The organism is Ferdinandcohnia salidurans, from assembly GCF_042680725.1.
Taxonomy (GTDB): Bacteria; Bacillota; Bacilli; order Bacillales; family Bacillaceae_L; genus Ferdinandcohnia; species Ferdinandcohnia salidurans.
On sequence record NZ_JBHUEK010000001.1, the window covers coordinates 1 to 57,671 of the forward strand.

Annotated in this window: 55 protein-coding genes, 1 rRNA gene and 2 riboswitches (1 of these 58 running past the window's edge); of the genes, 45 read left to right on the top strand and 11 right to left on the bottom strand. The window is 39.0% G+C overall.

Annotation, left to right across the window (positions count from 1 at the left end; genetic code table 11):
• The first annotated feature begins 74 nt into the window (after window positions 1-74).
• Both rrf and ACFSFW_RS00010 read left to right on the top strand, forming a co-directional pair.
• A 5S ribosomal RNA gene (gene rrf / locus ACFSFW_RS00005) occupies window positions 75-190 on the top strand.
• Between the two features lie 739 nt (window positions 191-929).
• Complete coding sequence (locus tag ACFSFW_RS00010; protein ID WP_388034301.1) at window positions 930-1,235, top strand: DUF3784 domain-containing protein; 306 nt, start codon at window positions 930-932, stop codon at window positions 1,233-1,235.
• A gap of 37 nt (window positions 1,236-1,272) precedes the next feature.
• Here ACFSFW_RS00010 and ACFSFW_RS00015 read toward each other — a convergent pair whose 3' ends face one another.
• Window positions 1,273-1,707: an Hsp20/alpha crystallin family protein gene (locus ACFSFW_RS00015; protein WP_388034303.1), complete on the bottom strand. Its 435-nt coding sequence runs from the start codon at window positions 1,705-1,707 to the stop codon at window positions 1,273-1,275.
• A gap of 186 nt (window positions 1,708-1,893) precedes the next feature.
• On the opposite strand from ACFSFW_RS00015, the gene ACFSFW_RS00020 reads away from it, so the two are divergent.
• The 14 genes from ACFSFW_RS00020 (at window position 1,894) to purD (ending at window position 15,832) form a co-directional block, all read left to right on the top strand.
• A complete protein-coding gene (locus tag ACFSFW_RS00020) occupies window positions 1,894-2,436 on the top strand; it encodes a DUF2179 domain-containing protein (protein WP_099362650.1) in 543 nt (180 codons plus the stop codon).
• The gene (locus ACFSFW_RS00025) at window positions 2,433-2,630 is read left to right on the top strand and encodes an NETI motif-containing protein (RefSeq protein WP_304220294.1); all 198 of its coding nucleotides are present in this window, start codon (window positions 2,433-2,435) and stop codon (window positions 2,628-2,630) included. Before ACFSFW_RS00020 ends, ACFSFW_RS00025 begins: the two co-directional genes overlap by 4 nt.
• A gap of 74 nt (window positions 2,631-2,704) precedes the next feature.
• A riboswitch (purine riboswitch) is annotated at window positions 2,705-2,806 on the top strand.
• Between the two features lie 227 nt (window positions 2,807-3,033).
• Window positions 3,034-3,522: a 5-(carboxyamino)imidazole ribonucleotide mutase gene (gene purE, locus ACFSFW_RS00030; protein ID WP_099362648.1), complete on the top strand. Its 489-nt coding sequence runs from the start codon at window positions 3,034-3,036 to the stop codon at window positions 3,520-3,522.
• Entirely contained in the window at window positions 3,509-4,654 is a 1,146-nt protein-coding gene (gene purK / locus ACFSFW_RS00035; protein WP_388034306.1) for a 5-(carboxyamino)imidazole ribonucleotide synthase, read from the top strand. The genes purE and purK overlap by 14 nt, the downstream gene beginning before the upstream one ends.
• A 12-nt stretch (window positions 4,655-4,666) precedes the next feature.
• Window positions 4,667-5,959, top strand: a complete 1,293-nt coding sequence (gene purB, locus ACFSFW_RS00040) for an adenylosuccinate lyase (RefSeq protein WP_388034308.1) — start codon at window positions 4,667-4,669, stop codon at window positions 5,957-5,959.
• Window positions 5,960-6,010: 51 nt separating this feature from the next.
• Entirely contained in the window at window positions 6,011-6,736 is a 726-nt protein-coding gene (gene purC, locus ACFSFW_RS00045) for a phosphoribosylaminoimidazolesuccinocarboxamide synthase (RefSeq protein ID WP_388034378.1), read from the top strand.
• Window positions 6,724-6,978 carry a phosphoribosylformylglycinamidine synthase subunit PurS gene (purS, locus tag ACFSFW_RS00050; RefSeq protein ID WP_388034310.1) on the top strand — a complete coding sequence of 85 codons (255 nt, stop codon included), beginning with the start codon at window positions 6,724-6,726 and terminating at the stop codon, window positions 6,976-6,978. Before purC ends, purS begins: the two co-directional genes overlap by 13 nt.
• Complete coding sequence (gene purQ / locus ACFSFW_RS00055; RefSeq protein ID WP_388034312.1) at window positions 6,975-7,664, top strand: phosphoribosylformylglycinamidine synthase subunit PurQ; 690 nt, start codon at window positions 6,975-6,977, stop codon at window positions 7,662-7,664. The genes purS and purQ overlap by 4 nt, the downstream gene beginning before the upstream one ends.
• Complete coding sequence (gene purL / locus ACFSFW_RS00060) at window positions 7,648-9,876, top strand: phosphoribosylformylglycinamidine synthase subunit PurL (RefSeq protein ID WP_388034314.1); 2,229 nt, start codon at window positions 7,648-7,650, stop codon at window positions 9,874-9,876. The genes purQ and purL overlap by 17 nt, the downstream gene beginning before the upstream one ends.
• A complete protein-coding gene (purF, locus tag ACFSFW_RS00065) occupies window positions 9,852-11,270 on the top strand; it encodes an amidophosphoribosyltransferase (protein WP_099362642.1) in 1,419 nt (472 codons plus the stop codon). Before purL ends, purF begins: the two co-directional genes overlap by 25 nt.
• Window positions 11,271-11,293: 23 nt before the next feature.
• The gene (purM, locus tag ACFSFW_RS00070) at window positions 11,294-12,334 is read left to right on the top strand and encodes a phosphoribosylformylglycinamidine cyclo-ligase (protein WP_388034316.1); all 1,041 of its coding nucleotides are present in this window, start codon (window positions 11,294-11,296) and stop codon (window positions 12,332-12,334) included.
• Entirely contained in the window at window positions 12,331-12,927 is a 597-nt protein-coding gene (gene purN, locus ACFSFW_RS00075; RefSeq protein WP_388034318.1) for a phosphoribosylglycinamide formyltransferase, read from the top strand. The genes purM and purN overlap by 4 nt, the downstream gene beginning before the upstream one ends.
• A complete protein-coding gene (purH, locus tag ACFSFW_RS00080; protein ID WP_388034320.1) occupies window positions 12,924-14,462 on the top strand; it encodes a bifunctional phosphoribosylaminoimidazolecarboxamide formyltransferase/IMP cyclohydrolase in 1,539 nt (512 codons plus the stop codon). Before purN ends, purH begins: the two co-directional genes overlap by 4 nt.
• Before the next feature lie 77 nt (window positions 14,463-14,539).
• Entirely contained in the window at window positions 14,540-15,832 is a 1,293-nt protein-coding gene (gene purD, locus ACFSFW_RS00085; protein WP_388034322.1) for a phosphoribosylamine--glycine ligase, read from the top strand.
• Between the two features lie 95 nt (window positions 15,833-15,927).
• On the opposite strand, the gene ACFSFW_RS00090 is transcribed toward purD, so the two are convergent.
• Window positions 15,928-16,185, bottom strand: a complete 258-nt coding sequence (locus tag ACFSFW_RS00090) for a YgaP family membrane protein (protein ID WP_099354960.1) — start codon at window positions 16,183-16,185, stop codon at window positions 15,928-15,930.
• 155 nt (window positions 16,186-16,340) lie between these two features.
• On the opposite strand from ACFSFW_RS00090, the gene ACFSFW_RS00095 reads away from it, so the two are divergent.
• The 8 genes from ACFSFW_RS00095 (at window position 16,341) to pruA (ending at window position 27,680) form a co-directional block, all read left to right on the top strand.
• Window positions 16,341-18,083, top strand: a complete 1,743-nt coding sequence (locus ACFSFW_RS00095) for an adenine deaminase C-terminal domain-containing protein (protein ID WP_388034324.1) — start codon at window positions 16,341-16,343, stop codon at window positions 18,081-18,083.
• A 54-nt stretch (window positions 18,084-18,137) separates the two neighbouring features.
• Window positions 18,138-19,187, top strand: a complete 1,050-nt coding sequence (locus ACFSFW_RS00100; protein WP_304220308.1) for a DUF3048 domain-containing protein — start codon at window positions 18,138-18,140, stop codon at window positions 19,185-19,187.
• A gap of 28 nt (window positions 19,188-19,215) precedes the next feature.
• Complete coding sequence (locus ACFSFW_RS00105; protein WP_099354963.1) at window positions 19,216-19,518, top strand: YerC/YecD family TrpR-related protein; 303 nt, start codon at window positions 19,216-19,218, stop codon at window positions 19,516-19,518.
• Between the two features lie 184 nt (window positions 19,519-19,702).
• Complete coding sequence (gene pcrB / locus ACFSFW_RS00110; RefSeq protein ID WP_304220309.1) at window positions 19,703-20,389, top strand: heptaprenylglyceryl phosphate synthase; 687 nt, start codon at window positions 19,703-19,705, stop codon at window positions 20,387-20,389.
• Between the two features lie 71 nt (window positions 20,390-20,460).
• Entirely contained in the window at window positions 20,461-22,695 is a 2,235-nt protein-coding gene (gene pcrA, locus ACFSFW_RS00115) for a DNA helicase PcrA (protein WP_388034327.1), read from the top strand.
• An 18-nt stretch (window positions 22,696-22,713) separates the two neighbouring features.
• Window positions 22,714-24,720, top strand: a complete 2,007-nt coding sequence (gene ligA / locus ACFSFW_RS00120; protein WP_388034329.1) for an NAD-dependent DNA ligase LigA — start codon at window positions 22,714-22,716, stop codon at window positions 24,718-24,720.
• Window positions 24,721-24,733: 13 nt separating this feature from the next.
• Complete coding sequence (locus ACFSFW_RS00125) at window positions 24,734-25,939, top strand: CamS family sex pheromone protein (RefSeq protein WP_304220315.1); 1,206 nt, start codon at window positions 24,734-24,736, stop codon at window positions 25,937-25,939.
• 193 nt (window positions 25,940-26,132) lie between these two features.
• Window positions 26,133-27,680, top strand: a complete 1,548-nt coding sequence (pruA, locus tag ACFSFW_RS00130; protein WP_388034331.1) for an L-glutamate gamma-semialdehyde dehydrogenase — start codon at window positions 26,133-26,135, stop codon at window positions 27,678-27,680.
• Window positions 27,681-27,728: 48 nt separating this feature from the next.
• Here pruA and ACFSFW_RS00135 read toward each other — a convergent pair whose 3' ends face one another.
• Together ACFSFW_RS00135 and ACFSFW_RS00140 are read right to left on the bottom strand one after the other, a co-directional pair.
• Window positions 27,729-27,872, bottom strand: a complete 144-nt coding sequence (locus ACFSFW_RS00135) for a hypothetical protein (protein ID WP_388034333.1) — start codon at window positions 27,870-27,872, stop codon at window positions 27,729-27,731.
• A 192-nt stretch (window positions 27,873-28,064) separates the two neighbouring features.
• Entirely contained in the window at window positions 28,065-28,367 is a 303-nt protein-coding gene (locus tag ACFSFW_RS00140) for a heme biosynthesis protein HemY (protein ID WP_099354969.1), read from the bottom strand.
• 464 nt (window positions 28,368-28,831) lie between these two features.
• On the opposite strand from ACFSFW_RS00140, the gene putP reads away from it, so the two are divergent.
• Window positions 28,832-30,346, top strand: coding sequence for a sodium/proline symporter PutP (gene putP, locus ACFSFW_RS00145; protein WP_388034336.1), 1,515 nt, complete (start codon window positions 28,832-28,834; stop codon window positions 30,344-30,346).
• A gap of 143 nt (window positions 30,347-30,489) precedes the next feature.
• Here the strand turns inward: putP and ACFSFW_RS00150 are convergent, their stop codons facing one another.
• On the bottom strand, window positions 30,490-30,807 hold the full coding sequence (locus tag ACFSFW_RS00150; RefSeq protein WP_099354972.1) for a thioredoxin family protein: 318 nt from the start codon (window positions 30,805-30,807) through the stop codon (window positions 30,490-30,492).
• A gap of 205 nt (window positions 30,808-31,012) precedes the next feature.
• Between ACFSFW_RS00150 and gatC the strand changes: the two genes are divergently transcribed.
• From gatC to ACFSFW_RS00215, 13 genes are all read left to right on the top strand, one after another.
• Window positions 31,013-31,303: an Asp-tRNA(Asn)/Glu-tRNA(Gln) amidotransferase subunit GatC gene (gene gatC, locus ACFSFW_RS00155; protein WP_121449523.1), complete on the top strand. Its 291-nt coding sequence runs from the start codon at window positions 31,013-31,015 to the stop codon at window positions 31,301-31,303.
• Between the two features lie 14 nt (window positions 31,304-31,317).
• Window positions 31,318-32,775 carry an Asp-tRNA(Asn)/Glu-tRNA(Gln) amidotransferase subunit GatA gene (gene gatA, locus ACFSFW_RS00160; RefSeq protein WP_388034339.1) on the top strand — a complete coding sequence of 486 codons (1,458 nt, stop codon included), beginning with the start codon at window positions 31,318-31,320 and terminating at the stop codon, window positions 32,773-32,775.
• Window positions 32,776-32,790: 15 nt separating this feature from the next.
• Window positions 32,791-34,221 carry an Asp-tRNA(Asn)/Glu-tRNA(Gln) amidotransferase subunit GatB gene (gatB, locus tag ACFSFW_RS00165; protein ID WP_388034341.1) on the top strand — a complete coding sequence of 477 codons (1,431 nt, stop codon included), beginning with the start codon at window positions 32,791-32,793 and terminating at the stop codon, window positions 34,219-34,221.
• Between the two features lie 396 nt (window positions 34,222-34,617).
• Entirely contained in the window at window positions 34,618-34,869 is a 252-nt protein-coding gene (locus ACFSFW_RS00170; protein ID WP_304220331.1) for a DUF3949 domain-containing protein, read from the top strand.
• A gap of 201 nt (window positions 34,870-35,070) precedes the next feature.
• On the top strand, window positions 35,071-35,553 hold the full coding sequence (locus ACFSFW_RS00175) for a sigma-70 family RNA polymerase sigma factor (protein WP_388034380.1): 483 nt from the start codon (window positions 35,071-35,073) through the stop codon (window positions 35,551-35,553).
• Complete coding sequence (locus tag ACFSFW_RS00180) at window positions 35,550-35,993, top strand: anti-sigma factor family protein (RefSeq protein WP_388034343.1); 444 nt, start codon at window positions 35,550-35,552, stop codon at window positions 35,991-35,993. The genes ACFSFW_RS00175 and ACFSFW_RS00180 overlap by 4 nt, the downstream gene beginning before the upstream one ends.
• A complete protein-coding gene (locus ACFSFW_RS00185) occupies window positions 35,990-37,084 on the top strand; it encodes a hypothetical protein (RefSeq protein WP_304219931.1) in 1,095 nt (364 codons plus the stop codon). Before ACFSFW_RS00180 ends, ACFSFW_RS00185 begins: the two co-directional genes overlap by 4 nt.
• The gene (locus ACFSFW_RS00190; protein ID WP_388034346.1) at window positions 37,084-38,037 is read left to right on the top strand and encodes a hypothetical protein; all 954 of its coding nucleotides are present in this window, start codon (window positions 37,084-37,086) and stop codon (window positions 38,035-38,037) included. The genes ACFSFW_RS00185 and ACFSFW_RS00190 overlap by 1 nt, the downstream gene beginning before the upstream one ends.
• Before the next feature lie 218 nt (window positions 38,038-38,255).
• Window positions 38,256-39,161, top strand: coding sequence for a diacylglycerol kinase (locus ACFSFW_RS00195; RefSeq protein WP_099360943.1), 906 nt, complete (start codon window positions 38,256-38,258; stop codon window positions 39,159-39,161).
• Between the two features lie 115 nt (window positions 39,162-39,276).
• Entirely contained in the window at window positions 39,277-40,650 is a 1,374-nt protein-coding gene (gene rlmD / locus ACFSFW_RS00200) for a 23S rRNA (uracil(1939)-C(5))-methyltransferase RlmD (RefSeq protein WP_388034348.1), read from the top strand.
• A 40-nt stretch (window positions 40,651-40,690) separates the two neighbouring features.
• Entirely contained in the window at window positions 40,691-40,927 is a 237-nt protein-coding gene (locus tag ACFSFW_RS00205; RefSeq protein WP_099354983.1) for a hypothetical protein, read from the top strand.
• Window positions 40,928-41,272: 345 nt separating this feature from the next.
• Window positions 41,273-42,712, top strand: coding sequence for an MFS transporter (locus ACFSFW_RS00210; RefSeq protein ID WP_388034350.1), 1,440 nt, complete (start codon window positions 41,273-41,275; stop codon window positions 42,710-42,712).
• 20 nt (window positions 42,713-42,732) lie between these two features.
• Complete coding sequence (locus tag ACFSFW_RS00215; protein ID WP_388034352.1) at window positions 42,733-43,920, top strand: amidohydrolase; 1,188 nt, start codon at window positions 42,733-42,735, stop codon at window positions 43,918-43,920.
• Window positions 43,921-43,980: 60 nt separating this feature from the next.
• Here the strand turns inward: ACFSFW_RS00215 and ACFSFW_RS00220 are convergent, their stop codons facing one another.
• Window positions 43,981-44,952 (bottom strand): DMT family transporter, encoded by a 972-nt coding sequence (locus ACFSFW_RS00220; RefSeq protein ID WP_388034354.1) that lies wholly within the window; start codon window positions 44,950-44,952, stop codon window positions 43,981-43,983.
• Between the two features lie 145 nt (window positions 44,953-45,097).
• Between ACFSFW_RS00220 and ACFSFW_RS00225 the strand changes: the two genes are divergently transcribed.
• Entirely contained in the window at window positions 45,098-45,961 is an 864-nt protein-coding gene (locus tag ACFSFW_RS00225) for a LysR family transcriptional regulator (RefSeq protein WP_388034356.1), read from the top strand.
• Between the two features lie 67 nt (window positions 45,962-46,028).
• On the opposite strand, the gene ACFSFW_RS00230 is transcribed toward ACFSFW_RS00225, so the two are convergent.
• The gene (locus tag ACFSFW_RS00230; protein ID WP_304219923.1) at window positions 46,029-46,343 is read right to left on the bottom strand and encodes a winged helix-turn-helix transcriptional regulator; all 315 of its coding nucleotides are present in this window, start codon (window positions 46,341-46,343) and stop codon (window positions 46,029-46,031) included.
• Window positions 46,344-46,535: 192 nt separating this feature from the next.
• On the opposite strand from ACFSFW_RS00230, the gene ACFSFW_RS00235 reads away from it, so the two are divergent.
• The 4 genes from ACFSFW_RS00235 (at window position 46,536) to ACFSFW_RS00250 (ending at window position 51,512) form a co-directional block, all read left to right on the top strand.
• Window positions 46,536-47,387: a VOC family protein gene (locus tag ACFSFW_RS00235; RefSeq protein ID WP_388034358.1), complete on the top strand. Its 852-nt coding sequence runs from the start codon at window positions 46,536-46,538 to the stop codon at window positions 47,385-47,387.
• 18 nt (window positions 47,388-47,405) lie between these two features.
• A complete protein-coding gene (locus tag ACFSFW_RS00240; protein ID WP_388034360.1) occupies window positions 47,406-48,467 on the top strand; it encodes an LLM class flavin-dependent oxidoreductase in 1,062 nt (353 codons plus the stop codon).
• A gap of 256 nt (window positions 48,468-48,723) precedes the next feature.
• Complete coding sequence (locus ACFSFW_RS00245) at window positions 48,724-49,299, top strand: TetR/AcrR family transcriptional regulator (protein WP_388034362.1); 576 nt, start codon at window positions 48,724-48,726, stop codon at window positions 49,297-49,299.
• Between the two features lie 104 nt (window positions 49,300-49,403).
• Entirely contained in the window at window positions 49,404-51,512 is a 2,109-nt protein-coding gene (locus tag ACFSFW_RS00250; RefSeq protein WP_388034364.1) for an MMPL family transporter, read from the top strand.
• Window positions 51,513-51,879: 367 nt separating this feature from the next.
• On the opposite strand, the gene ACFSFW_RS00255 is transcribed toward ACFSFW_RS00250, so the two are convergent.
• From ACFSFW_RS00255 to ACFSFW_RS00270, 4 genes are read right to left on the bottom strand one after another with little or no spacing between them, the layout of a single operon-like run.
• Window positions 51,880-52,953 carry an ABC transporter substrate-binding protein gene (locus ACFSFW_RS00255; protein WP_388034366.1) on the bottom strand — a complete coding sequence of 358 codons (1,074 nt, stop codon included), beginning with the start codon at window positions 52,951-52,953 and terminating at the stop codon, window positions 51,880-51,882.
• Window positions 52,950-53,753 carry an ABC transporter permease gene (locus ACFSFW_RS00260; protein ID WP_388034368.1) on the bottom strand — a complete coding sequence of 268 codons (804 nt, stop codon included), beginning with the start codon at window positions 53,751-53,753 and terminating at the stop codon, window positions 52,950-52,952. Before ACFSFW_RS00260 ends, ACFSFW_RS00255 begins: the two co-directional genes overlap by 4 nt.
• Window positions 53,743-54,561, bottom strand: a complete 819-nt coding sequence (locus ACFSFW_RS00265) for an ABC transporter permease (RefSeq protein WP_388034370.1) — start codon at window positions 54,559-54,561, stop codon at window positions 53,743-53,745. The genes ACFSFW_RS00260 and ACFSFW_RS00265 overlap by 11 nt, the downstream gene beginning before the upstream one ends.
• Window positions 54,551-55,660: an ABC transporter ATP-binding protein gene (locus tag ACFSFW_RS00270; protein ID WP_388034372.1), complete on the bottom strand. Its 1,110-nt coding sequence runs from the start codon at window positions 55,658-55,660 to the stop codon at window positions 54,551-54,553. The genes ACFSFW_RS00265 and ACFSFW_RS00270 overlap by 11 nt, the downstream gene beginning before the upstream one ends.
• 270 nt (window positions 55,661-55,930) lie before the next feature.
• Window positions 55,931-56,016, top strand: a riboswitch (cyclic di-GMP riboswitch).
• 159 nt (window positions 56,017-56,175) lie between these two features.
• Between ACFSFW_RS00270 and ACFSFW_RS00275 the strand changes: the two genes are divergently transcribed.
• Both ACFSFW_RS00275 and ACFSFW_RS00280 read left to right on the top strand, forming a co-directional pair.
• Window positions 56,176-57,366: a sensor domain-containing diguanylate cyclase gene (locus ACFSFW_RS00275; protein WP_388034374.1), complete on the top strand. Its 1,191-nt coding sequence runs from the start codon at window positions 56,176-56,178 to the stop codon at window positions 57,364-57,366.
• A gap of 117 nt (window positions 57,367-57,483) precedes the next feature.
• Window positions 57,484-57,671 carry part of the coding region annotated (locus ACFSFW_RS00280; protein WP_388034376.1) for a transposase on the top strand (this coding region is incomplete at its 3' end). Its footprint extends 202 nt past the window's final position, so 188 of the 390 annotated nt are shown.

The following is a 57,671-nucleotide window of genomic DNA, read 5'->3' on the forward strand; positions in this document are numbered from 1 at the left end:
GACTTAACCAAAATACTTCGAAGATGAATGTAAATGCGTTATCTAGTTTTGAAGGAATGAATCCTTTAACATAGTCTAGTGGCGATAGCGAAGAGGTCACACCCGTTCCCATACCGAACACGGAAGTTAAGCTCTTCAGCGCCGATGGTAGTTGGGACTTTGTCCCTGTGAGAGTAGGACGTCGCTAGGCAAACGAAAGATCAGCCGTTATGGTTGGTCTTTTTTTGTGCTTGGAAAGAGTAATTTGAAATTGTGGTGGGTTTTCTTCGATAAAGGAATGTAATTGTGAGTATTGTGATCGCTTTGTGATGAAATTAGAAAAAATCGAAAAACAATAATCGTCTAATCGGTATATCCCCATATCGAAAAACGATAAGTGCTATACCGCAAACAGCTTAATCGGTATATCCCCATATTGAGAAACAATAAATGCTATTCCGCAAACAGCTTAATCGGTATATCGTCACATCGAAAAACGATAAATGTTATACCGCAAACAGCTTAATCGGTATATGGTCACATCGAGAAACGATAAATGTTATACCGCAAACAGCTTAATCGGTATATCCCCACATCGAAAAACGATAAATGCTATACCGCAAATGGCTTAATCGGTATATCGCTATATCGAGAAACGATAAATGCTATACTGCAAACAGCTTAATCGGTATATCCCCATATCGAAAAACGATAAGTGCTATACCGCATACAGCTTATACGGTATATCGCTATAATGAGAAACAATAAATGCTGTACCGCACCCCCCGCAAACACCACAAATAGCGTATACCCCTACTAAAAAAGTAAACTGAAAACATACGCCAAACACCCGAACCATATATTAACCTAAAGCTACCATTCCTGAAACCTCCCGCCCCATAAATCCGTATATACCGTTATACATTATAAATTACAGAGGAGGGCCTCCGATGCTTGCTGGATTCATCACCTGTTTTATTGTCGGGCTTTTATGTGTTTTTATGGGTTTTTTGGTTTGGAAAAAGAAGATGCTTTCTTTAATTGCCGGATATAATGAAGAAACGTTTAAAGGAGATAAGGAGAAGTTAGCAAAAGCAGTAGGTGTGTTTACGATTATGATCGGTGTTCTTACCATTTTGCTTCCGTTTGGGTTAGAATTTATAAGCGAATGGATTGGGCTACTTTATGGGGCCGTTACTGTTGTTGGATCCATTTCCCTACTTATATATGTAAATAAACTAAATCAGCCTAAGTAAAAGAATCCCCCACCCAAATCGTGAGGGATTTTCTCATTTATTTGTCGCGATCTACTACCTCGACTTTTTTACGGGAGTCATCAGGAATTTGTTTGTGAAGGTGGATGAGTAGGAGTCCTCTTTTATAGCTTGCTTTAATCCGATCCTCTTTTACTGTGTAGGGGAGTTGTATTTCTCGTTGAAAGCTACCTTGGAAAATACCTTCTTGAATGATATCAAAGCCTTTAAAGTTCAGATTGATTTTTCCTTGTACTTCGAGTGTTTGATGGTTTACATAAATATCGACATCCTCAACTTTTGTTAATCCTGGTAGGCTTAGGACGACGAGCAGCTCATTTTCACCTTGGTAAAGATTTAGTTGAGAATGGGCGTTATCTAAAAATGGGGTAAATTCATTCCAAAAATCATCACCAAAAAAATGGTCCCATTGTTTTCGCCAATTATTCATATTTTTAAATTGGTCCATTTTCATGGGCTGTTGTTCCCTCCTCAAAATTGCATAATTCAACTAAAGTAGTATATGAGAGATCAAATAGGTATGTGCCTAGGGAGATATTTGAAAAAATATGTTTCGGGTAGTATTCTTTAGGGAAGATGTTTAGTAAAATGAATACTTTGGTAAGCTAAGAGAAGGAAAGGTTCCTAAGGGGGAGTAAATTTGTTATCGAATGCGTATGTAATGGTTCTCATTATTTTAGTGATTAATATTGTGTATGTGTCCTTTTTTACGATTCGGATGATCTTGACGTTGAAGGGCCAGCGGTATTTAGCGGCGTTAATTAGTACGGTTGAGGTTGTTATTTATGTCGTAGGACTTGGTTTGGTACTAGATAATTTAAATCAAATTCAAAATTTAGTGGCATATGCGGTTGGTTACGGAATCGGTGTCATTGTAGGGATGAAAATTGAAGAAAAGCTTGCTCTCGGGTATATTACGGTAAATGTAATCACAAAGGAATATGAGATGGATTTGCCGAAAAAATTGCGCGATGAGGGATACGGTGTTACGACATGGCAAACCCAAGGTAGAGAGGGAGATCGATTGTCGATGACAATTTTAACTCCACGCAAATATGAAATGAAATTATATAAAACCATTACTGATATGGATCCGAAAGCGTTTGTGATTACCTATGAACCAAAGTCCATTCACGGCGGATTCTGGGTGAAGGCTGTTAAGAGAGGAAAACTTGAAACATGAGTAAACCAAAAAAGCAAAAATTTGAAGTCAAAGATAATGAAACAATTGATCAATGCCTCGACCGAATGAAGGCAGAAGGGTATTTTCCTGTTAGAAGAATGGAGGAACCTGTATTTCAGGAGGTAACGCGTAATGGAGAGATTAGCGTCGAACCTTGTGGGAGAAAGATTGTTTTTGAAGGAAAGTTACAGTAAAACACGAACATTAAAAATGAAATTTTTGTAAAACGTTCGATATTAATTGACAATTGAATCACAATGTTGATAAGATTAGGTTAGAAAAAATACCTCATATAATCTTGGGAATATGGCCCATAAGTTTCTACCCGATAACCGTAAATTATTGGACTATGAGGGAAAAGTATAATTTTACCTATTCTTGATATAGAATGCCCAGGTAGGATTGCTTTCCCTTTTTTGGAAATCAGTCTTTTTCCTGGGCATTTTTACTTTATTTAGCAGAAGATAGCTAAATAAAGTAAAAGCCTCCGGCGGATGCCTCAGATTTTTAAAGGAAATTATTCGAGCGAGCTCGAATAAAAATCTGGGCGCAAATACGCCAAGGCGTATTTGATTTATGACAATTTAGGAGGATCTTATGAATCCAGTAGTTGGTGTAATTATGGGAAGTACTTCTGATTGGGAAACGATGAAAGAAGCGTGCAATGTTTTAGAGGATATTGGAATTCCTTATGAAAAAAAGGTAGTTTCTGCTCACCGTACTCCAGACCTTATGTTTGAATATGCGCAAAACGCAAAGGGTCGAGGCATTAAGGTTATTATTGCCGGAGCTGGTGGTGCTGCGCATTTACCGGGTATGGTTGCAGCAAAAACAACCCTACCTGTGATCGGGGTTCCGGTTCAATCGCGTGCATTAAATGGACTCGATTCACTATTATCAATCGTTCAAATGCCTGGTGGAGTACCAGTTGCAACGGTAGCGATTGGTAAAGCAGGTGCTACAAATGCAGGATTATTAGCAGCTTCGATTCTTGGGACATCTAATCCGGAGTGGGATCAGAAACTTGTTGATATAAGAGAAAATAAAAAAATTCAAGTACTAGAAAGTAGTGATGAACTTGAATAAGCGAATTTTGCCGGGCCAAACGATTGGTATTATTGGTGGTGGTCAGCTTGGGCGAATGATGGCCATTTCGGCTAAGGAAATGGGATTTTTTGTGGCCGTTCTGGACCCAACGCCAAATTCTCCGTGTGGGCAGGTAGCTGATATTGAAATTACGGCTAATTATGATGACCTAGAGGCTATCAAGGAATTGGCTGGCGTTAGTGATGTAATTACGTATGAATTTGAAAATATAGATTATGAGGCTCTTACGTGGCTTGAAGAAAATGCAAACCTACCACAAGGGAGCCACCTATTAAAAATTACACAAGATCGTGGTACTGAAAAGAGTGCAATTCAGGAGATTGGCTTGCAAGTTGCCCCGTTTCAACTTGTGGAAAATGAAGAGCAATTAGCTGAGGCAGTTGAGCTAATTGGATTTCCTTCCGTGTTAAAAACTTGCCGTGGAGGCTATGACGGAAAAGGTCAATTTGTTTTAAAACATAAGGAAGATATAGCATTAGCAGGAAAACTTCTGGCTTCTGGGCGATGCATCTTGGAGGCATGGGTTCCATTTCAGAAAGAAGTGTCTGTCATTGTTACACGAAATATAGCAGGTGAGGTAAAAGCTTTTCCAGTAGCGGAAAACATTCATGTTGAGAATATCCTACACCAATCAATTGTTCCGGCTAGAATTTCTGAAATAAGAGAAACTAAGGCAAAAGAAATGGCAATGAAGCTTGCTTCTGAATTTCAATTAGTAGGAACATTAGCGGTTGAAATGTTTGTGACTGAGGATGGTGAAATCTATATTAATGAACTGGCACCACGTCCACATAACTCTGGTCACTATTCAATCGATGCATGTGAAACTTCACAATTCGAGCAGCATGTTCGCTCAGTCTGTAATTGGCCGCTTGGAGAAACAACTCTATTACGTCCTGTTGTGATGACAAACATTCTTGGAGAGCATGTAGAGCCATTACTTGAGAAAGTGTCCGAATTATCAGGTGTGAAGGTTCATTTATATGGAAAAGCAGAAGCAAAAGTGAAGAGAAAGATGGGGCATGTTACCGTCTTAGGAAAAACAGTGGAAGAGGCTTTAAAAAAGTCAGATTCCTTGCAAATTTGGAATGATTCACATATTCGCATTTAAGGAGGATTTTACATGATTGAACGTTATACTCGTGAGGAAATGGGGTCTATTTGGACGGAGGAGAATCGCTTCCGTGCTTGGCTCGAAGTGGAAATTTTAGCTTGTGAGGCTTGGGCAGAGCTGGGTGATATTCCAAAAGAAGATGTTGCTCTTATCCGTAAAAATGCATCCTTTGATGTGAATAGAATTAAAGAAATCGAAGAGGAAACAAGACATGACGTTGTGGCGTTTACACGTGCCGTATCAGAAACATTAGGTGAAGAAAGAAAATGGGTTCATTATGGATTAACGTCTACCGATGTTGTGGATACAGCCCTATCGTATGTGTTAAAACAAGCCAATGACATTTTACAAAAAGACATAGAACGCTTTATCAATATTTTAGCGGAAAAAGCGAAGGAACATAAACACACCGTAATGATGGGGCGTACGCATGGCGTTCATGCCGAACCAACAACATTTGGTTTAAAGCTTGCCTTATGGCATGAAGAAATGAAACGTAATCTTGAACGCTTCAAGAATGCTGCGGAAGGTGTTCAGTTTGGGAAGATTTCAGGAGCGGTTGGAACTTATGCCAATATCGATCCGTTTGTTGAGCAGTATGTGTGTGAAAAGCTTGGCATTACAGCTGCACCGATTTCGACTCAGACATTACAGCGTGACCGTCATGCGGCATATATGTCCGCATTAGCACTTATCGCAACTTCAATAGAAAAATTTGCGGTAGAAGTTCGTGGTTTACAAAAGAGTGAAACAAGAGAAGTAGAAGAATTTTTTGCGAAAGGTCAAAAAGGTTCTTCTGCAATGCCACATAAACGAAACCCAATTGGGTCTGAGAATATGACAGGATTGGCTCGTGTGATTCGAGGATATATGATGACAGCCTATGAAAATGTGCCACTTTGGCATGAACGTGATATTTCACATTCATCTGCAGAGCGCATCATTTTACCGGACGCTACGATCGCGTTGAATTATATGCTTAATCGCTTTGGAAATATTGTAAAGAACCTAACTGTGTTCCCAGAGAACATGAAACGCAATATGGATCGTACACTTGGATTGATTTACTCGCAACGTGTGCTATTAGCGTTAATTGATTCAGGTTTAACAAGAGAAGAGGCTTACGATACGGTACAGCCTAAGGCAATGGAAGCTTGGGAAAAACAAGTTCCGTTCCGTGGGTTAATTGAAGCCGAAGAAAAAATCACGAGTCGTTTATCTCCAGCGCAAATTGAGGATTGCTTTGATTATAACTACCACCTTAAGCATGTAGACATGATTTTTGAACGCTTAGGTTTATAAGAATATATAGAGTCGCTTAATCTGAATCTTTTAGGGGGAGTCAAGATGGACGTGAAAAAGCTTCGTTTACTGTATGAGGGAAAGGCTAAGAAACTCTATCAAACAGCTGAAGATTCCATCGTCTTAGTGGAGTACAAGGATGATGCCACAGCGTTTAATGGGGAAAAGAAGGCACAAATCGTTGGCAAGGGTCGATTGAATAACGAGATTACAAGCCTTATTTTTTCTAAGCTTCATACTGCAGGAATCAAAACACATTTTATCGGCAAACTTTCAGAAAATGAACAACTCGTCAAGCATGTATCGATCATACCACTGGAGGTTGTTGTTCGAAATGTGGTTGCTGGCGGTTTTTCAAAGCGAGTTGGAATTGAAGAAGGAACGGATTTAGTAAAACCGATTGTTGAATTTTACTATAAAAATGATGACTTAGGTGATCCACTTGTGAACGAGGACCACATTGAAGTGCTAAGTCTTGCAACGAAAAATCAAGTGCTAGAACTAAAAGAACAGGCACTAAAAATCAATGAGGTATTACGCACTTTCTTTTTAGACCTTCAAATCAGATTAATAGATTTTAAACTTGAATTTGGTGTAACGAAAGACGGTGAGGTTTTATTAGCTGATGAGATTTCACCTGATACATGCCGCTTCTGGGATATTGAAACAAATGAAAAATTGGATAAGGATGTATTCCGTAGAGACCTCGGAAATGTAACAGACGCTTATACGGAAATTTTAAATCGACTAGGGGGAAAAATTGCATGTACAAGGTAAAGGTTTATGTAACATTAAAAGAAAGTGTTTTAGATCCACAAGGAAGTGCTGTGAAAGGATCTTTGCACCAATTAAATTATAAAGAAGTAAATGATGTTCGAATCGGAAAATATATGGAGTTAATGATCGATGAATCAGTAGCTGATCTTGATAAAACGGTTAAGGAAATTTGTGAAAAGCTTTTAGCAAATACGGTAATTGAGGATTATCGTTATGAGGTTGAGGAGGTTGTCACACAGTGAAATTTGCCGTAATCGTGTTTCCAGGTTCTAACTGCGATGTTGATATGTATCATGCTGTAAAAGATGCCCTTGGTGAAGAAGTCGAGTATGTATCGCATACTGCAACAAATCTTGAAGAGTTCGATGGTATTTTACTTCCTGGAGGATTCTCTTATGGAGATTACCTACGTACAGGTGCACTTGCTCGTTTTTCAAATGTCATGGACGAGGTTGTAAAAGCAGCTGAGGCTGGTAAACCAATCCTTGGTGTATGCAATGGCTTCCAAATCCTGTTAGAAGCAGGGCTTTTGCCAGGTGCGATGCGCCGTAATGAGAAACTAAAGTTCATGTGTCGTCCGGTTGAGATAAGAGTTGAAAACAATACAACAATGTTTACATCTGAATATAAAGCTGGTGAAGTCATCACAGTTCCGATTGCCCACGGTGAAGGAAACTATTATTGTGATGAGCAAACACTAGCTAGATTACAAGAAAATAATCAGATCACATTCACATATAACGGAACAAATCCAAATGGTAGTGTTGCAGATATCGCAGGTATTACAAATGATCGTGGAAATGTTCTAGGAATGATGCCTCATCCGGAAAGAGCGGTTGAGGAGTTATTAGGTAGTGCAGATGGAATCAAATTATTTCAATCAATTGTGAAAAATTGGAGGTTGGCAGCACATGTCGTTACTTCTTGAACCAAGTCCGAACGAAATTAAAGAACAAAAAATATATAGTGAAATGGGTTTAAGTGATTCTGAGTTTGAATTAATCGAAAAGATTATTGGTAGACTTCCAAATTATACAGAGACAGGTTTATTCTCAGTTATGTGGTCTGAGCACTGTAGCTATAAAAACTCAAAGCCGGTGTTACGCAAGTTTCCGACAACTGGTGAGCGCGTTCTTCAAGGACCAGGTGAAGGTGCTGGAATCGTTGATATCGGTGATAACCAAGCGGTTGTTTTTAAAATTGAAAGTCATAACCATCCTTCTGCAATTGAGCCATATCAAGGGGCAGCAACGGGTGTTGGTGGAATAATTCGTGACGTTTTTTCAATGGGAGCAAGACCTATCGCTCTATTAAACTCACTTCGTTTTGGAGAGCTAACTTCTCCAAGAGTGAAATACTTGTTTGAAGAAGTAGTCGCAGGAATCGCTGGCTACGGAAATTGTATTGGAATTCCTACGGTTGGTGGAGAGATTCAATTTGATTCGTCATATGAAGGGAATCCCCTTGTTAACGCTATGTGTGTTGGGCTAATTAATCACGAAGATATTCAAAAGGGTCAGGCAAAAGGTATCGGCAACACAGTGATGTATATTGGTGCGAAAACTGGCCGTGACGGTATCCACGGTGCAACCTTTTCATCTGAGGAACTCTCTGAGGAATCTGATGAAAAACGATCAGCTGTACAAGTTGGAGATCCTTTTATGGAAAAGCTATTGCTTGAAGCATGCCTAGAACTTGTAAAATGTGATGCATTAGTCGGAATTCAAGATATGGGTGCAGCTGGATTAACAAGCTCTTCCGCGGAAATGGCAAGTAAAGCAGGCTCAGGAATTGAAATGAACCTTGATCTTGTTCCACAACGTGAAACAGGGATGACAGGGTATGAAATGATGCTCTCTGAATCACAAGAACGTATGTTAATCGTTGTTGAAAAAGGAAGAGAGCAAGAAATCCAAGATATCGTGAATAAGTATGACCTTGAAGCTGTTGCAATCGGAAAGGTAACGGATGACAAGCAACTTCGCCTAGTTCATAAGGGTGAAGTAATCGCGGATGTTCCGGTTGATGCACTAGCAGAAGAGGCACCTATCTATCATAAGCCTTCAAGTGAGCCAGCTATGTATCGTGAATTTAAGGAAATGAAGGTTGAAGCTCCTAAGCTTGAAGATGTAGGGCAAACTCTACTGGAATTACTTGCACAACCAACAATCGCAAGTAAAGAATGGGTTTATGATCAATATGATTACATGGTCCGTACAAATACGGTTGTGGCTCCGGGGTCAGATTCAGCGGTTGTAAGAATCCGTGATACTCAGAAAGCACTTGCGATGACAACAGACTGTAATTCTAGGTACCTTTATCTAGACCCTGAGGTTGGTGGGCAAATTGCTGTTAGTGAAGCAGCAAGAAATATTGTTTGCTCTGGTGGCGCACCGCTTGCGATTACTGATAACTTGAACTTTGGGAATCCAGAGAATCCAGAAATCTTTTGGCAAATTGAAAAAGCTGCAGATGGAATTAGTGAGGCATGCCGTGTGTTAAACACTCCAGTTATTGGAGGAAACGTGTCTCTTAACAATGAAACGAACGGTAAAGCTATTTATCCAACACCAGTTATCGGAATGGTTGGATTGATTGACGATGTCGCTCATATTACGACTCAGGAGTTTAAAGAAGCGGGCGACCTCGTGTATGTAGTAGGAGAAGCGAAAGAAGAATTCGCAGGCAGCGAGTTACAAAAATTAATTCATGGCGAGATTTTTGGTCCCGTTCCTGAACTAGATTTAGAGATTGAAAAAAGAAGACAAAAACAAGTTTTAACTGCCATTCGTGCAGGTGTTATCGCTTCTGCACATGATGTGGCAGAGGGTGGCTTTGCAGTTGCATTAGCAGAAAAGGCATTCGGAGCAAAGGGCTTAGGTGTAAAGGTGCAAATTCAAGGGGATGTAGTAACTGAGTTATTCAGTGAAACACAATCTCGTTTTATTGTATCTGTGAAGAAAGAAAACAAAGAAAAGTTTGAACAGCTTGTAAGAGCAAATCTGGTCGGAGAAGTAACAGGTGATGGATCATTTATCGTTAAGGGTCAAACTGGAAAGGAAGTTATTAATCTTCCAGTCGATGATCTAAGACGCACATGGAAAGGAGCTATCCCATGCTTGCTGAACTCAAAGGCTTAAATGAGGAATGTGGTGTATTCGGTATCTGGGGACATCCAGATGCAGCCAAACTAACTTATTATGGATTACACAGTTTACAGCATCGTGGTCAAGAGGGTGCCGGCATTGTTGTCAGTAATGGCGAAAAGCTTCGAATTGTAAAAGGAGAAGGCCTTGTAAATGAAGTATTTGGCAATGGCCAACTTGAACAACTAGAAGGAAATGCAGCGATTGGGCATGTCCGTTATGCAACAGCTGGTGGCGGGGGCATCCAAAATGTTCAGCCCCTCCTGTTTCATTCTCAAGTAGGTGGGCTAGCGATTGCTCATAACGGAAACCTTGTCAATGCCAATGATTTAAAGCATCAGTTGGAAAACCAAGGAAGTATTTTTCAAACTTCCTCAGATACAGAGGTTCTCGCACACTTAACTAGAAAAAGCGGCTATACGAAAATAAAAGACCGAGTTAAAAATGCCTTAACGATGCTAAAAGGGGCTTATGCATTCTTAATCATGACTGAAAAGAAAATGATTGTTGCCCTTGATCCAAATGGTCTTCGTCCGTTATCACTTGGTAAACTGGGAGACGCTTGGGTAGTAGCTTCTGAGACTTGTGCGTTTGATATTATTGGCGCTAAATTCGAAAGAGATGTTGAGCCAGGCGAATTAATTGTGATTAATGATGAAGGCATTCAATCAGAACGTTTTTCATTAATGGCAAATCGTGCAATGTGCAGCATGGAATATATTTATTTTTCACGTCCGGATAGTAATATTAACGGTGTGAATGTTCATACAGCAAGAAAAAAATTAGGTAAACAGCTTGCGCTTGAAGCACCAATTGATGCCGATATTGTAACAGGTGTACCGGATTCTAGTATTTCAGCAGCGATTGGTTACGCAGAAGAATCAGGAATTCCTTATGAGTTAGGTCTCATTAAGAATCGGTATGTTGGTAGAACCTTTATTCAGCCATCCCAATCATTACGTGAACAAGGAGTGAAAATGAAGCTCTCACCAGTTCGTGGTGTTGTGGAAGGCAAGCGTGTTGTCATGGTGGATGATTCGATCGTCCGTGGAACAACAAGCCGACGAATAGTAAAAATGCTTCGTGATGCAGGTGCGTTAGAAGTGCATGTATGCATCAGTTCACCGCCAATTAAGAATCCATGCTTCTACGGAATTGATACCTCAACACATGAGGAATTGATAGCTTCTTCGCATTCGGTTGAAGAAATGCGTCAAATCATTGGGGCGGATACATTAACATTTTTAAGTCCTGAGGGGCTTGTAAAAGCAATTGGAAGACCGTTTGAAGGAGAAAATCGCGGACAATGTATGGCTTGTTTTACAGGGAAATATCCAACGGAGATCTTCCCAGATACGGTATTGCCGCATGAAAAAGTATTCAGCTAAAAAAAGTAGAGGTGTTCATAACGATGGCAAATGCTTATAAGCAAGCTGGAGTAGACATTGAAGCAGGCTATGAGGCTGTTTCCAGAATGAAAAAGCATGTTGCAAAAACAGTTCGCCCAGAAGTGATGGGTGGACTTGGCAGTTTTGGTGGAATGTTTGACCTATCAAAGGTAAACGTAAAAGAGCCTGTTTTAGTTTCAGGTACAGACGGTGTTGGCACAAAGCTGATGTTGGCTTTTATGATGGATAAGCATGACACCATTGGGATCGACGCGGTTGCAATGTGTGTGAATGATATTGTGGTTCAGGGAGCTGAGCCTTTATACTTTTTAGATTATATTGCATGCGGGAAAGCACAACCTGAAAAAATCGAGCAAATTGTAAAAGGAATTGCTGATGGTTGTGAACAAGCCGGTTGTGCGTTAATTGGCGGTGAAACTGCTGAAATGCCAGGAATGTATAGTGAGGATGAATATGACCTTGCTGGTTTTTCAGTAGGTGTTGCAGAGAAGTCTAAGCTTGTAACCGGTGCTTCAATCAAGCCTGGTGATGTTCTAATCGGTCTTTCTTCAAGCGGAATACACAGTAATGGCTATTCACTCGTACGGAAGGTTCTCCTAGAGGATGGTGGATTAGACCTTCACAAAACTTATGGAAAAATCGAACGTACATTAGGTGAAGAACTTCTTCAACCGACTAAAATTTATGTGAAGTCTTTATTAAAAGCAATGGAGAAGTTTGAAGTAAAGGGAATGTCCCATATTACAGGTGGGGGCTTTATTGAAAATATTCCCCGTATGCTTCCAGAAGGTGTAGGGGCGGAAATTGATTACGGTTCATGGCCAATTCCACCAATCTTTGATTTGCTTCAAGAGACCGGAAACCTTAATCGTGAAGAAATGTTTAATATATTTAATATGGGAATCGGAATGGTGCTAGCCATTAATGAGGCTGACCTTCACGAACTTCTTCAATTACTTGAAGCGCAAGGGGAAAAAGCATATATCATCGGTCGTATTAAAGAAGGTAATGGTGTAACCTTTGGTGGGGGAGCACTTGTATGAAGAAAATAGCTGTCTTTGCATCAGGGAGTGGCACAAACTTTCAAGCCATTGCAGATTCGATAAAAGAAGGAAGACTTGCAGCGGAAATTGAAATACTCGTTTGTGATAAGCCAGGTGCAAAAGTAATTGAGCGTGCTTCAAAGGAATGGGTGGACACTTTTGTTTTTTCACCAAAAGACTATCCAGAAAAATCATTATTCGAAGCCGAAATTGTGGAAGTTTTACGTGAGAAAAATGTAGAATTAATTGTATTAGCTGGATACATGAGATTAATTGGCGATACGCTTTTAAAGGCGTATCGCAATAAAATTATCAATATCCATCCTTCTCTTTTACCTGCATTTCCAGGTAAGGATGCAATTGGTCAGGCATTTCAAGCGGGTGTGAAGACGACTGGTGTTACGATTCATTATGTCGATGAAGGAATGGATACAGGCCCAATCATTGCACAAAGGGAACTATCTATTGAACCAGGAGATACATTAGCAATCATTGAAGAAAAAGTTCATCAAATAGAGCATGAATTTTATCCACAGATCCTGCAATCACTTGTAACAGCAAAGAATTCTAGAGTAGGGAGCGATTCAAAGTGACAATCAAGCGCGCACTTGTCAGTGTTTCAGATAAACAGGGACTTGTTCCATTTGTAAAAGGTTTAATTGATAATGGGGTTGAAGTTATTTCAACAGGCGGTACAAAGCGTACTCTTGAAGAAGCAGGCCTCTCTGTCATTGGCATTTCAGAGGTAACCAACTTTCCAGAAATCATGGATGGTCGTGTAAAAACACTACATCCAAATATTCATGGTGGCCTTCTTGCAGTACGAGAAAATGATGAACATGTTAAACAACTCCAAGAGCATGACATTACACCTATCGATTTAGTTGTTGTCAACTTATATCCATTCCAACAAACAATTGCAAAACCAGATGTCCAGTTTGCGGATGCAATTGAAAATATCGATATTGGCGGACCTTCTATGCTTCGTTCTGCTGCAAAAAACCACAAATATGTAACAGTTGTTGTTGATCCACAGGATTACGATACTGTATTAGCGGAGATTGCTGAAAAAGGTGAAGTTGCAGCTGAAACAAAACTTCGTTTAGGAGCAAAAGTATTCCGACACACTGCTGCTTATGATGCAGTTATCGCTGAATTTTTAACAAATGCAGCGGGTGAGGAAAATCCAGAATCTTTAACCGTTACTTATGAAAAGAAACAAGACCTTCGTTATGGGGAAAACCCTCATCAAAAGGCCGCATTTTATAAAAAACCATTAGGAACGAACATTTCGATTGCGTCTGCAACACAATTACACGGAAAAGAATTATCCTACAATAATATCAACGATGCAGATGCTGCCCTTCAAATAGTTAAAGAATTCAAAGAGCCTGCAGCAGTTGCTGTTAAGCATATGAATCCTTGCGGAGTTGGAGTTGGCGCTACTTTAGAGGAAGCCTACCAAAAAGCATATGAAGCAGATTCAACGTCAATTTTTGGTGGAATTATCGCAGTGAACCGTGAAGTAGATGCACAAACTGCTCATAAATTGCGAGAAATCTTCCTTGAAATTATTATTGCACCATCATTCAGTGAGGAAGCATTTGAAATTCTTACTTCAAAGAAAAATCTCCGTTTGTTGACTATTGACTTTTCAGATGACGAGAAGGTTGAAAAGAAGCTTGTGTCCGTTCGTGGAGGATTACTTGTTCAAGATGAAGATGCATACGGATTGGAAGAGGCAACCATCACTGTTCCAACTAAGCGTGAACCAACTGAACAAGAATGGGCTGATTTAAAACTCGGTTGGAAAGTTGTAAAACATGTTAAATCGAACGCAATTGTGTTAGCAAAAGACGACATGACCATTGGAATTGGTGCCGGTCAAATGAACCGTGTAGGATCAGCTAATATCGCAATTAACCAAGCAGGTGAAAAGGCAAAAGGTTCAGCACTTGCATCAGATGCATTCTTCCCAATGGGTGACACAGTTGAAGCTGCGGCAAAAGCTGGCATCAAAGCCATCATCCAGCCTGGCGGATCCATTCGTGACGAAGAATCCATTCAAAAAGCCGATGAATACGGAATCGCAATGGTCTTTACCGGAGTACGTCATTTTAAACACTAAAAAGAAAAGCGCAAGGCGCCTGGAGCTAGCTAATATATATTTGTAGGTTAATAAATTTCGTCTGATGAGGTGAAAAAATGAAAGTACTAGTTATTGGCCGCGGTGGCCGTGAACATACACTTGCTTGGAAAGTCGGGCAAAGCCAAAAAGTAGAGACCGTCTATGTTGCACCAGGAAATCCAGGCATGCAGACGATTGCGACTTTAATAAACATTGATGAAAATGACTTTGACGGTTTAATTGAGTTTGCGAAAAAAGAACAAATCGACCTTACCCTTGTTGGACCTGAAGTTCCATTAATTAATGGTATCGTGAACCGATTCCAGGCTGAAGGCCTCGCAATATTTGGCCCAACAAAGGACGCTGCCCTACTTGAAGGGAGTAAATCCTTTGCGAAGGAAATCATGAAAAAGTACGATATCCCAACCGCAGAGTACGAGACATTTACTTCTTATGAAGAAGCGAAACAATATATCCTTGAAAAAGGCGCACCTATCGTTATCAAGGCGGATGGTCTAGCTGCAGGAAAAGGTGTAACAGTAGCTCTTAATTTGGATGACGCATTAACAAGTGTATACGACATGCTTGAAGCGAATAAATTTGGTGAAGCAAGTGCTCAAGTTGTAATTGAAGAGTTTCTTGAAGGGGAAGAATTCTCATTAATGGCTTTTGTCGATGGGAAAACGGCTTATCCGATGGTGATTTCACAGGACCATAAGCGTGCTTTTGACAATGATGAAGGTCCTAACACTGGAGGAATGGGGGCTTATTCTCCAGTTCCGCAAATTTCAGAAACATGCGTTCAAGAAGCAATAGAAACGATCATTAATCCAACAGTTAAAGCGATGGAAGCAGAGGGTAGAGACTTTACAGGTATCCTTTATGCGGGGCTTATCTTAACTGTTAATGGACCAAAAGTAATTGAATACAATGCTCGATTTGGAGATCCTGAAACTCAGGTTGTCCTTCCTCGTTTAGAAACTGACTTCATTGAAGTTATTGAAGGATTACTTAATCAAAAGGAGATTACCCTAGAGTGGTCAGATAAAGCAACTCTTGGAGTCGTTTTTGCCTCAAAGGGATATCCAGAAAGCTATGAAAAGGGAGCAGTCATTGAAGGGCTGAACAACCTCGATGAGAAGGTTACAGTTTTTCATGCCGGAACAGATATGGTGAACGACCAGTTTGTTACGAATGGTGGAAGGGTGTTAACCGTTGTAGCTAGTGGCGAAACACTTGAACAAGCACAGGATTTTGTCTACCAAGAAGCAGAAAAAATTCAGTGTACAAATTTATTTTACCGAAAAGATATTGGGAACAAGGCGATCTCTTATAACGCAAATAATAAGAATAACCCGCAATTCGTGTAATTATCGCGCATTTACGATATTTATTAACGCAATTCCTTAAAAATAACACGCAATTCGACTAGTAAAAAGGTAAGAGGATTATCCTCTTACCTTATTTATGATGGGTTTATAGGAGGAAGTTCCTTTAGTGGTGCTGATTCCTCTTGTTTTTTCTCGACATATTCTTGAAAGAGAGCTGTAAGTGGACAGAAACGAGTAATACCCTCAGCCACCTTCATTCCCCCAAGCATTGCCACGATAATGAAACTTTCGCGCCACGGACGTTTTACCATTTTAGCGGTAGCCCAGGCAAGCATTGTAAATCCACATGTAATCCGGACTAAAGCATTGATCATCCCTATATTCGGTTTCATTTTTTTACCCCCGTTTAATTAACTTTCCTTCTCTCAAAAATTGTCAAAAAATTTTACAATTTTTTCTTAAAGTCTTTAATGCACTAAATCGATTAATATGTTACTATAGCATAAAGCGCTTCCATAGCTTAAGGCAGAGATTGGAGAGATGGTTAATGGTTGGGCAACGTTACCGTTGGAAAAATAAGCAACTACGAGAACATGTTGCTGTCATAGATGGAAAAAAATCACCAACAATTCTATTGAAAAATGTCACATATTTAAATCAAATGTTAAAAAAATGGATCAACGCACATATCTGGATTTACCAAGATCGCATTGTGTACGTGGGTCAACAGCTACCATCAAAACTTACCAACTGTGAAGTTGTAGAGTGTGATGGGAAATTTGTAGTGCCAGGTTACATTGAACCTCATGCACATTCTTTTCATTTATATAATCCCCACTCATTTGCTCAATATGCATCCCAAACAGGGACGACTACAATCATAAATGATAACTTAGTGCTCGCATTACAAACGAGTAAAAAGAAAGCGTTTTCTTTCTTGGAGGAAATGAAGAACCTTCCAGTCACAATGTACTGGTGGTGTAGGTTCGATCCTCAGACAGAAATTCATCATGAAGAACAAGCTTTTTCCAATGGAAATGTGCTAAGCTGGCTTGAGCACGATGCTGTTGTTCAAGGTGGTGAATTGACAGGTTGGCCGAAATTGCTTGATGGAGATGACCTCATGCTCCATTGGATTCAAGAAGCGAAACGGATTGGAAAAAAAGTCGAAGGACATTTTCCAGGTGCTTCTGAAAAGACATTAGCTAAAATGATGCTATTGGGTTCGGATTGCGATCATGAGTCGATGACTGGTACAGACGTATTGAATCGTCTTCTGCAAGGATACACAACTTCATTACGCAATTCATCGATTCGTCCGGACTTGCCAAAAATTTTGGACGAAATACATGAAATAGGGATTGATCAGTATGATAAGTTCATTTTTACAACAGATGGTTCTCCACCGGCGTTTTATGAACAGGGAATTATTGATAACATGATAAAAATCGCAATTGATAAAGGTGTACCGATAATCGATGCATACAATATGGCAACGATCAATGTAGCAAGGCACTATAGCATGGATAACCTCCATGGTATGATAGCTACGGGAAGAATTGCAAATCTAAATATTTTATCAGCAAAAGAAAATCCGACCCCTGAATCCGTCCTTGCTAAAGGGGTTTGGGTGAAACGTGAAAACAAAGATCAACATGCGTTTCCTGCATTTCCGTGGAAGAGTCAGGGCTTTACAAACCTAGCTACAAACTGGGAGTTAACGCTTGATGACTTACAGTTTTCAATGCCGTTTGGAATGAAGATGGAGAATGCGGTTATTATGAAGCCATATTCAATTTCTATTGATGCATCCTATGATGAACTTTCAATGGAACATGATGAGAGCTTCTTGATGTTAGTAGACCGGGATGGAAAATGGCGTGTCAACACAATGATCAAAGGTTTCGCCAATCGCATTTCAGGGTTTGCAAGTTCTTTTTCAAATACGGGTGATTTTGTATTAATTGGTAAAAATAAAAAGGATATGTTCCTTGCCTTTAACCGTATGAAGGAACTTGGTGGTGGAATAGTTTTAGTTGAAAACGGTAACATTTTACATGAAGTCCCATTAGATATTGGGGGCATCACTTCGTCTAAATCTGTTGTAGAACTAAGTACACTTGAAAAGGAATTAGTCCGTTTGGTGCGTGAACGTGGATATAATCACAGTGACCCGATTTATACTTTAAGCTTTTTATCGTCTACTCATTTGCCTTATATTCGCATTACACCACAGGGAATTTATGATGTCATGAATAAAATGGTACTCTTTCCGTCAATAATGCGTTAAAATATAAAAGGATTTCGATTTTGATTTTCTATTAAAAAGGTTGTGTGCTCAAATATGAAAAAGACTATATACATTCTAGGAATTCTTCTTTTACTCATTTCGGCAGCTTGTAGCAATAAGGAAGCAGTCAAGCAACAGGAAGAGCATGAACCGAAACAGGCCCAGCCTGAAACAAAGGATGAACCAGAGGAAGAGTTTGAACATGTATTTCCTTTAACAGGAATTGAAACAAACGAGGATGTAAATAGTCGTCCATTTGCAGTCATGGTCAACAATCATCCAAAAGCACGTCCGCAGTCAGGCCTACATATGGCTGATATTGTGTACGAAGTGTTAGCGGAGGGAGATGTAACTCGTTTCCTTGCTGTGTTCCAAAGTGAGAAACCAGAAATTATTGGACCAGTTCGTAGTGCTAGAGATTATTATATTGAGTTGAGCAAAGGCTTTGATGCACTATATGTAGCACATGGTTGGAGCCCAGAGGCTCAACAAATTCTTAACAGCGGCAAGATAGACAACATAAATGGAATGGTTTACGATGGCACTCTTTTTTGGCGTGCTGACCACAATGTTGCTCCACATAATTCATATATTTCATTTGAAAATATTGTAAAAGGGGCAGATAAACAAGGATATTCCATGGAAGATGAGGTTCCAAGTTTTTCATTTTTATCTGAAAATGAGATAGATGGCATTGCAGGAACAACAGCTGAACATGTTCGAGTGTCCTATTCATCAAGAGATATATTTTCAGCAGTGTACGATTATAATGCTGAAAAAAATAAGTATGAGCGTTATAGCGGAGGCGACCAAACAGTAGACCGTGAGACAAGTACACCGGTATTACTCGACAATGTATTAATCGTTGAAATGAATCATCGCTTTATCGATGATTATGGAAGACGTGCGATTGATGTGACAACCGGAGGAAAAGGCTTTTTGCTTCAAAAAGGAAAGGCACAGGAAATCGAGTGGAAAAATGTTGAGGGAAGAATCGTGCCAATTGCAAATGGGGAAGAAGTCGGTTTAGTCCCAGGGAAAACATGGATTAATATTATTCCAACATCACCTGGAATCGCTGGTGCCGTATCGTTTGGAAACTAGAAAAACTTTATAAAAAGGGAGAAATCACATGCAAATTGATAAATTACGTGGGAAAGAACTTGATCAATTATTTAATGCAATCCTATCACTGAACGATCTTGAGGAGTGCTATCGATTCTTCGATGATTTATGTACGGTAAATGAAATCCAGTCACTTGCGCAACGCCTTGAAGTCGCAAGAATGCTACAAGAAGGAAATACGTACCATAAAATCGAAACAGAAACAGGAGCTAGTACAGCAACTATTTCTCGTGTAAAGCGTTGCTTAAACTACGGAAACGATGCCTATCAAATGGCACTCGATCGTGTCAAAGAAACGGAAAAACAATAATTGTGTGGGAAAGTCGAAACCTTGAGTTTCGGCTTTTTTGTTATTCTGAAAAGTGCTAAAAACAGTAATTTATGATTAAAGACACCGTTATTAGAAATGAAATATTATGAAATCCACCTAAGTATTAATAGATGGATGTAGTTTTGATATAATGGAGAAATGGAAAGATGAATGGAGGATCTTCATGTACGATTTTAGAGAATGGAGACATGTTTTTAAGCTGGATCCGAATAAGGAAATCAGTGATGAACAGTTAGATGCAATTTGTGAATCTGGGACAGATGCAATTATTGTTGGTGGAAGTGATGGGGTGACATTGGACAATGTCCTTCACTTAATGTCTCGAATCCGACGTTATACCGTACCAGTCGTTTTAGAGATTTCAAATATTGAGTCAGTCTCACCTGGCTTTGATTTATATTTTATTCCAACTGTATTAAATAGTAGGGATACACGATGGATGATGGGTATGCATCATGAGGCGGTAAAGGAATTTGGAGATGTTATGAATTGGGAAGAAATGATTATGCAAGGCTATTGCATCCTTAATGAAGACTGTAAAGCGGCTAAGCTGACGAGTGCAAATGCTTCTTTGGATAAGGACGATGTTGTAGCCTATGCCACAATGGCAGAAAAAATGTTTTCCCTCCCTATTTTTTATATAGAATACAGTGGAGCCTACGGGGATAAGGAGATTGTTTCAGCTGTAGGAGACACACTAGAAACAACAAAACTGTTTTACGGTGGTGGAATCAAGACCGCTGAGCAGGCAAAGGAAATGGGACAGTTTGCCGATACTGTAGTCGTAGGAAATATTATATATGAAGATATGAATGCCGCTTTAAAAACAGTACAAGCTGTTAAGGGATAAGAATGGAAATCCAGACGAAAATCAGATAAAATAGAACGTATGTACGATACTGAAATAGGACGGTGAAGGAATTGCAATTTATCAGCAATAAATTGTTATCGGGATTAAACGAACAACAACAAGAAGCGGTTAAAGCAACAGATGGCCCACTCCTAATTATGGCAGGAGCGGGGAGTGGTAAGACTCGAGTTTTGACACACCGTATTGCTTATTTAATGGTGGAAAAACAAGTTGCACCATGGAATATCTTGGCGATCACCTTTACAAATAAGGCCGCTCGAGAAATGAAAGATCGTGTCCAAGCAATTCTAGGAGGAGCAGCTGAAGATATTTGGATTTCAACTTTCCACTCAATGTGTGTTCGAATTTTACGAAGAGACATCGACCGCATGGGCTTCAATCGAAACTTCTCCATTTTGGACACAACTGATCAGCTTTCGGTTATTAAAAATATTTTAAAAGAAAAAAATATTGATCCAAAGAAATTTGACCCACGTACGATTCTAGGAACAATTAGCAGCGCGAAAAATGAATTGCAGACACCTGAAGAATATGAAAAAACAGCGGGTGGCATGTATGAGCAGATTGTAAGTGACGTCTATAAGTTGTATCAAAAAAAACTGCGCAAAAACCAAGCGCTTGATTTTGATGATCTCATTATGACTACCATTCAACTTTTCCAACGAGTTCCGGAAGTGTTGGAATTCTATCAACGTAAATTTCAGTATATCCATGTGGATGAGTACCAGGATACAAACCGTGCCCAGTATATGCTGGTTAAGCTTCTGGCTTCACGTTTTAGGAATTTATGTGTTGTGGGTGATTCGGATCAGTCGATTTATCGTTGGCGTGGCGCGGATATCGCCAATATTCTTTCATTTGAAAAAGACTATAAAAATGCAAAAGTGATTTTGCTTGAACAAAACTATCGTTCAACAAAACGAATCTTGCAGGCAGCGAATGTAGTCATCCAAAACAACATGAACCGTAAACCGAAAAATCTATGGACGGAAAATGACGAAGGGAAAAAGCTGTTATACTACCGTGCTGATAGTGAATCTGGGGAAGCACAGTTTGTCGCTGGGAAAATACGTGAACTTGTAGATGGTGGACAACGGACCTATAAAGATATTGCGATTTTATACCGGACCAATGCCCAATCACGTGTGATGGAGGAAGTTTTACTTAAATCCAATATCAACTACCAAATTGTTGGCGGAATTAAGTTCTACGATAGGAAAGAAATTAAGGATATTTTGGCGTACTTGCGCACGATTGCGAATCCAGATGATGATATTAGCTTAACGAGAATCATCAATGTACCGAAACGTGGAATTGGTGCGACTTCTATTGATAAAATTGCAAACTATGCGACTGCACAAGATCTTTCCATGTTCCAAGCGTTGCAAGAAGTTGAACAGATTGGCTTGAGTGCAAAAATCACAAATTCGTTACGCGATTTTAGAGATTTAATCAATAATTGGGTTCAAATGCAGGACTATTTATCGGTCACTGAATTGGTTGAAAATGTTTTAGAGAAGACGGAATACGTTGAAATCTTAAAGGCTGAAAAAACACTTGAATCTCAGAGCCGAATCGAAAACATCGAAGAATTTTTATCTGTTACACAAAACTTTGAGAAAACAAATGATGACAAAAGTCTTGTAGCCTTTTTAACAGACTTAGCATTAGTGGCGGATATTGATAAACTAGAAGAAGATGAAAATGATAAAAATAATGCAGTTGTCCTGATGACACTTCACTCTGCAAAAGGACTTGAGTTCCCGGTCGTGTTTTTGATGGGAATGGAAGAAGGAGTCTTCCCACATAGTCGTTCTCTTATGGAAGAAGCGGAGATGGAAGAAGAACGCCGCCTTACTTATGTAGGGATTACGAGAGCGGAAGAAGAGTTGTATCTATCGAATGCACAAATGAGGACCTTGTATGGACGAACATCGATGAATCCAGTTTCACGTTTCATTGCTGAGATCCCAGAGGATCTTCTTGAAGATTTGGGTCAACAACGTAGACAGCAAATGCGTACTCCATTTTCTTCGTCATCCTCACCTTCACCTGCGAAACAGCCAGAAAGAAGGGTCTTCTCAAGACCAGTTGCACAATCCACTGGCGGAGATGAAATTGGTTGGAAGGTCGGCGACAAGGCTGAGCATAAAAAATGGGGAATTGGAACGGTTGTCAGTGTGAAGGGAGAAGGGGAATCGAAGGAATTGGATATTGCATTCCCAAGCCCGACTGGAATCAAACGATTGCTTGCAAAATTTGCACCAATCACGAAGGCAAATTAGGAAAGAGAGGTTTGGTGTATGGATAAAGTGGCAGCACAAGAAAGAGTTCAGGAGCTTCATGAACTTTTAAACCAGTACAATTATGAATATCATGTATTGGATAAACCTTCTGTACCAGATGCGGAGTATGACCGGTTAATGCGTGAGTTGATTCAGCTTGAGGAGGAATTTCCTGAGTTACAAACAGGAGATTCTCCTACAGTCCGCGTTGGTGGGCAGGTTCTCGAATCCTTTCACAAAGTAGAGCATCGAATCCCAATGTTAAGTCTCGGTAATGCATTTAATGAGCAGGATTTGCGAGACTTTGACCGCCGTGCACGCCAAGCGGTTGGTGATTCTATCTCCTATGTGTGCGAGTTGAAAATTGATGGTCTTGCCGTGTCTTTACGCTATGAACAAGGTCGTTTTGTTCAAGGCTCTACTCGCGGTGACGGAACGATTGGAGAAGACATCACGGTTAACCTAAAGACGATTCGTTCGATTCCTCTTCGTTTAAAGAATGCGATTGATATTGAGGTTCGGGGAGAGGCATTTATGCCGAGAAAATCATTCGAAAAACTAAATGCGGCTCGACTTGAAAATGAAGAAGAACCATTTGCAAATCCAAGGAATGCAGCTGCTGGTTCATTGCGACAACTTGACCCGAAAATTGCAGCAAGTCGCAATCTCGATATCTTCTTGTATGCTATTGCGGACTCAACGAATCTAGGTGTCGATTCACATAGCGAAGGCCTTGATATGCTTGATGAAGTAGGCTTTAAAACAAACCCAGAACGAAGAAGATGTGCGAGTGTAGAGGAAATTCTCGATTATATTGCGGAATGGACAGAAAAGCGTCCAGCTCTTGCGTATGATATTGATGGGATTGTCATAAAAGTTGATTCATTTGACCAGCAGGACGAGCTTGGATTTACTGCAAAAAGTCCGCGTTGGGCGATTGCCTATAAGTTTCCGGCAGAAGAGGTTACTACTAAGTTGATTGATATCGAGTTAAGTGTCGGTCGAACTGGAGTAATCACCCCTACGGCTATCCTTGAACCTGTTCGTGTAGCAGGCACAACTGTGCAGCGGGCATCTCTTCATAATGAAGATTTAATTCGTGAAAAGGACATCCGGATTGGGGACACTGTTGTCGTAAAAAAAGCAGGAGATATCATTCCAGAGGTTGTGAATGTCCTTGTTGAAAAACGAACTGGTGATGAACCAGAGTTCTACATGCCGACACATTGTCCGGAATGTGAGAGTGATTTGGTCCGTTTAGATGGAGAAGTTGCTTTACGTTGTATTAACCCGAAATGCCCAGCCCAGATAAGGGAAGGGTTGATCCATTTCGTTTCTAGAAATGCGATGAATATAGATGGCCTTGGCGAAAAGGTTATTTCACAATTATTTGATGAAAAACTGATTTCCGATGTTGCAGACCTATACACATTAACAAAGGTACAGTTGATTAATCTTGAACGCATGGGTGAGAAATCCGCAGATAATCTCCTTGCCGCAATTGAAAATTCAAAATCAAACTCCTTAGAAAAGCTACTATTTGGTTTAGGAATTCGACATGTTGGAGCGAAGGCTGCAAAGACTTTGGCCCAACATTTTGAAACGATGGAGAAGCTACAGGTTGCTACAAGGGAAGAACTTACGGCTGTCAATGAAATAGGCGAAAAAATGGCTGATGCGGTTGTCACTTATTTTGAGCTCTCAGAGGTTCATGAACTTCTAAATGAACTACGTGAGTATGGAATAAATATGGAATATAAAGGTCCTAAGCTTGTATCTGTAGAAGAGAGTGATTCCTATTTTGCTGGAAAGACCATCGTTCTTACAGGTAAGCTTGAGCAATTGTCAAGAAATGAAGCAAAAGCTGAGATTGAGGCACTTGGAGGAAAGGTTACAGGAAGTGTAAGTAAAAGCACTGATCTTCTGATTGCAGGTGAAGCAGCGGGCTCGAAGCTTACAAAAGCACAGGATTTAAAAATTGAGGTTTGGGATGAGGAAAGACTGGTACAAGAACTAAGGAAGTAAGAGGTGTTCGAACTTGAGAAACCTATATCTTCTAGGCTTAGCGATTTTGCTTCTTTTATCTGGGTGTGCCCCTAAATTTGAACAAGAGACAGAAGTCGTTCAGGATTCAGATAAGAAAGCGGAGAAAGCGATTATTCCTAGATATAATATTTCAGATTCCTATTATAAAGCGGTCCTCCCTTATAAGACAGGAAAAGCGCGGGGGATCGTTGCGTCATATATTAACAACCGAATGGATATCGATGAATTTGAAACGGGATTAATGCGAATCGCGCAGGATTCATTTCCATCGGACAAATATTTTTTCCAGGAAGGCCAGCATCTAGAAAAAGAGACGGTTCAAGACTGGTTAAAGCGGAAAAGGTCACCTGCCCAGCAGCAAGCATATGAAAAGGCATTAGAGAAAAAGAATCTACCAAACGAAGGACTAAATCCGATTTTTGATACATCAAATGAGGACCCAGGCTATGAGGCAGCTATGAAGAAGAGTCCTACGTATGTTGCTGCAATTACGGAACAGAACTATTTAATCAAAAATAATGAAGACAAATTAGAAATTGGAGGAATTGTCATTGGGATAGGCATGAACTCCCATCACTATTACAATCTTCCAGATAAAATGGGCGGCTATCCAAGGGACGTTGAGATTTCAGATGCTGAAATCGAAAGAGAAGGCAAAAAAGCAGCAGAGGAAATCATTAATCGAATTCGAACCGAAAAAGAGTATGCAAGTATACGTGATATTCCAATTGTCGTTGCTTTGTTTAAACAGCAAGCAGTAAGTGCAGTTGCCCCAGGGAATTTTATCATGAAGGCAAAAGTGGATGCTAACTCATCCAATATCGGAAAATGGGAAACAATTAATGAAAAGTATTACTTCTTTCCATCAAACGAGGCAAAAAATAATTATCGTGAGGATTCGTTAATGGTACAAAATTTTTCTGACGCTATTGCGGATTTCTTCCCTAATTTTACAGCAGTCGTCGGAAAAGGCTTTTATAAGGACGATGAGCTACAGGAGTTAACTCTTACAATTCCGATGCAGTTCTATGGAAAAGCAGAGGTTATTGGTTTTACACAATACGTGACCGGTCTAATAATGGAGCATTTTGATAACTATATTTCGCTTCAGGTATATATCGAATCTGAAAGTGGAGCTGAGAGTGTTATCATACGGGATGCAGGCGAAAACGAACCAACTGTACACGTCTATAATTAACTTTGTAAACAAGATCTAACCATCAATGGTAGGTCTTGTTTTTTTTATTGTTTATCACGTTATCGCTACAATTATTGTCGAATTTTATAAAAGATAGAATATTGTGATATAAGTCTTTCGGGTTCACGAAAGCGCTTTAATTTAGTAGAATGGAATTGTTATCTTTTAAGATTACAAAGGGAGGCGAAGTAGAATGGTAGTACCTTACAAACATGAACCATTTACGGATTTTTCAATTGAGGAAAATAAGAAAGCGTTTGAGGCCGGTCTGAAGACTGTAGAATCATATTTAGGCAATGATTACGACCTGATCATAGGTGGTGAACGCATCTCAACCGAAGACAAAATCGTCTCTGTAAACCCTGCTAACAAAGAGGAAGTAGTTGGCCGTGTATCAAAAGCAAACCGAGAGCTAGCTGAAAAGGCTATGCAAGTTGCGGACAAAACATTCCAAACGTGGAGAAAATCAAGCCCTGAAATGCGTGCTGATATTCTTTTTAGAGCAGCAGCGATCGTTCGTCGTCGCAAGCATGAGTTTTCTGCTATTCTTGTAAAAGAAGCGGGTAAACCTTGGAATGAAGCAGATGCAGATACAGCAGAAGCTATCGACTTTATGGAGTACTACGGACGTCAAATGTTAAAAGTAAAGAATGGAATTCCGGTAGAAAGCCGCCCAATTGAACATAATCGTTTTACTTATATCCCATTAGGTGTTGGGGTTATCATTTCTCCTTGGAACTTCGCTTTTGCGATTATGGCCGGTATGACAACGGCTGCATTGGTTTCAGGTAATACTGTGTTACTAAAACCAGCTAGTACAACTCCAGTAATTGCTGCGAAATTCATGGAAGTTCTTGAAGAAGCAGGATTACCTGCAGGAGTTGTTAATTATATTCCTGGAAGCGGCTCAGAAGTGGGTGACTACCTTGTAGATCACGCAAAAACTCGCTTCATCAGCTTTACTGGATCACGTGATGTCGGTTTACGTATTTATGAGCGTGCTTCCAAATTGAATGATGGCCAAATCTGGTTAAAACGTGTTATCGCTGAGATGGGTGGTAAAGATACAATCGTCGTTGATAAAGAAGCTGATCTAGAATTAGCAGCTAAATCAATCGTTGCATCAGCATTCGGATTCTCTGGTCAAAAATGTTCAGCGTGTTCGCGTGCAGTTATTGTGGAAGATGTATATGATGAGGTTCTAAGTCGTGCTGTTGAATTAACAAAAGAACTAACAGTGGGTGACCCTACTCAACAATCAACATATATGGGTCCAGTTAATGACCAAGGTGCTTATGACAAGATTATGAGCTATGTTGAGATCGGGAAGAAGGAAGGGAAACTTCTTCATGGTGGAGAAGGTGATGATTCCAAAGGTTGGTTCATCCAACCAACAATCTTCGCTGATGTGGATGAAGAGGCACGCATCATGAAAGAGGAGATATTTGGTCCTGTCGTGGCATTCAGTAAGGCACGTGATTTTAACCATGCAATTGACATCGCAAATAATACAGAGTATGGATTAACTGGTGCAGTTATTTCAAACAACCGTGCAAATATTGAAAAAGCAAAGGAAGACTTCCACGTGGGTAATCTCTATTTTAACCGTGGATGTACAGGAGCAATTGTAGGCTATCAACCGTTTGGTGGCTTCAATATGTCTGGAACAGACTCAAAAGCAGGTGGCCCGGACTACCTCATTCTTCACATGCAAGCTAAGACAATATCTGAAATGCTATAAAAATAAACGCCCTTTCATCAAATGAGAGGGCGTTTTGTTTATGGATTCTTATTCTGTTTCCTCTTCTGCTCCATCCTCTGTTTCTGTTTCTTTGGTATCTGGCTGTTGATCAGTATCTTCACTGCTACATGCTGTCATTAAGAAAATGGCGAGTAAAGAAGCTCCAATTTTAAACAATAAATTCTTTTTCATTGTTACTATACCTCCAGATATTTGTGGATTGATTGGTTGTCTAAGCATCCAATCTAGTAACAATATACAACAGATAATTCGCTTAAAGACTTGATTTACAGTAAACAAACAGTTTCTTTACACTAGCTAGAAAAAGTAATGAAGTTGAAAAGAAGGCATATAAAAAGGCGTGGAGATTTCTCCACGCTTTTATTAATGGTGATGATGTCCCTTTTTCGGGTTTGTTATTACAAATTGCTCTTCTGGAACGTAGAAGAATTGAATCCATACACCATCTAAATATTCTGCATCTCTCGTATCAAGAAGGACTTCAATATCTTTATCCGTTTTAACAATTTCGTCATGTTCAGTTGGGTTATCAAATTGAAGAGCGTAATGGGCGTGGTCACCGTGCATTTCTGTGATCACAACGCGAAGCATTTTGCCTTCTGATTCATCACTTTCGAGCATTTTCTTCATTGTTTTTGCAGCATTACGATTAATTTTTACATTCATGTCGATTCTCCTGTTTTTTATTAAAATTTTATACTACTTATTTTCTCAGTATTTCTGAAAAATGACAAATATATAGCCTTTTTCTGAAAAAAGTTCAATTTAATTTTATTAGTTTCGATGAATAGATATTAGATTATTAGATTTATATTGCAAATTTACACCTAATTTATGAATAAATATACATTAGGTAATTATTTTTATAATCTTCACTCTGTTCTGTAAATTATCATATGTTAAGATTTACAAGTGTTTATCTAGACCTGCAGCTATTATCGAAAAATTGGAATTATCATGAAATTGTATATAACTGCATAGGGATAGGAATAACGAAAACTTTGAGGGGGTGAAGGTGTGGAATATAGTTTAACAGGTACCACATATTTTTGGCTGTTCGTGCCATTGCTTTCGTTAATTGTACTATCAGCTATCACATTATTTACTGACAAAGGAGAGGATGTCTAAACATGGAGATTAACGTTCAAACGTTAACAGCAATTATTATCTATCTTGTAGGAATGCTGGTCATCGGTATCCTTGCTGCAAGAATGACAAAAAATTTAACTGACTATGTACTGGGTGGAAGAAGACTAGGTGCAGGGGTCGCTGCCCTTAGTGCTGGATCGTCTGATATGAGTAGTTGGCTCATGCTTGGATTACCTGGTGCAATGTATGCGGGTGGAATGGGTGAAATATGGATTGCAGTTGGTTTAGCAATTGGTGCTTATCTGAACTGGCAATTTATTGCAAAGCCTTTCCGTGTGTATACAGAGGTTTCGAAAAATTCAATAACGGTTCCTGACTATTTAGAAAATCGATTCCGTGATGAATCAAAGCTTCTACGTGTTATTTCCGCGGTTGTAATCTTAGTATTTTTTACCTTCTATACTTCTGCTAGTCTTGTAGGTGGGGCCATTCTTTTAGAAAGCTCATTTAAAATGGACTATGAACTCGCCCTTTGGGTTGGAGCTGCCGTTATACTTTCCTATACTTTCTTTGGTGGTTTCCTAGCAGCAAGCTGGACAGACTTTGTCCAAGGGATCCTAATGTTCCTAGCATTAATCATTATTCCGATCGTCGTGATTTATGAGATTGGTGGATGGGGAGAAACAGTCAATCAAATCGGTGCAATTGACCCATCTTATCTAGATGTCATGTCTGGTGCTACAACACTTGGAATTATTTCTTTATTGGCGTGGGGACTAGGTTATTTTGGTCAGCCACATATCATCGTTCGTTTTATGGGAATTAAATCAACAAAAGAAATTCCAAAAGCACGTTTTATCGGAATGACTTGGATGGTATTGTCACTAATTGGAGCCATCTTTATCGGATTTACGGGTATTGCCTATTTCGCTGACGCACCTTTAGCTAACTCGGAAACAGTATTTATCGCATTTTCACAAGTATTATTTAACCCATGGGTTGCAGGATTCTTACTAGCCGCGATTTTAGCAGCTATTATGAGTACGGTAGATTCTCAGCTACTTGTTTCTTCAAGTGCATTGACTCAAGATTTCTATAAGGCTATCTTTAAAAAGAATGCGAGCCAGAAAGAAGAAATGTGGGTTGGTAGAATTGCGGTTCTTGTCATTGCAGTAATTGCTATTTTCCTAGGGTATGACCGTGATAGTAAGGTATTAGACCTTGTAGGTTATGCATGGGCAGGATTTGGAGCTGCATTTGGTCCTGTTATCATTCTCTCCCTGTTCTGGAAACGGATGAATCGTTGGGGAGCGCTAGCCGGAATGATCGTAGGAGCAGTTACAGTTGTTGTCTGGAGTATTCTTTCTACACCTAAATTGAATGAAGCTGGAGAGGTTATAAGAGAAGCTGTCATTCCATTTAGTTTGTATGAAATTGTTCCAGGTTTCCTACTTGCCACAATTGTGATTATCGTTGTTAGCTTAGTTACCAAAGCACCATCTCAAGAAATCCAGGATGAATTTAACACGGTAAAAGAGAAATTGAAAAAAGCATAATGTTTAAGCGGAAATCCCTCATTAAATATGAGGGGTTTTTTAGATTACCAGTTTCGTAGGTAGGATTATAGAATGCAATCTAAATTGAACAAAGAATGCCGTTAGTTGCTTGTATAAACAATTAACGGCATTTCTTTGGGATATTAGATTCCTAACCCTTCAAGGTATTCATTGACTTGGTCAGGTGTTTTTGCGTTCGCACTGTGTAAGTGACCCAGTTTTTCTCCGCCTTTATAATATAGAAGACTTGGGATTCCCATTACATTATACTTTTCAGCGATCTCTGGGAACTCGTCCTTGTCCATGCTGTACCAAGGAACACTATTGTGAGTTTCAAGAATCTCACCAATGAACGCCTCAAGTCGTCGGCAATCAGGGCACCAAGTTGTATCAAATTTAACGATTGCACCTTCAGATTGAATAATCTCATTAAACTGTTCAACAGAAGTAATCCTTTCCATTCCAATCACTCCACATCCTGTATTTTATCAATCCTACTATATCAAATTCCCCATCTAAAAGAGAAATAATCTGACCAACTAGATGTTTTGCGTTGGTTCTTGTCGAAATCGGGAAGAATGAGAGAGGAATTGTTGCCGAAACGGAGTAATTTTTGATATTATCAGTATATTACCTAAGGGTATGGACGGTGGAGGTGAAGGGAAAATGTCGAGGATTTCGATTGAAGAAGTTAAACATGTTGCTAACTTAGCGCGTTTAGCTGTGACTGAGGACGAAGCGAAGATGTTCCAACAACAGTTAGATGCGATTATTTCATTTGCTGAACAATTAAATGAACTAGATACAGAAAATGTGGAGCCAACTTCACATGTTCTTTCCGTGAAAAACGTAATGCGTGAAGATGTTGCAAAAGAAGGATTACCAGTTGAAGAAGTATTGAAAAACGCACCAGATGCGAAAGATGGTCAGTTCCGTGTACCATCTATCATTGAATAAAGGGGGGAGACAAATTGTCACTTTTTGATCACAAAATTTCAGAATTACATTCACTTTTACATAAAAAAGAAATTTCAGTATCAGATCTTGTAGATGAATCATTCAAGCGAATCAACGCGGTTGATGATAAGGTACAAGCTTTTTTAACATTGAATGAAGATAATGCAAAAGAATACGCGAAACAATTAGATGAAGCACTTGGTAGCAGTGATGAATTAGGTCTATTATTCGGGATGCCAATCGGTGTCAAAGATAATATTGTAACCAAAGGTGTTCGTACAACGGCAGCAAGTAAAATACTAGAAAACTTTGATCCAATTTATGATGCAACGGTCGTCCAAAAGCTCCAGAATGCTCAAACAGTTACGATTGGTAAGTTAAACATGGATGAATTTGCAATGGGTTCTTCAAATGAAAACTCAAGCTTTAAAGTAACGAAAAATCCATGGGATCTAGAACGTGTTCCAGGAGGATCAAGTGGTGGTTCTGCAGCAGCAGTTGCGGCTGGAGAAGTCTTATTCTCACTTGGTTCCGATACCGGTGGTTCCATTCGTCAACCAGCAGCTTTTTGTGGAGTGGTTGGATTAAAGCCTACGTACGGAAGAGTTTCACGTTTTGGTTTAATCGCTTTTGCATCGTCATTAGACCAAATCGGACCAGTTACTCGCACAGTTGAGGACAATGCTTACCTATTACAGGCCATTTCTGGTGTTGATCCAATGGATGCAACTTCCGCGAATGTCGACGTACCAAACTACTTATCAGCTTTAACAGGTGATGTTAAAGGCTTGAAAATTGCTGTGCCTAAGGAATACCTAAGTGAAGGTGTAAATGAGGAAGTTCGTCAATCTGTTCTTGACTCGCTTAAGGTTCTTGAAGGACTTGGTGCGACATGGGAAGAGGTTTCACTGCCACATTCAAAATATGCATTAGCAACTTATTACTTATTATCATCTTCAGAAGCATCAGCAAACCTTGCGCGCTTTGACGGTGTGCGTTATGGATACCGCACAGATAATGCAGAAAATCTTATTGAGATGTACAAGCAATCGAGAAGCGAGGGCTTTGGCGATGAAGTAAAACGTCGTATTATGCTTGGAACTTTTGCATTAAGCTCAGGCTACTACGATGCTTATTATAAAAAGGCGCAAAAAGTTCGGACATTAATCAAAAAAGACTTTGAAGATGTATTTGAAAAATATGATGTCATCATTGGGCCTACAACACCAACACCAGCATTCAAAATTGGTGAAAACATGGACGACCCACTTACAATGTATGCGAATGATATTCTCACCATCCCAGTGAACCTTGCGGGTGTGCCAGGAATATCAGTTCCATGCGGATTCTCAAATGGATTACCACTTGGTCTCCAAATTATTGGTAAGCATTTTGATGAAAGTACAATTTACCGTGTTGCAGATGCGTTTGAAAAGGCAACCGAACATCATAAACAAAAACCACAATTGTAAGGGGTGAAAACAGAGATGAAGTTTGAAACAGTTATCGGGTTGGAAGTTCACGTTGAACTTAAAACCGAATCAAAAATATTTTCAAGCGCACCGAATGAATTCGGTGCTGCACCAAATACACTAACAAGTGTCGTTGAATTAGGATACCCGGGCGTTCTTCCGGTTGTAAATAAAAAAGCTGTTGAGTGGGCTATGAAAGCTGCCATGGCTTTAAACTGTGAGATTAACCAGGAAACAAAGTTCGACCGTAAAAACTATTTTTATCCGGATAACCCAAAGGCCTACCAAATCTCTCAATTTGATAAGCCAATTGGTGAGAATGGCTGGATCGAAATCGAAGTAAACGGCGAAAAGAAAAAGATTGGGATTACTCGTCTTCACCTAGAAGAGGATGCGGGTAAACTTACTCACTCTGGTCGAGGTTATTCGTTGGTTGACTTGAACCGTCAAGGAACACCATTGATTGAAATCGTATCTGAGCCAGACATTCGTACACCTGAGGAAGCGTACGCCTACTTAGAAAAATTAAAATCAATTGTCCAATATACAGGTGTGTCTGACTGTAAAATGGAGGAAGGCTCACTTCGTTGTGATGCCAATATTTCGTTACGTCCAGTCGGTCAAGAAGAGTTCGGTACAAAAACGGAACTTAAGAACTTAAACTCATTTGCCTTCGTTAAAAATGGCCTTGAATATGAAGAGATTCGTCAGGCAGAAGTTTTATCTGCAGGTGGCGTAATTGAACAAGAAACACGTCGCTATGATGAATCTTCAAAATCAACTATTTTAATGCGTGTAAAAGAAGGTTCAGACGACTATCGTTATTTCCCAGAGCCAGACTTAGTCGAACTGTATATTGACGATGAGTGGATGGAAAGAGTTCGTGCAGAAATCCCTGAGCTTCCAGATGCTCGTAAAAAACGATATATTGAAGAACTCGGTCTGCCTGAATATGATGCATCTGTTCTAACTGTAACGAAGGAAACATCTGATTTCTTTGCAGAAACAGTAGCAAATGGCGCGGATGCAAAACAAGCCTCAAACTGGATCATGGGTGAAGTCTCGGGGTACCTAAATGCCGAGCAGAAGGAATTACATGAAATTGCCTTAACTCCAGCAGGACTTGCAGGTATGATCAAGCTAATCGAAAACGGAACAATTTCTTCTAAAATTGCTAAAACCGTCTTTAAAGAGCTTATTGAAAAAGGTGGAGACGCGGAAACAATCGTGAAGGAAAAAGGGCTTGTTCAAATCTCTGATGAGGGTGCCCTAACAAAGATTATCGTTGAAGTTATCAGTAACAACCCTCAATCCGTGGAAGATTTTAAACGTGGAAAAGGGAAAGCAATTGGTTTCCTAGTTGGCCAAGTTATGAAGCAAACAAAAGGACAAGCCAACCCACAAATGGTAAACAAAATTCTTGCTGAAGAAATGAATAAATTATAAAAGACGAAGGCCTACTTTACGAATAAAAAGTAGGTCTTTTTTTCGTTAGCCAAGCAAGGGTGAGTTTTACGGTACACGCTGGATAGAAATAGTTCGAGGCATGTACCGCAAGAGGGCTTTACCGGTACACGCTTGGGAAAAATAGCGCGTAGCATGTACCGCAAGAGAGGTTTATCGGTACACGCTTTGGCAGAAATAGTGCGTGGCATGTACCGCGAGAAAGGTTTACTGATACACGCTCGGCAAAAATAACACTTAGCATGTACCGCAATCGGAGTTATTGATACACCATTGGCCGAACATAAAAAAATATATATTTTGCAATACAAATGAAACTTTCTTAAGGACTTAATCGTAAACTAAATATAAGCGTTTTCACTCAAGGGGGGTGCGAAGATGGATGCAATATGGATGATACTTGGAGCGGTTGTAGTTCTCTATATTTTAATAATGATTCCGTTCCAATATCGAAATATAGCGGCAACGAAGGAAGAATTAAAGAAAACGAAAAAGACACATAATGAAACGTATGAAGACATGTCCTTCGAGGAGCAACAATTACAGTATAACCTCCAAGGGAATTTGTTAAATCTACCATCAACATTAATCGCAACATTAATCTATAAATTACGTCATCGAGATAAATAATTGTTTTTGAGACCTTCAAGTTTTGAAGGTCTTTTTTCATGATTAAAAATTTTTTATTATTTTTTTATAAAAACTGTAGGGTATAGTAGGGTTAAGTTCGTCTAATAGGGTAGAGAAGAGAGAAGGGGGGAGAGCACGATTCAGGATGAGATTCTAATTGAAAAGGCAAAAACGGGCGATGATCATGCCTTTCGGTTATTTATTGAGAAATATAAGAATCTAGTATTCAAGGCGATTTATTCAGTTTTGCGTCATGAAAAAGATGCCGAGGATGCGACGCAGGAAGTGTTTCTGAAAATCTATTATGCCCTCCCCAAATATAGTTCACAGGGTATTAAATCTTGGCTGACACGGATTGCCGTGAACCATGCAATAGATGTGAAGCGGAAGAAACAGCGGCAGCAAGAAATGATACTTGAGCCGGATGACCTCCCGACACTCTCTTCCCCAGAGGAAAATGTCGTATTGCCACTTTTGCAAAAAGAACAAAGAGAACTGGTCAAAAGTCGGTTACACGATATGCCTGCGAATTATCGTAAAGTGATTGAAGCTTATTACATAGCAGAAAAAAGCTATAAACAAATTGCAGAAGAACAGCAGGTTGAAGCAAAGACGGTTGAAACAAAGCTATACCGAGCCCGAAATTGGATGAAGAAACATTGGAAGGAGGATGATTTTAGGTGAGACATTACAGAGACGAAGAATGGTTCATGTACGTGAAGGGTGAATTGGCAGAATCAAGTCGGAAAGAACTCGAAGATCACCTGTATTCCTGTGACCAATGTTTAGAAATATATATGAATCTAGTAGAGGCCTACGCCGAGGAGCTCCCAGATATTGAAAATGAGCATTTTACTGACGAGGTAGTAATGAAGCTTCCGCTGAAAAAGGAAAAACAAAAGAAGTCCATTTTACAAAGCCCGATTTTCCATTATGGAGTTGCTGCGGTTGTGACATTAACACTAATGTCAACTGGCGTTTTCCAAAGTATGACGGGTATAGTGGGTACGGTGGAGGCATCTAGCTTTTCAAAGCAAAAACAATCTGTTTCAACTAGTTTGATGGAAAAAGCATTATCGGTTTTTGACTTAATCAATACAGATCAAGAGGAGGGAGAAAAATGAGTTATAATCCAGTGCTAGCATTTTTCCTATCATTTATTCCAGGTGTCGGCCATTTTTATGTAAATCGAAAGATAAGAGGGTTTATTTATGGAGTGGGTACAGTCGGCTCTATATTAATAGGAATCTTTGGGTGGATGATGACAGGTTTTGGAGATCCATTAGGAGTCGGCCTTATCATTGCATTTTTTGTAGAAGTTATTAATGTATTCGATATGATTATCTTTCTATTACGAAATAATAAGCACAATCAAAAGGAGCAGGTGATTCAAACGGGAGATGAGCAAGTAATTGTTACACGAACGGATGATTCAGAACGTTTCTATACGATTATTCTTTCGTTTATCCCGGGGTTAGGGCATTTTCAACTAGGCTTGTTAAACCGTGGATTGACCTTTCTAATCGGATTTTTCGGATTGGGAACCATGGTTGTGTTTATTTCCATTTTTACAGATCAAGGAGCATTCTTGGTGTTTTTAGGGATTCTACCGATTCTGTGGGTATATAACATGTTTGATGCGATTCAGTTGATAGGGAAAAAACATCGAGGAGAAGAGTTAGTTGATAAGACCATTATCGAGGACTTTGAGGAAACAAGACGTGAACAAGGGCGTAAAAGCAAAACGCTAGCAACCATTTTAGCGATTTTCCCAGGAGCGGGCCATTTGTATCTTGGCCTACAAAAACGCGGTATACAGCTGATGGCTGCCTTTTTATTCGCGATTTATATTTTAGACGTTCTCAGGTTGTCATTATTCCTGTTTTTAATCCCGATTATTTGGTTTTACAGCTTTTTTGATGCCCTACAAAAGGTGTCAAAGCATGGAGAAGAGGACCTTGAGGATGTTCCGGTCGTTTCCTATATTGTCAATCACCAAAAATGGGTCGGATTTGGACTAATTGCATTGGGGATTTACTATTTATTAGTAAATGTTGTCCTTCCTACGGTTGGTCCTATGATTATGAGAGTTTTTAATTTTGATCTTCAGTATTTTTACTACAATTACTTCCAAGGCACGATTATTTGTATCTTACTCATTGGCGGTGGCTTGAAGTTGATGGTAGGTAGTAAAAAACGAAAGGAGAATGCGTAATGCGAAAATGGCGGGTTGGTTCAGTTTCGATGGGATTGTCTTTAGTCTTGCTGGGTATTCTTCTTTTCCTATCACAGCTAAAAGGAATGCAAATGATGGAGCCACTGCTTGTGTGGTGGCCTATCATACTGATTGTGTTGGGAGTTGAAATTGTCGTCTATCTATTTATGTCAAAGCAGGAAAATCCAATTGTTAAATATGATTTCTTAAGTATTCTTTTTGTTGGGATTATCGGAACAATTGGAATCGGGTTTACCTTGTTATCATCTGTAGGGCTTGTTGATGAGGTTCAAGGCGTGATTGGGGCAGAGCATCGTACAATGGATTTGCCAGTAATTGAGGAAAAGTTGGCAAGCGACATCAAGCGTGTGGTCCTTGAAACGAACGGAGTAACAAGTAAAATCGAAGGATCAACTGCGAATGAACTTCATGTATTTGGCGTGTACCGTGCAACGGTTCACCCGAAGGCAGACCCAATCATTGCAAATGCCAAGGATTATATATTTACGAAGGTTGTCGGGGATACTATGTACGTGACATTAAAGGAACCTGCAGATCAAACGGGACCATTTTCTACATATGCAACAATTGAACCCACGATTATTGTGCCAAGTTCGATTAGCTTAGAGGTGCGAGGTGAGCATAATCATGTTTCACTTTATCCGGGCTCCCTTGAAAATAACTGGGTTGTAGATGGAGCGTCAAATGTATCGGTTCATGTGAATGATAAGAGTGATATTCTACTGTCAGCTGTTTCTAATAATGTGCTTGAGAATGGAAATATAATATGGGATAAAATCGATACAACCGAACGTGGTGGAATTGAAGAGGTTTACGAGGAAAGTACCATCGAAAAATTATACAAGGGCACAAAAAAGTTGGGTGAAGGAACCTATAAGTTATCAATTTTTAATAGTGATCTTGTAACAGTGAATCTAGTTGAAAAAATGTAAGGATGAGTTGTGCGCTTTGGCTTTAGCTAAGCGCATTTTTTGAGTAATAGGTGTAAGCTATGAGGGGCAACATAATAGTGTTTTTTGAATATAAATGATATAGTAAATAGGTGCGATAGAATTGGATTATTTTGCTAATAGTCCAAATTGATTAAATCGATTGGATAAGCTATGATGTAAATTGAATGATAAGATTATCTTTTTTAGGATGATGAAAAATGAAAAGAGCTCGTATTATATATAACCCAACTTCTGGTAGAGAGTTGTTTAAGAGACATCTGCCCGAGGTGTTAGAGAAGCTAGAAAAAGCAGGATATGAAACCTCATGTCATGCCACAACTGGCGCTGGCGATGCAACAAATGCAGCCCGAATTGCGGTCGAGAGAAAGTATGATCTTGTAGTAGCCGCAGGTGGCGATGGAACCATTAACGAGGTTGTAAATGGCATGGCTGAGCAGGAATATCGCCCAACACTTGGAATCATTCCTGTCGGAACAACGAATGACTTTGCACGCGCAATTGGAGTTCCTCGAAACATTGATGGTGCTTGTGACGTGATTGTAGAAGGAAACTCTGTTCCAATTGATATTGGCCGTATAAATGATAAATATTTTGTTAATATTGCAGGTGGAGGAAGGCTAACCGAGCTAACCTATGAGGTACCAAGCAAGCTGAAAACGATGCTTGGGCAGCTTGCCTATTATTTAAAAGGGATGGAGATGCTTCCGTCAATCCGTCCAACTGAAGTGAGTATTGAGTATGATGGGAAACTGTTTGAGGGCGAGATCATGTTATTCCTCGTTTCCTTAACAAACTCTGTCGGAGGCTTTGAAAAACTAGCACCAGACTCCTCAATGAATGATGGTTTGTTTGATTTGTTAATTTTAAAAAAGGCAAACCTTGCCGATTTTATTAAGGTCGCGACTTTGGCAATTCGTGGAGAGCATATTAATGATCCACATGTTCTTTACACCAAAGCAAATCGCGTAAAAGTAAATCCAACTGAAAAAATGCAAATCAATTTAGATGGAGAATACGGTGGTTTACTGCCAGGGGAATTTGTAAATCTGTACAAACATATAAATGTGCTAGTATCAAAAGAAAAAGCAGAAAAAATGGATTAAAATCTGGCGTGAGCCAGATTTTTTATTTTGGTTTCAAAACAAGCGATATTGGCATAACCTCCTCCCGATATGTTACAATCAGTTCAGCATTTTGAACGCAAAGGAAGAATACACAATGACAAAACTGAAACCGCCGGTTGAAAAAAATACATACTATGATGTCACATTTGAAGATCTTACCCATGATGGAGCGGGTGTGGCTAAAATTGAAGGCTTTCCGATCTTTGTTCCGAACGGTCTACCAGATGAGAAAGCAAAAATCAAAGTTACCAAAGTCAATAAGGGCTATGGCTTTGGCCGTCTGATAGAGCTTTACGAAAAAAGCCAATATCGCGTCGATGCTCCGTGTCCAATTTATAAAGAATGCGGAGGCTGTCAGCTTCAACATCTCAGCTATGAAGGACAGTTGGTAGCGAAACAAAAACAGGTGCAGGAAGTGTTGACACGCATTGGTAAACTACAAAATATGAAGGTTCATCCTGTTCTTGGAATGGAAAATCCATGGCGATATCGGAATAAGGCACAGGTTCCAGTAGCGGACCGTGAAGGCGGCCTAGTTGCAGGGTTTTACCAACAACGAAGTCATGAAATCATTGATATGGAAGCTTGTCTCATCCAGCAAGAGAAGAATGATTTGGTTGTGCAAACAGTGAAGACAATCTGTGAGAAATATGGAATACAGGCTTATGATGAGAAAAATAACAAAGGTACTCTTCGTCACATTATGGCACGTTATGGCTTGGTTTCTGGAGAAATTATGGTCGTACTTGTCACTAGAACGAGAGAGCTTCCACATAAGAATAAAATCATCTTAGAGATTACCGAAAACCTACCGGGTGTTAAGTCGATTGTACAAAACATTAACTCCAAACAGACAAATGTGATTTTTGGAAATGAAACAAATGTCCTTTGGGGGGAAGAATATATTTACGATAATATTGGTGATATCAAGTTTGCGATCTCAGCAAGGTCGTTTTATCAAGTTAATCCTGAACAAACAAAGGTACTGTATGATCAAGCGTTGGAGTATGCAGGGTTAACAGGGGAAGAGACAGTTATTGATGCCTATTGTGGAATTGGAACCATTTCGTTATTTTTAGCCCAGAAGGCAAAGAAAGTGTATGGAGTTGAAATTGTTCCTGAAGCGATTGAGGATGCGAAGCGAAATGCTGCCCTAAATTATATCGATAATGCAGAGTTTGCAGTTGGAGAGGCAGAGGTTGTCATCCCAAATTGGTATAAAGACGGAGTTAGAGCGGATGTCATAGTCGTTGACCCTCCTCGTAAGGGTTGTGATGAGGCGTTATTACACACCATTTTACAAATGAAACCGAAGAAAGTTGTTTATGTTTCATGTAATCCAGCAACTCTTGCAAGGGACCTTCGAATTTTAGAAGATGGTGGGTATGAAACAGCCGAGGTGCAACCTGTAGATATGTTTCCGCATACGGTACACTGTGAAGCAGTCGCAAAGTTAATTTTAAAATAAAAGCTTAGTAAATAAATATGGAAGTGGGAGGACAAGGCTGATGGTAAAAGAAAAATTAAAAGCTAAAATACTCGAAATAGTGGATAATCAGATTAACATCAATGACCCGAAGTGTACGAAAGAAACTTTGGAACGATTGGTCAACTCAGGTTTCTCAGAAATAGAGTCTAAAGAAATGATCGGCAGAGTGCTTATTGAAGAAATGTATGAACTTTTGAAAAACCAAGTTCCTTTTAATGAAAAGCGTTATGCAGAAAAATTAAGTATGCTTCAGTAGGGTTCTGTCCCTGATAAAATGAAAAAAATTTTCCGAAAGCCCCCATTAAACTATCTTGTTTATTGGGGGTTTTTTGATGCCAAGCTTCTTAGACGTCAAAAACAATCTGTACTAATCGACCATTTTCGTAAAAACCCATTTTTAATCAAACGTTTGATTAACGGATTACCTCAGTTGTATCAACGACTTACAATTTCAATTAAACGTTTGTTTGAAAGGAATTGATATTGTTAAGCAAGAGGAAATACAAACTGTACTAGTCGAAATTTGGTAACAAAGTTTGGATGATTCACAGCATGATGTGACCTGCGAAAGGGGATTCTAGTATTAAAAGGGGGTTAATCTATGGAATCAACGTATAAAGGTACAAACAAAATGATAATTGGAATTGTATTTGGTGTTATTACATTCTGGTTATTTGCGCAAGCAATGGTCAATATAGTCCCTGCCGTTCAAGAAGATTTAGGTATATCACTTGGAACGTTGAACATTGCGATAAGTTTAACGGCTTTATTCTCCGGATTATTTATCGTAGCTGCAGGTGGTCTAGCTGACAAAATAGGTCGAAAAAAAATTGCCTATTTTGGCTTTATTTTAAGTATTGTCGGCTCAATTTGTTTAGTAATAGCTCAAGGCGCTGTATTGCTAATTATTGGACGTATTATTCAAGGTGTTTCAGCAGCATGTATTATGCCATCAACAATTGCGTTAATGAAAGCTTATTTTGAGGGTGCAGAACGACAACGTGCACTCAGTTATTGGTCGATTGGTTCTTGGGGAGGGTCAGGAGTTGCTTCTTTTGCAGGTGGTACAATCGCAACTTCATTAGGCTGGAGATGGATTTTCGTATTTTCGATTATCTTTGCAATCGTTGGTATGTTTTTATTAAAGGATACACCAGAAAGTAAACAACCATCTTCTGGAGCTTTTAAATTCGATTACTCTGGCTTAGCCATTTTTATCGTAACGATGATTGCCCTAAATGTATTTATTACATATGGAGCTGATTTAGGATGGACAAGTCCAATTTCGCTGGGTCTTGCAGCAGTAACAATAATAGGTCTTCTCCTTTTCATTAAAGTAGAGAAGAGTAAAGAAATAGTTCTAATTGATTTTGCTGTATTTAAAAATGCGCCCTATACTGGTGCAACTGTATCCAACTTCTTACTGAATGCGATTGCTGGTACGTTAGTTGTAGCGAACACGTATGTACAAGTAGGTAGAGGTTTTAATTCATTTCAGTCAGGTATGTTGTCCCTAGGGTATTTAGTAGCAGTGTTGGCAATGATTCGCGTTGGGGAAAAAATCCTACAAAAAGTTGGGGCAAAAAAGCCAATGGTTTGGGGCGCAACAATCACAACGATTGGAGTGGGTGTCATGGGCTTAACATTCTTGCCTGATCTTGCTTATACAATTGTTGTATTTATTGGATTTGCATTATTTGGATTAGGACTTGGAATTTATGCCACCCCTTCAACAGATACTTCTGTATCAAATGCACCAGCTGAAAAGGTGGGAGAAGCAGCTGGTGTATATAAAATGGCAAGTTCACTTGGTAGTGCATTCGGTGTAGCAATTTCAGCTACAGCTTACGCGGCAATAGCAGCTAATGGGAACCTAGAATTTGCAGCTACGGTCGGTATCATTGTTAATGTCATCTTCGGAATATTATCGATACTATCGATTATCATGCTGGTACCAAAAGATGCTGGAAAAACAACAAGTGAAGTTAAACCAAATCATGCTTCTAAAAAAACAACAAATCAAGAACCTGTTTTAGAATAGTCGAAAAGGAGCACGATCCGATGAAAGATCAATTAATGGAAATGTTAGTATCGCGCAAGGATGAAATCATTGAAATTCGCAGACATTTACATGAAAATCCTGAGCTTTCCTTTAAAGAAGAAAAAACCGCTCAGTATATTCTAGAGTTTTATAAAGGAAAAGATGTAGAGGTTCAATCCAATGTTGGGAATGGTTATGGAATTGTTGTGACCATAAAAGGTGGTAAGTCTGGAAAAAACATTGGCCTGCGTGCAGACTTTGATGCACTTCCCATTGTTGAAGAAACAGATGTACCGTTTAAATCAAAGACTGAAGGTGTGATGCACGCGTGTGGTCATGATGGTCATACAGCATATTTGTTAGTACTAGCGGATTGTTTAATTCAATTAAAAAATGAAATACCCGGTACAATCAAAATTATCCACCAGCATGCCGAAGAGGTTCCGCCCGGTGGGGCCAAAAGTATTGTAGAGTCTGGTATTCTTGATGATTTAGATCATGTATTCGGTATCCACCTACTCCCACTAGGTCCGGCAGGGACAGTTGGGTATCATGCAGGATATTCATTCAACGGAAGAGCTTATATGAAATTAAAAGTTCAAGGTAGAGGTGGACATGGCTCATCCCCACATTTGGCAAATGATGCGATTGTGGCAGGGGCACATTTTGTAACAGCCGTTCAAACAATCATTAGTCGTCGATTAAGCCCGTTTGAAAATGGTGTTATTACGATAGGGTCATTTGATGGAAAAGGCACATTTAATGTTATCAAAGATAGCGTAGAGCTTGAAGGTGACATTCGTTATATGACGGATGAAACAAAGGAAAAAATTGAAAAAGAAGTGAAACGACTTACTAGTGGTCTTGAAGAAGAATTCGGAGTAACATGTGAGCTAACATACAAAACGGATTATCCGCCTCTATACAATGATCCTGAATTAACAGCAAAAGTTGCGGAGTATCTAAACAATGCAAATGACAAAGACATTAAAGAAGTAAAGGAATTCCCGGCAATGGCACCATCTGAAGATTTTGCTTATTATGCGGAAAAATTTCCTTCTTGTTTCTTCTATATTGCATGTACGCCAAAGGGGGAAAAGGATCCTTATTTCAATCATCATCCTAAATTTGATATTGATGAGGATGCTCTCCTTGTCGCTGCAAAAGCAGTCGGAACTGTCGTTTGTGGATTTTATGAATTAGATTAGGGTACTTATCCAAAACAAAGCCCATTCAACAAGTGGTATGTTGGATGGGCTTTAACCTTTTTACGATAAAGGCATTTCTCTCAGTTTTGTACGAACCTGTTTAACTGATTTTTTCTTTTGTGACATTCTTACATAGATATTATTAGATAAAAGTGAAACGATGATTAAGATCGTACCAAGAAGATCGAACATCGTTACCTGATTACCCTGAAAAATCGAAATTAAGAGCGTTGTAACGGGAACAAAGTTAATGAACAGTAACCCGTTTAACGGTGATAATATGCTCACACCAATATTCCAACCGAGTAATGCAATCACCCCAGGGAAAATGATCATAAATAATAAATGAGGGCTTACAGCCATCATACTTTCTACTGTTGGAACGGTTAGATTTCCGAACAATGTTGCACCAAATGTAATTACAATGGCGGTAATAGTTCCAAGTAAACAACTTAAAGTTGAATAACGTAAAGCAGACCAACCACTAAATTCACTACCACCCATTGTGTAAATGACCCATCCAATAACGGCGATAAAGATTAGTAATGAAGGTATAAAGTCATCAGTTGCTCCAAGAAAAGATTTAACATCACCTTTTGTAATCACCAACATTGCGCCAATGAATGACACGATTACACATCCTAATGTGAATAAATGCGGGCGTTTTCTAAAAATCATCCATACAATTACAACTGAAATCATCGGCATAAGTGATTCCATAATGGATGCGACCATTACACCGGAAGCCCCTAATAAGTCTTCACCCCAGAAGATAAAAAGGTTATAGACGGTGAAAGCCATCGTGCCGAAAAACCATAATTGAAGTCCTTTTCCTTCAAAGCGGAAGGCTTGCTTTCCTTCTTTCCATAATAAGATGGCCACTAAAATAATCGTTACAGCGCCATAACGAATAATTGTAAAATAAAAGGGATCAAGATGTTTAAATGCTGCATGAGCTACAGGAAACATTGCTCCCCATGATACTGCAGCAATAAAACACAAAATCGCTCCGAGTAGTACACTATTTTTCACTTTCCTCTACCTCTTTCAAAAAGTTACGATAATCATTATAATAAAACTGTTCGGGTATCCTGTAAAATGAATAAAAACAATGATTAATATCATTTTTATTGATATCATAGATATAGAGATAAATGTACGAACAGGAGGGGAAGCCGTGGAATTCAAAGACTTAGAGATTTTTCAAATGGTAGCAGAAAAAGGAACAATTACAGAAGTGGCAAAAGAGTTGAGCTACGTTCAATCCAATATTACGTCTCGTATCCAGAAGCTCGAGGCTGAGCTGAATACACCTTTGTTTAACCGACATCGTCGGGGGATGACATTGACACCTGAGGGGAAGAAGCTATTAACCTATAGTAAAAAAATATTATTGTTAACTGATGAAATGAAAAAAGCTGTTCAAAATAAAAATGAGCCATCGGGTAAATTAGAAATTGGAACAGTTGAAACTGTCATTCATTTACCAAAGATATTATCTACCTATACTAAAAAATATAAAAATGTGGATCTGTCATTATTTACAGGAGTCACTGAAGATTTAGAAGAACAAGTGTTAAATCATAAGCTGGATGGAGCATTCGTTTCAGAATCAGACTTTCATCCTGACCTTGTGTCGCATGACGTATTGCAAGAGGAGCTTGTGTTAATATCAGATATTCGTACAACCTCATTGGAAGAGTCGAAAGAGGAGACCATTCTTTGCTTTAGTGAAGGTTGCGGATACCGAGCGAGATTTAAAGCATGGTATAAAGACCAAAATCTCACACCGCGAAAAGTTATGGAATTTGGTACATTAGAAACGATTTTGCGTAGCGTAGTCGTTGGGCTTGGTGTGGCATTCGTCCCTAGGTCAGCAGTTACTCATTTGGAGCAAAGTGGACTGATCAGATGTTATACCCTTCCAGATCAATACAGTAAAATTAAAACCGTTTTTATAAGAAGAGCAGATGCGTACTTAACCTCAACGATGGAAAAGTTTATTGAAACCATCGAAACGAATAATCAAATAACAGTATAAAAAAACAGGGTTGATCCCATTAGTCAAGAAATGACTTAGGGGACAACCCTTTACTATCTTCTTTGCTTTATTCAGTTTTTACCCATACTTGCGACCATTTTTCAATTTCTCTTAAAATGGGTTCGATGCTATGTCCTCTTTCTGTTAGTGAATACTCAATAATAACAGGCGTTTCCGGTATAACCTCACGTTTAACCAATCCTTGGTGCTCCAGGTCCTTTAAACGATCTGATAATACCTTTCCACTTATACCAATTGAAGATTGTATCTCATTAAACCTTTGTGGCCCTACTAATAATTGATAGATAACCAAAGCTGTCCATCTTTGACTTAATAGAGACATTGCTTTTTCAAATTTCGGGCAGATTGTAGGTTGTTTCATTTTTAAAATGCACCTCTCTTAATCATCATTGTACTAAAACGAAAAATTAATTACAATTGGAAATTTAATTACTTGACAACAACTAATTATATAAATACACTTACTTACATAAAGTAACTTAATTTTAAAAATGAAATGTTATGTAAAAGGGAAAGTTATAAAAAAGATTATCGATTATCAAGGAGGATAATTATGGGGTATCACACAAAACCAACCACATTTGTGGGACATGTCAAAATAAAAGTTGAAAAGCTAGAACGTTCATTACAGTTCTATAAGGATATACTTGGTTTTGATATTTTGGAACGATCAGACTCATCAGCAAAACTAACAACTGATGGAATGACAAGTATACTATCACTAGAACAACCTGAAAATGTTGTACCAAAACAGGGAAGAACAACTGGACTCTATCATTTTGCTCTTCTTTTACCCACAAAAACTGATTTAGCTAATATCGTTGTTCATCTCGTTGAAAAAGGAGTACGCTTTGGCTCTTCTGACCATCTAGTTAGTGAAGCTTTATATCTTAATGATCCTGATGGCAACCAAATTGAAATCTATATAGACCGCGATCCCTCTGAATGGGATTGGAATGGTGAAGAAGTAGATATGGCTGTTGATCCGCTAGATTTTGAAAGATTATTAACAAATATTGTACCAGGTAAGACATGGAAAGGCATGCCTGAGGAGACGCTAATGGGACATATTCACTTACATGTAGCTGAGTTACAAAAGACCGAAGAGTTTTATGTGAAAGGACTTGGAATGGATGTTGTAAATCGTTATGGTACACAGGCATTATTCCTTTCGTCCGGAAAGTACCACCACCATATTGGGGTTAATACATGGAATGGAGTAGGGGCACCGAAGCCACCTAAAAATGGCGTTGGGCTTGAATCATATACTCTCATTTTGCCAACTGAAGAAGCCCGTGATGGAATCGTGGATAGCTTGAAGAAGATTGGTGCAGATGTGGTCAAAGAGAACAATACGGTTATCACGTTTGACCCTTCTGGAAATCAAATTGAGTTAGCTATCTAGTGAAGGGAGGATACCTTAATGACTCAAGACAAGAAAAGTGATTTTGAAATTGGCGTTTACACTCTTGCTGATATTGGGCCAGATCCCCTTACAGGAAAGACCATTACGGCTAAAGAAAGAGTGAAAGAAATTATTCAAGCTGCAAAACTTGCGGATGAGGCAGGACTCGATGTATTTGGGATAGGAGAACATCATCGTCTAGACTATGCTTCATCTTCTCCAGCGGTTATATTAGCAGCTATTGCACAAGGTACCAAACAAATTAGATTAACGAGTACAACGAGTGTATTAAGTACACTTGATCCAGTTCGTCTATTTGAGGATTTTTCCACATTGGATTTACTTTCAGATGGTCGTGCAGAAATACTGGCCGGAAGAGGAGCATTTATCGAATCATTTCCTCTTTTCGGTTATAGCACAAATGATTATGATGAATTGTTTGAAGAGCATATGGACTTATTAATAAAACTAACTCGGAGTGAGACTGTCACTTGGTCGGGGAAGTTTCGTTCTTCTCTAAGGAATGCTGAAATTGCCCCAAGACCAGTACAAGAAAATCTACCAGTTTGGATTGGAGTTGGAGGTACACCTGAAAGTGCCGTTCGTGCTGGAAAATTTGGGGTGGGGATGGCTTTAGCAATTTTAGGTGGTCATCCAAAACGATTTAAGCCACTTGTCGATCTTTATCGTCAAGCAGGAATAGAGGCTGGACATAACCCCCAAGACTTGAAGGTGGGTGTAACGGGCCATGCGTATCTAGCTGAAACAACTCAGCAAGCAAAGGATGAGTTTTACCCTTATTACTCCAATTACTGGGAATATGTTAACCGTCAGCGTGGAATGGGAACGAGGATGTCAAGGACTGACTTTGAACATATGGCTAGTCCAGACACAGCTTTGTTCGTGGGAAGTCCACAGCAAGTCGCTGAAAAAATCCTCACACAATACGAGCTTTTTGGGCACAAACGATTTCTTGCCCAGTTAGATATAGGTGGTCAACCTTTTAAAAATGTAGCAAAAGGTATTGAATTGTTAGCAACGAAGGTCGCTCCAATCGTTCGTAGAGAAACAAGTAAGTAATGGATACGAAACAATCTGTACTAATCGGCTATTTTCGAGAAAACCCATTTTCAAACAAGCGTTTGTTTAATGGGTTTTTCCTTTTGTATCAATAATTTGTGAATTCAATTAAACGTTTGTTTGAATGAATTTTGTATTGTTGAGCAGGTTAAAAGAAGTGCTGTACTAGTCCATTATTGTTATTAATGTGTCAATTCGAAGTCAACTCTTTCTCTTTCCTAATATCTTGTTCTATAATGGTGGTGGGGTGAAAGACATGGCGCGTGAACGTAAATTTACAACTGAGGAATTATATAGGGCAACTGAGGAATTGCTTCTAACACATCATTATGAAGGGTTCCAGTTTAGTTTGGTTGCGGATCATTTGCATGTTTCCCGAGGAGCCATCTATAAGTATTTTGAAAACAAGGAAGAATTGATTACGGAATATATGCTTTATAAAATGGAGCAATTTCTCCATGAGCTAAAGGAAATTAACTCAATTGAAGGCTTCCATGCACAATTTGATTTTCTTCTTAACCTCATGTTTAAGAATCCGGAGCTTTATCAACTTATAGAAATTGGGAAGCGTGTTCCGGTCCACATAAATGAAAAAGTGAAAGAAAATAAGGAAAAACTTGAAAGTTACCACATTGAGATGTACCGTTGTGTGCAGGGCTTAATTGAATCGGCTAAAAGAGAACAACAATTGAATCCAAATATCCCTGACCCTATCGTCTTAGGTTATATTTTTCAATCAGTCGCGATTCCGAATCATTTTGGCATTCCTCATGATAAGTGGGTTCAGTCGATTAAAGAAATGATTTGTCACGGAATCTTCAAAGACTTCTAATTGACACGGGTGTCACTTTAAAAGATAATTATCGTGACAACAGTGTCAATTTTTTTATGCAAAGTGACATGAGTGTTACTTTTGAAAGAAGAGGTGGGGTAAGTTTGAAAAACATGTTACAAGCCATTACAGATAAAGTCACCACAAAAAAAGGAATGTGGATTACATTAGCATCTTGGCTTATTATCACGATATTATTAGCTGTTTTTGCGCCGAACGCAAAGGATTATGAGGTCTCGAGGATTGACTCACTTCCTGATGATGCACAGTCGGTAATTGCCCAAAGTAAGGTGGATGAGTATTTCAAGGATAGTAATGGGACTCCAGCAATCTTGGTCTTTCAATCAAATGAAGAACAATTCTCATTTCAAGATCTTGTAGATGTATCTAGTCAAATTGAGAATGCTGAAATTCCTGGGGTAGAGCAAGTAGTTCCTTTATCAACCTTACCACCGCAGGCTGCTGCAGGATTCTTTTCAGAGGACCAATCAACTGCTATTCTTCCAATCATGTTTGATGCATCATTAGAAACAACGGAAATCCGCGATTCGAAGGATGAAATTTTAAAGGTGGTTGAAGAAAACTCGGATTTAACTTTGTATGTAACGGGTCCAGCGGGTATTGCAACAGATTCACTGGATTTATTTTCAAGGGCAGATCTAGTGTTAATTTTATCAACGGTAGGGTTAATCCTAATTTTATTAATTGTGATTTATCGTTCACCGTTGTTAGCTTTAATACCGTTATTAGCAGCTGTCTTTGTATATGAAGTGACTATGCAATCATTAGGCTTACTAGGGAAAGCTGGTTTACAATTAAGTAATCAGACAATCTCGATTATGTCGATTCTTTTATTTGCGGCTGTTATTGATTATTCGTTATTCGTATTCTCACGGTTTCGCGAGGAGCTTAAGAATTATGAAAATAAATATGATGCGATGAGATCTGCTATGAAAGAGGTAGGGATGCCTGTCTTTTTCTCAGGTGGGACTGTGTTAGCAGCGATGCTAGTGTTATTCTTCGCAGACCTTGGGGATTATCGTAATTTTGCACCAACATTCGGCACAACAATGGTGATCATCATGATCGCATCCGTTACACTCGTGCCAGCACTATTTACACTTTTCGGTAGAAAGTCATTCTGGCCAAAGGTACCAAAAGTAGGGGAAGCGAAAGTAAAAGACAACTCCATCTGGAGCAAAATCGGAAGAATGGTTGTTAAAAAACCAGGATTATATGTCGCAATTGTAGGGATTTTTCTTCTTATTTCTGCAGCCAATATGTTTAACTTAAATTACGAATTCGATACGATGAAGTCATTTCCAGAGGATATGCCATCACGACAAGGATATGAACTCATCGAGGAGAAATTTGCAAAAGGTGAGCTTGCACCATCCACAGTCTTGTTTGAGGGGAAAGAGGCAGTTACAAAGGAAGAGCAGGATGCACTACGCGATGAATTACTAGCTCAAGATCTTGTGAGCGAAGTTAGAATCAACGGAACTACTGAAGAAAATCGGGTTCTAAATTTCTCTTTAACGTTTGAAGAAGGACCATATGATATCAAAACAATTGACGCGATGGAGAAGATGATTTCAAACTCTGAAACAATTTTGACTGACGCAGATGTAGATGGAGAACTCTACTTTGCAGGTGAAACGGCAACTAAAGTGGATGATCGAGCAACAAATAATCGAGACGTTATTTTAATTGTCATACTTGAAACGATTTTAATTTTTGGTATGCTAATTGTCCTTACAAAATCATTTAAAATGCCGATTTATATGATGGGTACAATCTTAGTTTCATTTTTAGCAGCATTAGGATTAGGTATGTTTTTAACAAACTTATTCTTTGATATCGACACGATCGCGAATCGTGTTCCATTGTACGCATTTGTGTTCCTAGTTGCACTTGGAATCGATTATAATATTATGCTAATCTCAAGATTCCAGGAAGAAAGAATAAACCATTCAGTAAAAGAAGCCGTACAAATTGCTGTCGCAAAAACAGGCGGAGTCATCTCATCTGCTGGTGTCATCTTAGCCGCCACCTTTGCAGTCCTCATGACACAGCCGGTTCAATTATTATTTGTCTTCGGCTTTATTGTAGCGGTAGGAATCTTGTTAGACACATTCTTAATCCGCGGAGTATTGTTACCTGGGTTAATCGTACTCTTGGAGAAGGATAAGGCAGTTAGTAAAGAAAATTAGTGATAGAAAAGGGCCTGTATCGTTTTAGATACAGGCCTTTGTTATGAAGGGGAAATCGACTCACGGTCGTCAGAGTTATCCTCTTCATCAAGCTTATGAAGGGGAAATCGACTCGCTGTCGTTAGAGTTATCCTCTTCATCAAGCTTATGAAGGGGAAATCGACTCGCTGTCGTCCGAGTTTTCCTTTTCATCGAGCATATGAAGAGGAATTCTGCTCGATGTAGTGAGAGTTATCCTCTTCATCGGTCTTATGAAGGGGAAATCGACTCGCTGTCGTTAGGGTTATCCTCTTCATCGAGCATATGAAGGGGAATTCTTCTCACTGTCGTTAGAGTTATCCTCTTCATCACCAATTATGAAATCTAGTTAGTTCTGTCCCATCTTAAATTCTAGGAAAAGCTGGTTATAGATGGCGAGATTCTTTTTCCCAAGGTTTTCATAAACTTCAAGCTTTTCGGTTAGCTCCGGAGATGGATAGAAACGCTCATCTGAAACCATATCTTCAGGCATATATTGTAGTGCCTCTTTGTTTGGAGTGGAGTAGCTGACGTATTCTGTGTTTTGAGCAGCTACTTCCGCATCCAGCATAAAATTAATAAACTGATGTGCGCCATCAATATTTTTGGCTGTCTTCGGAATGACCATATTATCAAACCAGAGGTTAGAGCCTTCACTTGGCACCACATAGTTTAAATCCTCATTTTCCCACATAATATCGGCAGCATCACCAGACCAAACAATTCCAATTGCAGCCTCGCGATTTTGAATCAGCACTTTTCCCTCGTCACCAACTATGGCTTTTACATTAGGTGTAAGCTTCATCAGTTTTTCCTTTGCTTCGATTAAGTGGTCAAGATTGGTATCATTCAATGAATAACCAAGAGAGTTAAGTCCCATTCCAATGATTTCTCTAGCACCATCAACCAAGATAATTTCATTTTTTAGGGAAGGGTCCCAGAGATCGTTCCAGCTTGTAAATTCTTTTCCATCAAGCATGGTTGGGTTATAGACAATGCCAACTGTTCCCCAGAAATAGGGGACAGAGTATTGATTACCTGGATCAAAAGGAAGATCCATGAACCGTTCATCAATGTTTTTTAAATTTGATAGTTTAGAATGGTCAAGAGGGATGAGTAGGTCCTCTTGGCGCATTTTATCAATCATATATTCAGATGGAACTGCGATATCGTAGGTGGTTCCACCTTGTTCGATTTTTGTCATCATCGCTTCATTAGAGTCGAAGGTTTCATAAATAACTTTGATTCCAGTTTCTTCTTCAAAACGAACGATCAGTTCTTCGTCGATATAGTCGCCCCAGTTATAAACCGTTAAGGTGTTCCCACCAGCGAGACCCTGAGATGAATTTAAATGGTGGATAAGGTAGAGTAACCCACCTGATACAAGTGCAATTGCGATAAAGGCACGGATGAGTTTCGTCATTTTCGAACCCCCAATCCACGTGTGTTTCCTCGTTGTGCGATAAAGTAATACCCGACAACAAGCAGCATTGTAAAGATAAACAGAAGAGTTGACAATGCATTAATATTTAACGAGATTCCGCGTCGTGCAAGGGAATAGATTTCAACAGATAGCGTTGAGAACCCGTTTCCTGTTACGAAAAATGTAACAGCGAAATCATCGAAGGAATACGTAAGGGCCATGAAAAATCCAGCAAAGATTCCAGGTGTGATGTAAGGGATAATCACCTTTGTTAGAACCTGCCATTGGCTTGCTCCGAGATCTTTCGCTGCATCTATTAGAGAAGGACTCATCTCTTTTAGTTTTGGCAATACCATAAGTACAACGATTGGAATACTGAAGGCAATATGTGAAAGTAACACAGAATAAAAGCCTAATTTAATTCCAGCCATTGTTAATAAAATCAAAAAGGAAGCACCGATAATGACATCAGGACTTACAATCAAGACGTTATTTAATGATAGTAATGTATTTTGAGTTCGACTTTGTTTAATAGAATGGATCCAAATGGCTCCTAGCACACCAATAATGGTTGAAACAAGAGCTGAGAGCAAGGCAATCACAAATGTATTTAACACGATGATGAGAAGTCTAGTATCCCCGAATAGCTCCTTATACCAATCCAAGGTAAAACCCTCAAAATTGCTCATCGTGCCACCACTATTGAATGAGTAATACACGAGATAGAAAATCGGTGCATATAAAATGAAGAAAATAATAAATAGATACGCCTTAGAAGAAATAGCCAGTTTATCTCTCATTTTTAGCACCTCGTTTCTTGCGGTTTCCAGTTGCGACCATAATTAATACCATAAAAATAATCAGGAATACAGCTATTGTTGAACCCATGCCCCAATCCTGAGTGACAAGAAACTGCTGTTCAATAGCAGTACCGAGTGTAATCACTTTGTTTCCTGCAATTAGTCGTGTTAGCATGAATAATGATAGAGCAGGAATAAATACTACCTGACAGCCTGATTTTACCCCTTGAATCGTAAGCGGGAAAATCACACAACGAAACGTAGTCCATTTAGATGCCCCAAGGTCCCGAGAAGCATCTAGCAGACTAGGGTTCAATTCATTTAGTGAGTTGAAGATTGGTAAAATCATAAACGGAATAAAAATATAAACCGATACAAACACAAAGCTAAAATCCGTAAATAATAATTGTTTAGAGCCAATACCGAACACTTCAAGAATAGCGTTCGCTGTTCCATACGTTCCAAAAATCCCGATAAAAGCATAGGCTTTTAATAGTAGATTAATCCAAGACGGAGCAATGATTAATAATAACCAAAGATGTTTATGCTTGGTTCTTGTAATTAAATATGCTGTGGGATATGCAACCAACAGAGTTACAGCTGTAATTAAGAACGCATACCAAAAAGAACTTAGCGTCATTTTTAAGTAAACGGGTGTGAAAAATGTTTTATAGTTTACTAAAGATAAATTTCCCTCAATATCAAAAAAAGAATAATAGAGAACAAGTGTAACTGGAGCGATAACAAATATGAGAATCCATAAAGCATAAGGAATAAAAACAAGATTACGGGTTACCTTATTTTCCATGGCTTTCCCCGTCCACATATGCCTCTAAGCGACGATCATATTCTTCTTCTGTTTCACCAAGACGCATAACGTGGATTGCCTCTGGGTCAAAATAAAGTCCAATTTCTTCGCCGACATTCGCCTTCTTTGTTGAATGCACAAGCCACTCGTTTCCATCTTTGTCCAAACCGCAAATTTCATAGTGTACCCCTCTAAATAACTGGGAATCTACTACAACTTGTAGTTTTCCTTTTTCAACAGAAGTTATTTCTAAGTCTTCTGGACGGATGACAATTTCGACTAATTCATTGTCTGAAAAACCTTGGTCAACACAGTCAAAAGTCTTTCCGACGAATTCAACGAAAAAGTCTCGATGCATTTTACCTTTTACGATATTAGATTCACCGATAAAATCAGCAACAAAACGATTGATTGGCTCATCATATATATCAATAGGGGTGCCGCTTTGTTGAATTTTTCCTTCATTAAGTACAAATATCTCATCAGACATGGCTAGAGCTTCCTCTTGGTCGTGTGTAACGAAGATAAAAGTAATACCAAGACGCTTCTGAAGGTCACGAAGCTCGTATTGCATTTCGGTACGAAGCTTCAAATCAAGAGCGGATAAAGGCTCATCCAATAATATAATCTCAGGTTCATTAACAATTGCACGTGCAATCGCAACACGCTGTCTCTGACCACCAGACATTTCTTGAATTTCACGATTTTCATAGCCTGCAAGATTGACGAAGCTTAAAGCTTCTTTTACCTTTTTATCTATTTCAGATTGCTTCAATTTCTTTATACGTAACCCAAAAGCAATATTTTCAAATACATTAAGATGTGGAAATAGGGCGTAATCCTGAAACACTGTATTTACTTGACGTTTATTGGCAGGTGTCGTATTTACTTTTTTACCATTAAAATAAACCTCACCACTTGAGGGTTCAATAAATCCTGCGATCAACCGTAGTATCGTGGTTTTTCCACAACCAGAAGGACCGAGAAGGGTATAAAACTTTCCTCTTTCTATTTCAAAGCTAACATTGTCGAGAACAGCTGGATCATTGTCATACTGTTTTGTGACATTTTTAAATTGGATAATAGGTATACTGTTCATAGCAACCCCCTTCTTTCTATTAGTAAAGATAAGATTCTTAACGTAATCCGGCATAATTATACACGAATCGGCAAAAAATACAATAATAATTATAATTGTCAAGTTAGAATTGTATGGAAGACTATTTTCTTAGATGTATATAGGACATTCAGATTAGGAAAAATTTCACATTTTTTGTAAAAGATTATATCGATTTCATTGACCAAAGAGGAAAATAGAAATATAATTATAGTACAATTTAAAATACTCTTTCTTTAGCGAGTTAATTGAATAAAATAAGGGCAAATTCATTGAAAGATGAAGACGCAAAACTATAGGGGCTAAAGTCCAAGTGGACATGCCAGCCAGTTACCGAGTACAGCTCGTATCGAAAGAACGTAGATTAATCGGTATATGATTAGTCTTTTTTTTATACCAATTTATCAATATGTTACTACTATATTACTAGATTTTTGGAATTGGAACTGTTCAAACGACTTTTGGAACATCCTCTAAAAAAATTTGGAAGTGATTACATGGAGAAAACAATCCAGAATCTTAACGTATTAAAAAAACTAAGTGAACTAATTGAGAAGATTGGTTCTGAGAAGACTCTGATTTCTGACGAGGTTCGAACTTTTTTAAATCAAACATGTCAGGAAAAAGAAGAACAAGAGATTACCAGTACTCTTTTAACTCAACTTCAAGAAATAAACGAACAAATGGAAAACATGCATTGGATGAACAAGCATTACCGAATCCTACATGATTTTGCCCAAGTCTGCAGTAAAACATTAAATGAATCCGTCCTTCTCCAAAAGTCTTATGAGATGGTTTCACGTGTTATGCCAACAGATGCATTTTATATTGCATTGCATAATCCTGGTGACAAACATATTCATTTAGTCTTTATTATGGATAATGGCGAACCAGCTCCTCCAAGTATCGTTGACTTTGGCGAAAATTACACATCAAAGGTCATCAAAACAAGGGAAATCGTCCACCTCAAACATCAAAACCAGAACATAGAATATGATACGAAAATGGGTGAAGGGGACGCAGACACAAGCTCCTGTCTTTTCGTACCTGTTGTCATTGATGACCAGGTCAAAGGTGTCATCTCAACTCAGAGCTTTAAAGACTTTGCTTACCGGAAAGAGCATGAAGAACTTTTGCAAATGATCGGTGCGCAAGTGATCAACTCGATTGAAACAGCCCGATTATATGAAAAAATTTACACGATGTCTCGTACGGACGAATTAACAGGTTTAAAAAACCACCGTGCCTTCCATGAGGATTTGGCACAACTGATTAAAAATGAGAACGAAGAAATAACGGTTATGATGATTGATTCTGATGATTTAAAACAGGTCAATGACCGCTTTGGGCATGACGCTGGTGATTTATATTTACAGGTACTAGCAGATGGAATGAAAACGGTATGTAATGATAAGCTTGAGGGTTATCGTTATGCCGGAGATGAGTTCATGATTCTTATTAAAAATAGCAGCGACACATGTGTAAAGGAAATTTATGCGATTTTAAATGAGTATTACAATGAAAACCCAATCATCATCGAGAATGAAAAAATCATTGTTTCGATCAGTACGGGTGTCGGGATGTATCCACACCATGGAACGACCGTAGACTCTTTGAAAAAGGCAGCTGACCAAGCGCTATATGCTGCAAAAGAAAGTGGAAAAAGACGCATTGTAGTAGCGAAATAAAAAAAGCTCATCCAAATGGATGAGCTCAGACTGTAGACAAACTCGAAAAATTTCGAGTTTGCCTACAGTCTTTTTTAATTTACAATATTTATAGAGAAAATTAGGGGTGATGGGAACATGATGTCGAGAAATAATAACTTAGATAGGGAACAATTGGAAATGATTACACTAGATCAAATCGTACCGCAAGAACACCTTGTGAGAAAGCTTGAAGCAGCTATTGATTTCTCCTTCATATACCCATTGGTTGAAAACCTTTATTCAACTTTAGGCCGACCAAGTATCGATCCAGTTGTGCTGATTAA

Coding starts and splice junctions, on each gene's coding strand:
- pruA (WP_388034331.1), top strand. CDS start 26,133: ATGGTAGTACCTTACAAACATGAACCATTTACGGATTTTTCAATTGAG.
- ACFSFW_RS00105 (WP_099354963.1), top strand. CDS start 19,216: ATGCAAATTGATAAATTACGTGGGAAAGAACTTGATCAATTATTTAAT.
- ACFSFW_RS00260 (WP_388034368.1), bottom strand. CDS start 53,753: ATGAGAGATAAACTGGCTATTTCTTCTAAGGCGTATCTATTTATTATT.
- ACFSFW_RS00235 (WP_388034358.1), top strand. CDS start 46,536: ATGGGGTATCACACAAAACCAACCACATTTGTGGGACATGTCAAAATA.
- putP (WP_388034336.1), top strand. CDS start 28,832: ATGGAGATTAACGTTCAAACGTTAACAGCAATTATTATCTATCTTGTA.
- ACFSFW_RS00100 (WP_304220308.1), top strand. CDS start 18,138: ATGAAAAAGACTATATACATTCTAGGAATTCTTCTTTTACTCATTTCG.
- pcrB (WP_304220309.1), top strand. CDS start 19,703: ATGTACGATTTTAGAGAATGGAGACATGTTTTTAAGCTGGATCCGAAT.
- ACFSFW_RS00230 (WP_304219923.1), bottom strand. CDS start 46,343: ATGAAACAACCTACAATCTGCCCGAAATTTGAAAAAGCAATGTCTCTA.
- ACFSFW_RS00210 (WP_388034350.1), top strand. CDS start 41,273: ATGGAATCAACGTATAAAGGTACAAACAAAATGATAATTGGAATTGTA.
- purB (WP_388034308.1), top strand. CDS start 4,667: ATGATTGAACGTTATACTCGTGAGGAAATGGGGTCTATTTGGACGGAG.
- ACFSFW_RS00240 (WP_388034360.1), top strand. CDS start 47,406: ATGACTCAAGACAAGAAAAGTGATTTTGAAATTGGCGTTTACACTCTT.
- ACFSFW_RS00270 (WP_388034372.1), bottom strand. CDS start 55,660: ATGAACAGTATACCTATTATCCAATTTAAAAATGTCACAAAACAGTAT.
- ligA (WP_388034329.1), top strand. CDS start 22,714: ATGGATAAAGTGGCAGCACAAGAAAGAGTTCAGGAGCTTCATGAACTT.
- ACFSFW_RS00090 (WP_099354960.1), bottom strand. CDS start 16,185: ATGAAACCGAATATAGGGATGATCAATGCTTTAGTCCGGATTACATGT.
- ACFSFW_RS00015 (WP_388034303.1), bottom strand. CDS start 1,707: ATGAAAATGGACCAATTTAAAAATATGAATAATTGGCGAAAACAATGG.
- ACFSFW_RS00010 (WP_388034301.1), top strand. CDS start 930: ATGCTTGCTGGATTCATCACCTGTTTTATTGTCGGGCTTTTATGTGTT.
- ACFSFW_RS00150 (WP_099354972.1), bottom strand. CDS start 30,807: ATGGAAAGGATTACTTCTGTTGAACAGTTTAATGAGATTATTCAATCT.
- purL (WP_388034314.1), top strand. CDS start 7,648: ATGTCGTTACTTCTTGAACCAAGTCCGAACGAAATTAAAGAACAAAAA.
- purF (WP_099362642.1), top strand. CDS start 9,852: ATGCTTGCTGAACTCAAAGGCTTAAATGAGGAATGTGGTGTATTCGGT.
- ACFSFW_RS00245 (WP_388034362.1), top strand. CDS start 48,724: ATGGCGCGTGAACGTAAATTTACAACTGAGGAATTATATAGGGCAACT.
- purM (WP_388034316.1), top strand. CDS start 11,294: ATGGCAAATGCTTATAAGCAAGCTGGAGTAGACATTGAAGCAGGCTAT.
- purN (WP_388034318.1), top strand. CDS start 12,331: ATGAAGAAAATAGCTGTCTTTGCATCAGGGAGTGGCACAAACTTTCAA.
- ACFSFW_RS00185 (WP_304219931.1), top strand. CDS start 35,990: ATGAGTTATAATCCAGTGCTAGCATTTTTCCTATCATTTATTCCAGGT.
- ACFSFW_RS00265 (WP_388034370.1), bottom strand. CDS start 54,561: ATGGAAAATAAGGTAACCCGTAATCTTGTTTTTATTCCTTATGCTTTA.
- ACFSFW_RS00140 (WP_099354969.1), bottom strand. CDS start 28,367: ATGAATGTAAAAATTAATCGTAATGCTGCAAAAACAATGAAGAAAATG.
- purS (WP_388034310.1), top strand. CDS start 6,724: ATGTACAAGGTAAAGGTTTATGTAACATTAAAAGAAAGTGTTTTAGAT.
- ACFSFW_RS00215 (WP_388034352.1), top strand. CDS start 42,733: ATGAAAGATCAATTAATGGAAATGTTAGTATCGCGCAAGGATGAAATC.
- gatC (WP_121449523.1), top strand. CDS start 31,013: ATGTCGAGGATTTCGATTGAAGAAGTTAAACATGTTGCTAACTTAGCG.
- ACFSFW_RS00095 (WP_388034324.1), top strand. CDS start 16,341: ATGGTTGGGCAACGTTACCGTTGGAAAAATAAGCAACTACGAGAACAT.
- ACFSFW_RS00190 (WP_388034346.1), top strand. CDS start 37,084: ATGCGAAAATGGCGGGTTGGTTCAGTTTCGATGGGATTGTCTTTAGTC.
- gatB (WP_388034341.1), top strand. CDS start 32,791: ATGAAGTTTGAAACAGTTATCGGGTTGGAAGTTCACGTTGAACTTAAA.
- purE (WP_099362648.1), top strand. CDS start 3,034: ATGAATCCAGTAGTTGGTGTAATTATGGGAAGTACTTCTGATTGGGAA.
- ACFSFW_RS00275 (WP_388034374.1), top strand. CDS start 56,176: ATGGAGAAAACAATCCAGAATCTTAACGTATTAAAAAAACTAAGTGAA.
- ACFSFW_RS00135 (WP_388034333.1), bottom strand. CDS start 27,872: ATGAAAAAGAATTTATTGTTTAAAATTGGAGCTTCTTTACTCGCCATT.
- ACFSFW_RS00170 (WP_304220331.1), top strand. CDS start 34,618: ATGGATGCAATATGGATGATACTTGGAGCGGTTGTAGTTCTCTATATT.
- rlmD (WP_388034348.1), top strand. CDS start 39,277: ATGACAAAACTGAAACCGCCGGTTGAAAAAAATACATACTATGATGTC.
- ACFSFW_RS00255 (WP_388034366.1), bottom strand. CDS start 52,953: ATGACGAAACTCATCCGTGCCTTTATCGCAATTGCACTTGTATCAGGT.
- ACFSFW_RS00205 (WP_099354983.1), top strand. CDS start 40,691: ATGGTAAAAGAAAAATTAAAAGCTAAAATACTCGAAATAGTGGATAAT.
- purD (WP_388034322.1), top strand. CDS start 14,540: ATGAAAGTACTAGTTATTGGCCGCGGTGGCCGTGAACATACACTTGCT.
- purK (WP_388034306.1), top strand. CDS start 3,509: ATGAACTTGAATAAGCGAATTTTGCCGGGCCAAACGATTGGTATTATT.
- ACFSFW_RS00025 (WP_304220294.1), top strand. CDS start 2,433: ATGAGTAAACCAAAAAAGCAAAAATTTGAAGTCAAAGATAATGAAACA.
- ACFSFW_RS00195 (WP_099360943.1), top strand. CDS start 38,256: ATGAAAAGAGCTCGTATTATATATAACCCAACTTCTGGTAGAGAGTTG.